The organism is Endozoicomonas sp. G2_1 (genome assembly GCF_017744155.1).
Taxonomy (GTDB): Bacteria; Pseudomonadota; Gammaproteobacteria; order Enterobacterales; family Alteromonadaceae; genus JAGHQT01.
Genome location: NZ_JAGHQT010000012.1, coordinates 1 through 57671, shown reverse-complemented (window position 1 = coordinate 57671; position 57671 = coordinate 1). Strand labels below are relative to the sequence as shown.

The following is a 57671-nucleotide window of genomic DNA, read 5'->3' as shown; positions in this document are numbered from 1 at the left end:
GACAATAACGTTAACGCCGTTGCCGATACCACTGCTATTTTGCAAACCAAAGCTTGGCTTGAGCAAATCGTGATTGGCTTGAACTTCTGTCCATTTGCCAAAAAAGAATTCGTTAATAATACAATTCACTATGTCGATAGCCAGCAAATCAAAATAACCAGTGCTATTGATGAACTTGCCAGCCAGTTTGAACACCTTGCCAACAATCCTCAATTGGAAACTAGCTTGGTCATTTACAGCCAGGGCTTTACTGATTTTGAACACTATTTGGAACTGCTTGATTACAGTCAGGACTTACTCGAAGATATGGGCTTTGAAGGTGAGTTTCAGCTCGCAAGTTTTCACCCTGATTACTGTTTTGCCGATCAAAGCGTTGATGATGTCACTAATTTTACCAATAAGTCACCTTGGCCGACTCTACACATTATTCGCGAACAGAGTATGAGTAAGGTGCTAGCAACCTACAAGCAACCGGAGCAAATTCCGCTCAATAATATGTCGTTAGCTCGCGACAAAGGTTATCAGTTCTTTGCTCATTGCTTGGCCTCGATTAAGCAGAAAACTGCGAACGGCAGCAGTGATGGGCAAAGTAGAGACCAAAAGTAGCGAGCAAAAGTAGTAAACGAACTTTATGACCACATGGATAATATCAAAGACTCATATAGCTCAAACAAGCAGACAGGAAGCGCCAAATGGCCTATTTAGATGAATTTTTATTGATTGCCGCTGTTCACTTTCTTGCCGTGGCAAGCCCTGGGCCAGATTTTGCCGTGATTGTCCGCAATAGTGTTTGTTACGGCCGTAAAACCGCCCTGTATACAAGCGTTGGCATTGGCACTGGTATTTTGTTACACGTGACTTATTCCTTAGTTGGCATTGGCTTGTTGATTGCCAGCAAACCAAGTTTACTGTTGGCGTTAAAATGGGTAGCTGCTGGTTATTTTGCTTATATCGCTTATTTTGGTTTGACCGCTAAAGCGCCAGCACCAGAACAAATAGATAACGAAAACTTTAATGCTGAACAAAAACCACCATCAGCGCGTAAAGCCTTTATTAATGGCTTTTTAGTCAATGGTTTAAACATTAAAGCAACGCTGTTCTTCGTCAGTTTATTTGCCATGGTGATTAGCCCAGACACACCTTTAATGGTAAAGTCCGCCTACGGTTTGTATATGGCAATTGCAACCACGATTTGGTTTGCTAGCTTGTCTTATATGCTTAGTCACCAGCGTATTAGGCAAAACTTGCAGCGCAAAGGCTACTGGTTAGATCGCGTGATGGGTGCTGTATTGCTTATTTTAGCCCTTGAAATTGTTTGGTCGACGTTGTCGAATGCCGGATAACGCACACTCTTAAACTCTCCAATGAAAAATAAAAGGTCATTTGTGGAAAAAGATTCATTAGTGAATATTGGCGGCAACGTTGAAAATGCGTTGGCAGGAAATTACAAAATTGATGTCCAAGCAGTTTTGCGTGAGGCATGGCTGCACACGCAACAAAGCCGCAAGCCGATAAATTTAGGTATTGCGTTTTGCTTTTTTCTCACTGGTTTTATTATGTATGCTGGTGCGAGTTATTTAGGAATTAATTTGGTTAGTAGTGCAGAGCAAGATTTAGCACCGCTTAGTTTAATTAATTTAGTGGCAACCGTTTTAGTGGCACCATTTATCGCCGGTGTTGAAATGATGGGCATTTTAAAAGTTATTGGTGTTCAAACTGAACCGAGGTTAGTTTTTGCCTTTTTGCGCCGCAGTAGTTGGGTTGCGCTAGTAACGCTGATTTCGTCCTTGTTAATTAGCTTGGGGCAAATATTGATTTTGCCGGCAATTTTCTTCTTTGTCTCGTTATCCTTAGTGGTACCACTAGTCATCGAAAAACGCGTATCACCTATGCAGGCAATCGTATTATCAATTAAGGCGCTTAGGTTTCAATGGTTTAAAATTTTTGCTTTGTACTTGGTATTATCTATTACCTTGTTACTGCTGTCATTGCCGACAATCGTATTAACCAATGCCGGCTTAGGTATTGTTGGTTTGGCGGTTTTTGCTTTGGGGTTAAGTTACCTAATTCCAATGTATTACTATGTTAAGGGGATTCTTTATCGCGAGATTTTCGGTATGAAAATTCAGCAAGTGAATGCCGATGCACTTAACTCTCATGGACGCGATGATATTTTTTCGGCATAGTAATAATTGGAATAACGTTGAGTTCAGCTGTTTTTGGGTGTAGTAAAAACTAATTAAAGGAAAGTAAATGCGCAATATCAGTGTGTTGGTTAAATTGATATTAGCTTTGATAGCAATCGTGGCTATTATTGCGCCTTTTACTTTTTTAAAACCAGTTTATACACCCGTTAAACCGCCTGAACCCAAAGTCGTCGAAGTTGTTAAACCGAAACCCGTTGAGCAGCCGTTACACAGTGTCCAACTTCCTGATTTTGGCTCAATCCCTGATGTAAAAGAGAAGAAACGCCAGTTTTTTGCATTTATTCGCCCATCGATTGAAGACGAAAATGCTCGGTTGCGAGGCTTGAGAGCAAAGCTGTTAGAGATTCAAGCTCAGATAATGCTAGAAGAGGAATTGTCTGATCAAGACTTATTGTGGCTTGGTGATTTGGCCAAGCAATATCGTTTAGCAAAGAATCTGACACCATTTCAGCAAATGGACCAATTAGTGGCGAGAGTTGATGAGATTCCAACCGCGTTAGTCTTGGTGCAAGCGGCTAATGAATCTGCTTGGGGAACATCGCGTTTTGCCCGAATTGGTCTCAATTTCTTTGGTATTTGGTGCTACCGAAAGGGCTGTGGCATGGTACCAAGAGCGCGTAATAGCGGCGCAAACCACGAGGTTGAAGCGTTCAAGTCAGTTGATGCCGCGGTTAAGCGCTACTTACACAATATCAATACCAATAATGCCTATATTTTATTTCGCTCAATTCGCCGTCAGCTGCGTGAGCAAGATCAAGCTTTATTGCCTGAAATATTAGCCACGGGTTTAGTGCCTTATTCAGAACGTGGCGCCGACTATGTCTTAGAACTCACCGATATGCTAAGACACAATCGCGCGTACTTTTGATTCAAAGTAAGTAATGCAAAGTGAGCCATTTAAAGTAATTAGCTCAAACCAACTCGTTTTGATTAAGTGGCTAAACTCAATTAGCTCAAATCAATGATTTGAACGGGGTTTGCGCCACGGTCAAACTTCGCTTTTTGAGTGTTAGCGCTATCTGAACTTGTTACGCTTTCTTGGTCGAAAGCAATGTCACCACCGTTAACAACGCCAGTGGTTAAATCAACATTTTTAAAGTCGAAAAGCTCGCTGTCGCACAAGTGCGAAGGCACCACGTTGCGAATGGCGGTAAACATAGACTCTATTCGGCCAGGAAACAGCTCTTGCCATTGATTTAGCATTTGTTTGATGTTTTGGCGCTGTAAATTAGGCTGTGAGCCACACAGGTTACAGGGAATAATCGGGAACTGTTTTAGTTTAGCGTAAAGCGCTAAATCAGACTCTTTACAAAACGCTAATGGGCGAATCACGACGTGTTCGCCATTATCAGAAACTAATTTAGCAGGCATGGCTTTCATCTTGCCGCCGTAAAACATGTTTAGCATTAGTGTTTCGATTATGTCATCACGGTGATGTCCCAAAGCGACTTTTGTTGCTCCTAGCTCTTTTGCCGCTTTGTAAAGTACAGCGCGTCGCAGACGCGAACACAGGCTACAAGTGGTTTTACCTTCAGGAATCTTGTCTTTAACAATGGAATAGGTGTCTTCTTCGACAATGTGGTAATCAACGCCCAAACTGTCGAGGTAGTTTGGCAATACGTGTTCAGGAAACCCCGGCTGTTTTTGGTCGAGATTAACCGCAACAATACTAAAATTAATTGGTGCTAGTTGCTTTAAAATCATCAAAATCGACAGCAGCGCATAGCTGTCTTTACCACCTGATAGACAGACCATGATTTTGTCGCCATCTTGAATCATATTGTATTCGGCGATAGCTTGTCCGACATTTCTACGCAGCTTTTTTTCAAGCTTGATCAACTGAGTTTTCTCAGTGGCACTTAACTCGTTAAGGTCAGTGGCGACAGGTGTTTCGGTTGATAAATTTGATGGTGAAAGTTCAGACATAATAAATTCCTAGCGATAATCGCGCGTATTATACTGAATCCATCAAGAGATGCGAGTATGTCTTGTTACTGGCGAGATTGATAGAATAAAAAACGCGAATAACGCTTAGTTGGGGAGCGTTATTCGCGTTAGAAGTGCAAGTGCTTTGTCGATTTATAAAATGTCGCTTTAGTACTAGCAAAAAACGAGTATAAGCACAGTGGGTAAAAATCTACGACAATGGACTGACAAATTCATCGGGTTTTAGTGCTAAAACATCGCAATTTAAGCGGTCAATCACATGTTCAGCGGTGTTACCAATTAACGCAGCCGACAAACCTGTGCGACCAACGGTCCCTAAAATGACGAGCTCGGCATCGAGTTTGTGGGATAGGGTATCGATAACATCTTCAGGTAAACCTTCTTCAATGTGCAAGGCTTCTGATGCTATACCAAATGTTGATGCGTGCTTAGTAATGGCATCAACGTGGTGTTGGCGCATATTATCATTGTATTCACTTGCGTTAAATTCGGGAATTTCAATCGCGATATTCACTGGCGTGCCCGGGTAAGAATTCACCAAGTGAACATTGGCGTCGATTAGATTAGCTAAGTTAAGCGCTTCTTCGGTGATCTTGTGGTTAAGTGACGCGTGCTCTTCGTCTTCACTACCGACATTGATTGCCGCTAAAATATTGCCGTCTTTAGGCCAACTGTGGTCTTTAACTAATAACACTGGCAAAGGGCATTTACGCAAAATATGCCAATCAGTTGGGGTAAAAATGACTGATTTGAGTTTGTCGTGCTCATGAGTGCCCTTGATCACTAAATCACAACCCTCGGCGAGCGCTTGTTCTATGATCGATTCAAAAGGACGATTGTGCCAAACGACTTTTACAGTAATATTGAGGTGTTCAACGCCAAGTTTAGCAATGATGTCGTTAATCCACTGTTCTTGGCTTTTTATTACCGATTGACGCATGGCCTCGCGCTCGTCACTCGATAACATCGTGGTCATTTCGTAGGAAAAGTCGAAAATAGTAAGGAAAGCGGTAATCTTGGCATTGGTTTTTGCTGCAAGATCAATGGCTCTTTTTAGCGCTTTTTGATCCTCAGTTTTTGGATCGATCACTACGAGTAAATTCTGATACTTTTCCATGTTTACCTCACGTTAGTACTTAGTTTTATAAACTTATCATGCCCGATAGATGAGACATTTTATTTGTTTTAAATCAAGTTCTTGTTATTAAGCATAGTGGAAGCAATTGAGCTTGCCAAGTGCGGGGTAAACGAAAAAGGACAATCGCGAGAAAGGTTGATTAGCGCTTGTTATGGGTTAAATTAATGCCCAGCTTTAAAGGCGATAAATAGTGAGATAGCGTGTAATGATTATTCGTGTGATGGTTATTCGTATCACCATCACACGATCGTTATGTGCAGATTATAACTCTGCGATTTGTTTCAGCTGGTTTAGGTCTAAGATTGAAATGGACTTGCCACTAACCTTTAGTAACGATTGTTTGTCGAAACGATTCAGTAAGCGGCTGATAGTTTCTACGGTTAGCCCTAGGTAATTGCCAATATCACTGCGAGTCATCGACAATCTAAAATCTGTACTTGATAAGCCACGCGCTTCATAGCGGTTACTTAACATCGTTAAGAAGGTTGCAAGCCGCTGTTCGGCATTTTTTCGATTGAGCAAGGTTAACATTTCTTGATCGGTGCGAATTTCGTCGCTCATTAAACGCAAAATTTGCTTTTTGAGCTTAGGCATTGAGTTAGAGAGAGAATCAAGCGTGTTATATGGGATTTCACAAACCATTGAGGTATCTAATGCCTGAGCAAAGCTCGGGTGTTTGCTGTCAGCAATAGCGTCAAAGCCCAACAAGTCGCCGGCTAGGTGGAAACCTGTGATTTGCTCTTCACCATTGGCATTAATGGTGTAAGTTTTAAAGGTACCTGTTCTTATAGCGTAAAGTGATTGCATGCTGTCGCCATCTTTAAACAAGCGATCACCTTTGTGTACTGGACGTTTCCTGTCAATAATATTGTCAAGTAGATCCAGTTCTTGATCGTTCAAAGAAAAGGGTAAGCATAGCTCACTAATACTACAGTTTTGGCAATGAATATATTGGCTGTTAGCACAGCTTGGCTTTGCTGACGACATAGGTAATACCAAAATTTAATAGTTAGGCGTATGGTATTAAAACAATAGTTGATATGCAATCACTAAGCTGTAAATACCGTAAATTATTAGTAACACAGCAGTTACTTGCCTAAACCAGAAATTTTTTAGGAGGCTCTTTAGCGATATTATACCTAACGACATTGTCAGTAGCGCTGGCAAAGTACCAAGACCGAAAAACAGCATAATTAGCGCGCCATTACGCGCGCTGCCGCTAGCGATTGACCAAGTTAGGGTTGAATATACTAAACCACATGGCAACCAGCCCCACAAAGCGCCTAAACCCAGGGCTTTACTGGTGCTGTTAACAGGAATGAGTTGTTTGTTTAACGGTGCGAGTTTTTGCCATAGGCCTTTGCCTAAACGTTCTACGTGGCTTAACCACATTAACCATTGGCCAATATACAGCCCCAAGAAAATTAAAAATATTGCGGCAACTAGGCGCAGGCCCGCGATTGGTAGGCCAATATTTTTAGCGGCAATTGACCCGGTAAAGCCAACAATTGCGCCCATTAGGGTATATGAACCGATGCGACCTAGGTTATATGCTAGTACTAAGCGCGCGCGCTGAGTCGATTTTTGCTGCTGGCCTAGTGCCGAGGTTAGCATACCCGTAACCCCACCACACATGCCAAGGCAGTGGCCGGCGCCGAGTAAACCTATCAGTAGGGCAGAGAAATAGTCTAAGCTCATGAAAAACGATATTCGCCGGTGTTAGTCTTGATATTACTGAGAGGATTTGTCGTCGCTGTCAGTCGCTATTTTGGTTTGCTCAACTGCCGAGTCATCTTGTTTATCCGTGCCATTCGGTTCTGACTCTGATTTTTTATCGTCAAATAAAATACTCATCCCTTCTTTTTCTAGGTCGTTAAACTGCTCGGTTTTAACCGCCCAGAAAAACGCATAGATACCGACGATGGTAAGGATGATAGCGACTGGAATTAAGACATAGATGATCGACATTACTTTAATAACCGCAGCGAGTTGGTAATAACTAAAATTGAACTGGCAGACATACCGATAACCGCCATGTAAGGCGTTATCATGCCAGCAACCGCCAGTGGTAATATAATAGCATTATAACCAAAGGCCCACAGGTAATTTTGCCAGATAATCTTTTGGGTCTTTTTCGCGACCTGTTGCAGCTTAGTTAAAGATGACAATTGATTGTTCAATAAAATCACGTCGGCACCAGTTTTAGCAACGTCAGTACCGCTGCCCATGGCTATAGCAATATGGGCGGCACTAAATACTGGCGTATCGTTAATGCCGTCGCCAATCATGGCGACTGTGTGTTGTCCTTGTTCGGCTTTGACAAACGTCATCTTATCTTCAGCAGTCAAACTCGCTTTGACATTGTTATCATCAATGCCAACAACATTGGCTACTTGCTGACAACCGTGACTGTTATCACCAGAGAGCATCAGTGGCTTAATTTGTTGCTGTTTTAAGTCGTCAATTACTTGCGTGGCATCGTCGCGAATGGTGTCTGCTAAATCAAAGCGGGCAACAAGTTGCTGGTCGACAATCAATACACATTGCGCCTGTTGATGCTCGGTTAAATCAGCACCTGTTAACAACCAGCTTGGTTTACCTATTTGCCAAGTTTTATCTGCTAATACACCGGTAACACCTGAACCAGCTGTGACTTCTGCCTGCTCAATACCAATGCTAAAGTCGCGATACTGGCTGAAAGCTTTTGCCAACGGATGTTCAGAATAAGCCTCAAGTGCCGCAGCAATGGCAAGCAACTGTTCTTCGCTGTAGTTATTGTCAAAAATTGATACCTTTTTAAGGGTAAATTGGCCCGCAGTTAGAGTCCCAGTTTTATCAAACGCAATGCAGTCGACTTTTGGCATGGTTTCAATCACGTGACCAGATTTGATCATAATGCCATTTTTATTGAGCTTAGTGGTACCACAGGTTAACGCTGTTGGCGTTGCCAACGATAAAGCACAAGGGCAGGTCGCAACTAATACCGATAAGGTTATCCAAAATGCTTCTGCAGGCAGGTGTTGGTGCCAATAAAGCGCGGTACCTATGGCAGTAAACAAAATGATTGCAACAAAGTACTGGGCAATTTTATCTGACAACTGAGCGATTTTAGGCTTGTACGCTTGAGATGATTCACTGAGGCGAATCAGTTGACTCAAAAAGCTCATTTGCGGACTTTTTTTCACTTCCACCGTGAGGTTGCCGTCGCCGTTAATAGTACCGGCAAAAACCGTATCACCTTGTGTTTTATTAACCGGCAACTGTTCACCTGAAAGCATAGCTTCATTGAGCTGACTTTTGCCCGATAAGATCACGCCATCTGCGGGCACAACTTCACCGGGTTTAATTAACACTGTGTCGGCAACGTTTAATTTGCGCGCGGCAATAAAGACTTCTTCGTTGTCCTCTAGCTTGGTTGCGGTCATCGGCATCATTTTAAGTAGGTTTGCCGACATTTGTGCCGCTCTCGAGCGAGCCCTAAATTCGAGAAATTTTCCTATTAAGAGCAAGAAAGTAAACATTGAAATCGATTCAAAGTAGACTTCACCTTGTTGACTAACGGTTGCCCAGGCACTGGCACTAAACGCCAGTAATATTGCAATGGAAACAGGGACATCCATCGACAGTCGCTTTGACTTTAAGGCGTTTATCGCACCGATGTAAAACGGGTAGGCGCCGTAAAAAATAATCGGAATAGACAAGAAAAAACTGGTCCAACGCAAATACACTTCAGTGTGCTCTGACATGCCAGAAAATGCGCCAAAATAAAGCCCAACCGCGATCATCATCACTTGCATCATCAAGATGCCAGAAATACCAAGTCGTTTAATAAAATTTTTACTTTGCGTTTGATTGAGCTGCTCTGCGGTACTTGCTTTAAACGGCAGGGCTTGGTAACCGATGTGTTCAATGGCAATGAGAATATCGCTGAGCTGAATGGTTTGCTCTTGCCAACGCACCGTTGCCCGCTGGCTAGTCGCATTGACGTTAATGTTAACGACGCCTTTGAGTTTGCTTATTTGCATCTCAATCAACCAAGCACAGGCGGCACAGCTAATGCCGTCAATGGTTAAGATGGTTTCTTTGTAATCATCACCACTGTAGGTGAATTCATCCTGCAAGTGATCGTCGTCGAGCAATTGATGACGTTTGAGCTGTTCAGGTACCAGTTCGGCACCTTTTTGCGCGGGTTCGGTGCGAAATTGATAATATTCGGTTAAGTTGTTATCAACAATGGTTTGGGCGACCGCTTGGCAACCAATGCAGCACATTGGTTGAACAACGTTGTTGATTGTGACCGTTAAATCAATTCCCTTTGGAACTACCTCGTCACAATGGAAGCAATTTTCAGACATCTAGTTATTACATCTATAGGGGCAGGCGAAACTTAAATAGCTTTGGTTGGATCTGGCAGAAAATCAACAAAGTCTGACTGTGGCAAGCTCAACGTGTTTTGCACTTTCCAGTGATTTTCAAACGGTGTAATAGTAATGCGCCACTTGCCGTTAACTGACTGTTCAACGTGATGTCTAAATAAACCGTTACCGTCGGCGGTTAAGGCTAAATAAAAGTCTTTATCAGCTTGAGTAGGGTGGTAGAAGTTGACATTTAATACCGGAAATTCTTTCTCTATGCCGGTTGGTTTAACCACTAGCTGGTTATTATCGAATTTGATGGCAAATTTAATCCCGAGCTTTTGCGCTTGTTTAACTTTTGACAGCTCTAAGTTAATCGCTTTACCTTTTTTGTAATAGTCGCCAACAACCAGTGCATCGGGTTCGTGGTTGGCGATAAATACGGTGGCAATGCCAGCGACAACGGCAGTGAATGGAAGAATAAATACTAACCAAGCCCAAGGCTCTTTATACCAAGCTGTTTTCATGGAAATGACAAAAATTGTAAAAGTAAATTTGGCAAGCATTATATCCTGTTTCTTAAATGCTCACCAATAAAAGCGCTAAATCTTTGTGCTAGCGCAAGTTTTATTTTTCGCACCGTTTTTATTATCGGCCAATAAAAAAGCCCCGTTATTACTAACAGGGCTTTTGCGATTAAACAGTGGTTATTTCTTATTTATCTTGCGATAAGCTGTAAACATACGCACTGACTAAGTGAATTTTCTCTTCACCTAAGATATCTAACCATGCTGGCATCACACCGGCGCGGCCGTTGCGGATTGATTCTTGAACAGCGCGCTCTGATGGACCATACAACCAGATATCATCAGTTAGGTTAGGTGCGCCAAGAGGAATACCCATTGCTAAACTGCCTTGACCTTGTGGGCCGTGACACGCCATACACATAGCAAATTGGGTTTGACCTTTAGCTGCATCACCTTCTTTAGCTTCGCGACCGCTTAAGCTTAGAACGTAAGCTGCTACGTCTTTCACGCCTTGCTCACCGCCTAGTGCTGTTGACCAAGCCATCATACCGTTGGCTTTGCGGCCGTATAGTAATGAATGTTTGATATCAGCAGGTGTGCCGCCGTATAACCAGTCTTTGTCAGTTAGGTTAGGGAAGCCTGTGGTACCACGAGCATCAGAACCGTGACACTGTGAACAGTTTTGTAAAAATAGGCGTTGACCTACTTTTAACGCTTCTTCATCAGTGGCTAGGTCTTCAATGCTGCGCTCTGCGTATGCTTGGAAAATAGGACCAAACTTCTCGTCAGCACGCGCTACTTCGCGGTCGTACTCAACAAGTAAGCCATTTTCTTTAGCGGCAGCAGTTGCTGCTTTTGACTCTTCTAAGCTAGTAATACCTTGGTTAGACGATTTCCAACCTAAAAGGCCTTGCCAGTTACCTAAACCTGGGTATAGCGCTAAGTATAAAAAGCCCCAGATAATGGTTAATAAGAAGAAGGTACTCCACCATTTTGGTAGTGGATTGTTTAACTCTTCGATACCGTCGAATTCGTGTCCCATTGACTCGCCTTCGCCAACACCTGCAAAGTTCTTTAAACACCAGCGCAGTAGCAAGAAGCAACCGACCAAGGTGCCTAGGGTAAGAACCGAAACCCATATACTCCAGAAACTAGACATTATTATTAGTCTCCTGTTTGTTAGTTACCTTGTGGTTTGGCGCGTTATCTTTGTTTTCATCTTCTTCAAAGATAGACGTTGCTGCTTCATCAAAAGACGACTTTTGTCTTTTGCTGTAGGCCCAAACCACAATGATGATAAAAAGTGCCAATATAAGTAGGGCAAAAAAGCCTCTAAGTGTACCGTAATCCATGGTCTTTACTTCAACGCGTGACCAAGCGATTGCAAGTAGGCAATAATGGCATCCATTTCGGTTTTACCTTTAACTGCGGTTTTAGCAGCTTTAATATCATCTTCAGAATATAAAGGAATAGGTTGACCATTCTCGTCTTTATGGCTGCGGTTACGGGTTAAGAAGTTGAACGTTTCCATCTTCTTTGCCGTAAGTTGACCATCAAGCTCAGCTTCTTGTAACCATTTGAACGATGGCATGTTTGACTCAGGCACTACAGAGCGTGGGTCAATTAAGTGAGCGCGATGCCAGTCATCACTGTAACGGCCGCCAACACGAGCTAGATCAGGACCTGTACGCTTAGAGCCCCATAGGAACGGATGTTCCCAAACGTGCTCACCAGCAACAGAGTAGTGACCGTAACGCTCAGTTTCTGCGCGGAATGGTCTGATCATTTGACTGTGACAAACGTTACAACCTTCGCGAATGTATACGTCGCGGCCTTCAAGCTCTAACGCTGTGTATGGACGCAAGTTATCTACCGGCTGAGTGGTTTCTTTTTGGAAGAATAGTGGGGTAATTTCCACTAAGCCACCAATACTGATTGCCATAATAGTAAAGATGAAGAACCAACCAACACTTTTTTCTAAAATTTCATGTTTATTTTGCATTGTGGCGCTCCTATGCTACTTCAACTTTCTTCAAGCTGTTGTTTTCAGCACTGATAGTTTTCAGCATGTTGTAAATCATTAAACCAAAGCCTGCTACTACTAATACACCACCTAAGAAACGCATGAAGTAGAATGGGTATGAAGCGGTTAAACTTTCAACGAAGCTGTAAGTTAAGGTACCGTCAGTGTTAACTGCACGCCACATTAAGCCTTGCATAACACCTGAAATCCACATAGCAACGATGTATAAAACAATACCGGCAGTGTGCATCCAGAAGTGAGTGTTGATTAAACGAATGCTGTACATGCGCTCTTGGTTAAACAATACAGGGATTAAGTGGTACATAGCACCAATTGATACCATAGCAACCCAACCTAAAGCACCTGAATGTACGTGACCAACAGTCCAGTCAGTGTAGTGAGACAATGCGTTAACCGATTTAATTGCCATCATCGGACCTTCAAAAGTAGACATACCGTAGAAAGACAATGAAACAATTAAAAAGCGTAAAATTGGGTCGTGGCGAAGTTTGTGCCAAGCGCCTGATAAGGTCATGATACCGTTGATCATACCACCCCAAGATGGCAAGAATAGAACAACTGACATTACCATACCAACTGATTGAGCCCAATCAGGTAAAGCGGTGTAGTGCAAGTGGTGAGGACCCGCCCAAATGTATAGAGAAACTAGTGCCCAGAAGTGAACGATTGATAAGCGGTAAGAATATACCGGGCGTTCAGCTTGTTTAGGAACAAAGTAATACATCATACCTAGGAAACCAGCAGTTAGTAGGAAACCTACCGCGTTATGGCCGTACCACCATTGCATCATCGCATCGATAGCACCTGAGTATAATGAGTAAGACTTCATCATAGAAACTGGGATCGCCATACTGTTACCAATGTGTAAAACGGCAACGGTAATAATGAAACCACCAAAGAACCAGTTTGCTACGTAAATATGCGATGTTGTTCTCTTAACGACCGTGCCAAAGAATACAATGGCGTATGAGACCCAAACAACGGCAATGGCAATATCAATTGGCCATTCCAATTCAGCATATTCTTTACTTGATGTAAAACCTAGCGGTAAGGTGATTACAGCGGCAACAATAATTGCTTGCCAGCCCCAGAAGGTAAAAGATGCTAACTTGCCGCCAAATAGCGCGGTTTTACACGTACGTTGAACAACGTAGTATGAAGTAGCAAATAAAGCACTAGTACCAAATGCGAAGATTACCGCATTGGTATGAAGTGGACGAAGACGGGAGTAGGTTAGCCAGGGGGTTTCAAAGTTTAAAGCTGGCCAAATTAATTGCGCAGCAATAAGAACACCGACTAGCGTACCGACGAATCCCCAGATGACAGTCATTACAGTGAACTGACGTACAACGGTCATATTGTAGTCAACTGCTGACGTATTACTTTGACTCATGTTTTGGTTTCCGCAGTTATAATTTTAATCGAAATTAATGGATTTTACAGTTTTTTACACTAAGCAAGATTGTAACATCTATTGCTAGATAAAACACAAACCTAATGCTAACTTTTAAACCCGAGCGCATGATAATGATTTAACTAGTCAAAGTCATTACAAGAACGAGTAAAACCTGTTCTAAATCAAAAAAAAAGTCAGAATCCACCAAGGCCTTGTAAAAATTGGGTAAAATTGATTTTTATCAATAAAAAGTTGTACGTTAAATGACCGTTAAAACACCTTTGTCAGTCGCTATACAGCTCGTGCTTTTGGCACTGTTATTTGCTTGTCAGCCAAAGCAAACTGAGCAAGTAAACTATCAAGCTCCGCAATGCATTGAAGGACAGAGTGAATGTCAGGTGGTATTGCCTATAGGCCATGCTGCGGTGAGCTTTAACCTCGCGCGAATCACCGCCGAAACCCCTTTTGATATTGTTGTTACAATTGAAAGTGCTGCTGACATCACAAAGGTTTCTGGTTACTTGGAAGGGGTCAATATGTATATGGGGAAAATTCCATTATTTAGCGATGAAATGATGAAAAGTGATGATGAAGATAGCCTAAATGTCGTCTTTAACACCCAATTAGGCAGCTGTTCAGCACCGCAAATGAGGTGGCAAGCATGGCTTATTGTCGAATATCTCGATGATTCAAATAAAGCCCAAGAAACCCGTTTTTCGATTGAGTTTCCCAGTTATCAATACTGATTATTTGGCGTTAGTTAAGTGCTAGTGAGTAGAACTTAGCAACAACCAACATGCAATTACCATCATCAGTAATGCGGAACCACGATATAACCAAATGACTTTATCGCCTCGCTTGAGTATTTTCGCCAAGGACTTACCACCTGTGGCATATAGCATCATGCAGATAAATTCAGAACTTAAAATAAGTGTAACTAAAATAATGAGTTGGGGCGTTAACGCCTGTTGATAATTAATAAAGGGCGGCAATAAAGAAACCATAAACGCCCAGCCTTTTGGATTGGCTAAAGCAGTGATTAACCCTTGGGTAAATAGCTGTTTTTTTGATTTGATATCAATGGTTTGCTCAGTTGAGTTGTGCTTGGCATTTCGCCACATATTGACGGCGATATAACCCAAGTACAGTGCACCGACGACTTTAAGAGCGGTAAATAGCGCCGGAAAGTTAAGCATAATTGCTGCGATACCTAAGACCGCAGCACTGGCAACAATACCAACGCCAAGCAACTCCCCCAGCATCATCCACAGCGTTTTGCGCACACCTATGGTCATACCCAGCGTCATTGCTAAGGTCATACACATACCAGGTGTAATGCTAATAAGTAGGATAGTGGGGATAAATAGGGCGATTAAGGTCAGGTCTAACATCTAGTTATTTAGTGCTGACTAGCAAGTTACTAGTCAGCTTGAGTGATTGAAATTGACAAGATTAAACAGGCGTTTTTGCCAATTTTCAACCACTAATTGATGAATGACCCACTTGTTCGTCTGTGGTTTTTTGGTTGCCGTGTTCAATCAATTTAAAGGTTGTATTGTTATCACCATAAACAAATAACTGACATTTTTGCCAAGACTTAGGAATTTTCCACGTACTTTGGTCATTAATTGTGTAGACATGGCGCTTGTTATTGCAGCGGATATCGAGTTTGTGAAGCTGGCCATTAATTTGATCAAATGAGAAATTGTTTCGCACAAGTCGATATTGCCAGAAATCTCTTGTCTCGATTGACGCGTCAGTAACTAAAACCTTGTTGCTTTCGATAAAATCAATAATTTTTTGACGTTGTTGTTGGTAGCGTATATGAATTTCGTCATCATGGTCTAACAATAATAGGTTGTCTGTTGATAGCAGCGCTTGATTGATTTTATTTTGTGTTAACTCAATTACAAGCTTTCTGCCCAGTATAGAACTGTATAATTTTTCACTCTTAGGATCTCTGATAACTGTTTTGTGTTCTGCGTCATTCAGTTTTCGTCGGTAATTATAAAAATCACTAAACTTCAATATGTTAGTTAAAGACTTGTATTCTAAATCTAGGTTGTTTGTCGCTCTAGCTAAGTCAAGTTTTATGTAGTTTAAGAAGCGGTGCTCAGCGTGAGTAACCAATGATCGTTCACCTAGTTCACTAAGAGCAGCTTTCACATCATCTAGTTTATTGTCTTCGAGATCTTTTTTGGCTTTTTGATAAAAGCGCATAAAACGTTTGCTGACATCATTATTTGTAGATAAACCCATTTTAAAGTCTATTTGTACAGAATTTTGGCATTGCTGAATCGCTTGGCCGTCTTCTGTTGCCGGAGTATAGCGCCACTTTCTAATTGCTTTTAGTGCTTCTCGTTCAAAGCCCTTGCCACCAGAAGATGCTTCTATGATGGCATTGCTGGTTTTGCCATCCGGTTCTATAACATAACTAACGACCACCCAGCCTTCATGACCATTTTTTGCTGAGCTCATCGGATATTTTGGTTCCACACGCTTAATAACATTTGCTTCAATGAATGTGGTTACGTGCTGAGCGGGTTTGATTTCACTTTTATCGGCTAATTGAGCTTGAGCCGCTAAAACTACTAGTACGCTAAGTGCGAATGAAGATAAAATCCTGAACATTAATCATTCCTTTGCTGCAGATGAATGTTAAATTTAACATTTATTTTACACAAAGAGTAGTTTGAGACGAGAAGAAAGAAGGTTAATTTTTTCTAAAACGAAAAAACCTGCAAATGCAGGCTTTTTAAAGTGGCTCCCCTGGTCTGATTTGAACAGACGACACATGGATTAACAGTCCACCGCTCTAACCAACTGAGCTACAGGGGAATAATTAGTTATTGTTTTACGCTGAAAGACAAGGATTAACAGTGCTTTCGACAACCCAATGCTCTAATAAACTGAGCTACAGGGTAATAATTTTTTGATAACCGCAATTGAGCCATTATCTGAAAGTGGCTCCCCTGGTCTGATTTGAACAGACGACACATGGATTAACAGTCCACCGCTCTAACCAACTGAGCTACAGGGGAATAATTTATTTTTAATCTAAAACTTAATAGTAATTTTAGATTTTTGATAACCGCAATTAAGCCATTATCTGAAAGTGGCTCCCCTGGTCTGATTTGAACAGACGACACATGGATTAACAGTCCACCGCTCTAACCAACTGAGCTACAGGGGAATAATTCATTTTGTTTTACGCTGAAAGACAAGGATTAACAGTGCTTTCGACAACCCAATGCTCTAATAAACTGAGCTACAGGGGAATGATTTTTTGATAACTGCGATTAAGCCATTATCTGAAAGTGGCTCCCCTGGTCTGATTTGAACAGACGACACATGGATTAACAGTCCACCGCTCTAACCAACTGAGCTACAGGGGAATAATTCTTTCTCGTTAATAACCGTGTTTAATATGCACTAGTTGTTAACGGAGGCGAATGTTAAAGGCCACTTGCTTAGCTGTCAACACAAAAAATTAAAAAAAACATCGTTTGCTTATTTTAGCGACATTTATTGCGCTTTAATCTGGCTATTCAACTTTAAGGTCAACAATTTAGCTACTATTCGTTCAATTGACTTAAGAACTTGCAACTATACACAAAAGCTGTGGATAACTATGTGAGTTAACAGGGTGTAAATGTTTCAACAATGGAAAACAGTGCGCCGCAAAGATTTTGTTAGTTTTTTGAACAAAATTGGTCGACCACTTTTGTTTATGCGTAATAACACTTAACGCAAAAACAACTCGGTTCATCGTTTGGAATAATATCGTGACAATTTTTAGCGTATGATTTGAGTTATATAAAGAAAGATAATATTTAGATAGCACCTCTTTTAGGTATCTTTTACAATAATTCACTTTGCCGCATGGCAGACATTATCCAAAGTTAATTGCAGTTTTCATGACAAAATCATCTTCAGGCCGTAACGTTGATTTATTAACCGATCCGGTAGCACCAACATTAAAGCGTATTACTATTCCAATGATCTACGGAATGGTGTTACTGATGACATTTAATTTAGTCGACACATTCTTTGTTGGTCTACTCGGCACTCAACCCTTGGCAGCGATTAGTTTTACCTTTCCAATTACTTTCACTGTTATTAGTCTGACCATAGGGCTTGGCATTGGCACCTCTGCAGTTGTCGCTCGAGCGGTTGGCACGGGTGATCACGAAAAAGCAAAAGCGTCGGGTACGGCTGCTTTTTATGTCACAGCGGTGGTCATTATTGTGTTGGCTAGCTTGGGCTACTTGTTTACTGAGCCGGTGTTTTATTTGCTTGGTGCCAGTCAAGAGCTGATGCCATTGATTAGACAATACATGGACATATGGTTTCTCGGCAGTATTGGCTTGATGGGGCCGATGATTGGTAACGCAATATTACGCGCGGCTGGCGATACCAAAACGCCAAGTATGGTCATGGGCAGCTCCGGCTTGGTTAACGCCGTTTTAGATCCCGTTTTTATTTTTGGTTTTGGGCCCATTCCAGCAATGGGCATTCAAGGCGCTGCCATTGCTACGTTAATTTCTTGGGTCTTTGGTTTTGGCTTAGTGTTATACATTTTGATCAAACGCGATTTAATCCACCGACAACTGTTATCTATCAAAGAAATTTTAAAATCGGGTTCGAGTATATTACACATCGGTTTACCTGCGGCTGGCGCGAATATGTTGACGCCAATTGCAGCTGCCGTTTTAACAGCAATTGTTGCTAAATATGGAGAGTCAGCAGTTGCTGCCTTTGGTGTTGGTTCAAGAATTGAATCGATAGCCTGTCTAATCGTGTTAACGTTATCAATGACGTTGCCTCCGTTTATCAGCCAAAATTTTGGTGCTGGCAAAATGGAGCGAGTCGAAGCAGGTTATAAAACATCTATTAAGTTTGTCATGATCTGGCAAGTCCTGGTCTACTTGTTACTTGTGGCGACAGCGCCTTGGATTGCTGATGCCTTTGCAAAAGAACAAGCCGTGGCAGATGTTATTCAACTCTTTATCTGGATTTTGCCGCTGGGCTACGGTTTACAAGGGATCATTATCCTGACTAATTCGTCGTTTAATGCCCTGCACAAACCTATGGTTGCCTTAGTGTTAAGTGTTATTCGTTTGTTTGTCTGTTATGTACCACTGGCTTACATTGGCAGTTTAATTTATGGCTTAGAAGGCTTCTTTGTCGGTGCCTTGCTGGGCAATTTAGTGATGGCGTGTTTGTCTTATTATTATTTTGATAAACAATTTAAAGCATCTTTGTCAGGAAATGAGGTAGTTTCGTAGTGAAAAACATGGAATTGGTGTCTGACTACACACCAAGCGGCGACCAACCGACAGCAATTGCGCAACTTCTCGAGGGTGTTGATGCTGGCTTAGCCCATCAAACTCTGCTTGGCGTAACTGGCTCAGGTAAAACCTTTACCATGGCGAATGTTATCGCAAAACTCAATCGACCAACGATGTTGTTGGCGCCCAATAAAACCCTTGCCGCTCAACTTTATGGCGAGATGAAAGAGTTTTTTCCAAATAATGCCGTTGAATACTTTGTTTCTTACTACGATTACTATCAACCAGAAGCTTACGTACCGACAACAGATACTTTTATCGAAAAAGACGCCTCGATAAACGATCACATTGAGCAAATGCGCTTGTCAGCAACAAAGGCGTTGCTTGAACGTCGCGATGTGGTGATTGTCGCCTCGGTATCGGCGATATACGGCTTAGGTGATCCCGATTCTTACTTAAAGATGATGTTGCACTTGCGCCAAGGCGACATTATTAATCAGCGCGATATTTTAAGGCGTTTAGCTGAGCTGCAATATACTCGCAACGACGCTGCGTTTCAGCGGGCAACTTATCGCGTTCGCGGCGATGTCATTGACATCTTCCCGGCTGAATCTGATCGTTTAGCACTGCGGGTTGAATTATTCGATGAAGAAATTGAACGAATCAATGAATTTGACCCATTAACCGGCCAGGTTGAGCGAACCTTGGCAAGAGTAACGGTTTACCCTAAAACTCACTATGCGACGCCACGCGATAGAGTATTATCGGCGGTAGAGAGCATTAAAATAGAGCTTAAAGATCGCGCTAAGCAGCTCAAAGATAACAATCAATTGATTGAAGAGCAGCGCATTGTCCAGCGCACTCAGTTCGATATTGAAATGATGACCGAGCTTGGCTATTGCTCTGGTATTGAAAATTACTCGCGCTATTTGTCTGGCCGAGCCGACGGCGAAGCGCCACCAACCTTGTTTGATTATTTACCCGACGACGGTTTATTGGTCATTGACGAGTCTCACGTTACGGTGCCGCAAATCGGTGCCATGTACAAAGGCGATCGCTCTCGTAAAGAAAACTTAGTGCAGTACGGTTTTCGTTTGCCATCGGCGCTAGATAATCGTCCGCTTAAATTTGACGAATTTGAAGCACTTGCACCACAAACTATTTACGTATCGGCTACGCCAAGTGACTATGAGCTTGAAAAGTCTTCAGGTGAAGTGGCGGAGCAGGTAGTTCGCCCAACCGGGTTGCTTGACCCTGTTATTGAAATTCGCCCGGTAGACACACAAGTCGATGATTTACTCTCTGAAATTAGACAACGTGTGGCGCAGGGGGATCGCGTATTGGCGACGACACTGACCAAGCGCATGGCGGAAGATTTAAGTGAATACTTAGACGAGCACGAAGTTAAAGCACGCTATTTACACTCTGATGTAGATACCGTTGAGCGCATGGAAATCATCCGCGATTTGCGCTTGGGTAAGTTTGATGTCTTGATTGGCATTAACTTATTGCGAGAAGGCTTAGATATGCCGGAAGTATCGCTAGTGGCGGTACTTGACGCCGATAAAGAAGGCTTTTTGCGCTCAGAGCGTTCGCTTATTCAAACCATGGGACGAGCGGCGCGTAACGTCAATGGTAAAGCGATTTTATACGCTGATCGCATCACCGGCTCAATGCGCAGAGCAATTGACGAAACTGAACGACGCCGAGCCAAACAAGAGCAACACAATTTAGCCAATGGTATTACGCCAAAAGGCGTTATTCGCAAGATTACCGATGTCATGGATGTCGGCGTTGATAGTGAGCAGTCTAATCAGCTGGCAAAAGTGGCAGAGCCAAAAGCTAATTATCAAAGCTTAACGGTTGAACAAATTGATGAGCAAGTGAAGCAGCTTGAAAACACTATGCTTGCGCACGCGCAGAATTTAGAGTTTGAACAAGCTGCTAAGTTAAGGGATGAAATCGCCGCACTGAGACAACAGCAGTTGTCGCGTTAAGCGAATTCGCGCAGTTTTCGTCGTTATTGTATTTCCATCATAGAATAATGAGTGATGATTCGGGCAATATCTTCGCCACTACACTGAACCAAGTGACTGATTTCTTCGATAATTTTGTCCTGAATATCAACAGGGAACAGCATCAATTGTTCAAGGTACATGTGTGCTTGAGTTTCGTTGTTATTATCGAGAAATTGCGCTAAGTCGTTGGCGTGATTTGTCCAAACTGAGCTCATAGTAAACCCCCTTTATGTCAGTAGACACGTTTTCAGTGTAGTTCAACAAGCTTGATTGCTTAGATAAAATTGCACTATAAATGTGCATTTTTAGTTGCCTTTTCCCAATAAACCAAGTATCTAATTGATCTTTAGTACAAAGTTCATTTTGTTATCTTTCTATATGTCATCGTTAAAACGGGAGTTTTTTCATGTCTGGAGCATTGTCGGATGTCGTTGTCGTCGATTTAACCCGAATTCTTGCCGGCCCTTGGGCAACCCAAGTGTTGGCGGATTACGGTGCGACTGTCTGGAAAATCGAGCGACCCGAACTTGGCGATGATACTCGTCGCTGGGGGCCACCTTTTGTGACCACTAAGGCAAAGCAGGGCGGTTTACGTGATGATACAGTCCAGCAACAATCGGCATATTTTTTAGCGGCAAATCGCGGTAAACGTTCAGTGACACTTGATATTCAAGACCATGAGCAGCGCGCACGATTGATTGAGTTAATCGCGCAGGCCGATATCTTGGTTGAAAATTACAAAGTAGGTAATTTAGCCAAATATGGACTTGATTATCAAAGTTTGGTTAAGGTCAATCCAAGACTTATTTACTGCTCAATTACTGGCTTTGGTCAAACCGGGCCAAATGCTGAAAAGCCGGGTTACGATGCTATGATTCAGGCCATGGGTGGTTTAATGAGTATTACTGGTGAAGCTGAACAAAGCGGCGGCCAGCCGCAAAAAGTCGGTATTGCTGTCACAGATATTATGACAGGCATGTATGCGGTAAGTGCAATATTGGCGGCATTGCATTATCGCCACCAGTCGGGCGTTGGCCAGCATATCGATTTGTCACTGTTTGATACTCAAGTTGCCATGTTGGCCAATCAAGCGAGCAGTTACTTAGTGTCAAAACAGGTGCCCGAGCGCTTGGGAACCGCGCACCCGAGTATTGTTCCTTATCAAGCATTTGCTACCGCTGATGATTATTTGTACCTTGCGGTGGGTAACGATCAACAGTTCGCCCGTTGTTGTCAGGTGCTGGAACTAAGTGAACTAACAGCTGATTCGCGCTATGCAACTAACGCCATGCGGGTTAAATTTCGAAACCAGTTAGTTGAACAGTTAGCCAAGCGCTTTATCCAGCAACCTCGTGATTATTGGCTTGCTCGTTTGGAAGAGGTCGGTGTACCAGTCGCGCCAATTAACAATCTTGAACATGTTTTTGAACTTGAGCAAGTGGCCGCGCGCGAGTTGCGACTGACCATGGCAGATCGAGATTTTGGCACCCTTGACTTAGTGGCAAACCCGGTCAAATTCTCATTAACACCGAATCAATATCAGCAAACGCCACCTAAATTAGGTGAACATAATCACCAGTTTGCACAGTGGTTGGAAATACGCGATGATAAATTGTCTACCTAAACACTAGGTGACTCAATGACCTTCAAATAATAACAATAACAGAAGTGCCTTATGTCTAGAGAATCCGTTGTCCTCATTACCTTAGTTAGCTACAAATTACTGTTGATACTCGTTGGTTTTTGGGCGAGTAGAAGAACCCATAGTAGCGAAGATTTTTTTATTGGCGGTAAAAAACTCGGCCCTTGGGTCGCGGCCATTAGCTCGTCGGCAAGTGCATCTTCTGCGTGGAGCTTGCTCGGCGTCAGTGGTGCCGCATATACCCTAGGTTACTCGGCGCTTTGGCTATTTCCTTCGGTAATCTCAGGTTATTTGTTTAACTGGTTGTGGTTAGCACCAAGAATTAGAACCTTAGCTAACAAAACAAACGCGATTACCGTCCCTGAACTCGTTGCAGGCAAAGACTCGTTTAGTAGGTACATTAGTTATCTCACTAGCTTTATTATTGTTTTTTCTTTTGCATTTTATATCGCGGCACAGTTTCAAGCCGCGAGTAGCACTTTTTCAGCAACATTTGATATTTCAAGCACCAAAGCAATCGTGCTAGGAACGGCGATTATTTTACTCTATACCCTAATGGGCGGTTTTTGGGCAGTTAGCGTTACCGACACTATTCAAGGACTATTGATGGCGCTTGCTGCGATTATCTTGCCTGTATTTGCTGTTATCGAACTTGGCGGCATTGGCGCCCTTGTAGAACAATTAGGTAACCATTACACGGGGCACCAGTTGAGTTTTACCGGCGAGTTTGGTGGTTGGTCAGCGATTGCCTTTATTTTGGGGATGATGGGCGTCGGCTTCGGTTATCCGGGACAACCTCATGTGGTCAACCGGTTTATGGCGATAAAAGATGAGAAATCACTAAATCAAGGTAAATATATTGGTATCGGCTGGCCGATTATCGTATTCGCCGGCATGCTAATTCTCGGTATGTCGGCACGCATTTTATTGCCGGTTGCAAATGACAATGAACAAGTGCTATTTGGTGTGACAGAATTACTGTTTCATCCAGTTGTTGCCGGTATTATTATTGCTGCGGTGCTATCGGCAATTATGTCAACGGCAGACAGCCAGCTGTTAGTGGCGGCGTCTTCAGTATCATACGATTTAAAATGGGGCGCATCTAACAAAGCACAGTTGCTTATTTCACGCTTGAGCGTTGCTGCTTTATCTATACTTGCGTTGCTACTTGCGCTCTATGCGCCCGAGGCAATATTCTCTCGCGTATTATTTGCTTGGGCAGCCCTTGGTGCTGCTTTTGGCCCCTTGTTAATCATACTGGTGATGGGCTTTCAAGTGGCGGGTAAATATCGTCTGCTAGCCATTTTATCGGGTTTTGTCTTAACGGTTTATTTTAACAGTTTAGCCAACAGCCCAGGTGATGTTTTGGAAAGGGTTGTACCGTTTGTTGTCGCATTTTTATTTGCTTGGTTCGGTCGCGAGCAACGCACCAGTTAGCTAGTAACTGCGCGGAGGACACAAAAAAGCTGTTGCCGCTTTGAAATAACGGCAACAGCTTATTTTTTCTAGAAAGAGGGGTTATTCGTAGGTCAATGGGTCGGTGGTATTATTGTCGCGAAATGCTTCTAAACGCTCAACGCAGGCACCGCATTTACCACAGGCGTGTTCTCGGCCGTTGTAACAAGTCCAAGTGTTACTGTAGTCCAAGCCCATTGCTAAACCGTCGGTTAAAATCGCTGTTTTGCTAACTTCTAAGTAAGGGCTAAAAATTTCAACGGCGTCGTAGTTAGCAATTTTACAAACATCATTCATTTTCAAGACAAATTCAGGACGGCAATCAGGGTAAATAGCGTGATCACCTGAGTGTGCACCGTAATAAACTTGGCTTGCTTCAACAGATACCGCGTAGCCAACCGCCAGTGACAATAAGATCATGTTGCGGTTAGGGACTACGGTAGATTTCATACTTTCTTCTTCGTAGTGACCTTCTGGTATCTCGATATCGTCAGTTAGCGAAGAACCAGCAAGTAATTGATTAATAGCAGAAATATCAACAACTTTGTGTGGTACATTTAATTCTTCACAAACCTTAGCGGCGCACGCTAATTCTTTTACGTGGCGCTGACCATAGTCGAAAGATAGCGCATAAACTTGTTTACCGTCTTTTAGTGCGCGATTAAGTACAGTAAAAGAGTCCATGCCGCCAGAATAAATGACGACAACTTTTTCATTCATATTTTTGCTTGCTCAAGGATTAGTTAGGGTATAATGGCGCGCATTTTACTTTATTAACGCCGTGGGCTAAAGCAGAAAAGTGACGATAAGCTTGTATAAAATTAACGAATTGTTTGAGACCATTCAGGGTGAAGGCTCATTTACTGGTCAACCTTCTATTTTTATTCGCCTTCAGGGCTGTCCTGTTGGCTGCTCTTGGTGTGACACTAAGCACACTTGGGAAGTGAAGCCCGAATTGTCGATTAGTGTTCAACAAGTACAAGCTAAAACTGAAGAGACCGAACATTGGGCCGGTCAAACCGCCGAGCAATTGTTAGATGTGGTAAATACCAACCAATGGCGCGCTAAACACATTGTTATTACAGGCGGCGAACCGTGTATGTACGATTTGGTGCCACTTTGTCAGGTTTTCGAACAAGCTGGCTACACCACTCAAGTTGAAACCTCTGGCACTTTTGAGGTGATTGTTAGCGATCAGTGTTGGGTAACCGTATCGCCGAAAGTGAATATGCGCGGTGGTTATAAAATTTTAACGTCTGCACTTGCGCGAGCTAATGAAATCAAACACCCCGTAGCTACCGAGCAACACGTTGATGATTTAAAATCATTGCTTAACGAACATCAGGTTGCTGACAAACCGGTTTATTTACAACCGATTAGTCAAAAGAAGCGAGCCACCGAGCTGGCGATAAAAGCCTGTATTGAAAACAACTGGCGATTATCGATTCAAGTACACAAATATATTGGGATTGAATAGCGTTTATTGTGTTCTGAATGATTTATGCACACTAAAGCTCGTTTCTTACTAAATAGTTAACGTGTTACTTTTTCGTCGATGCGTAAAGTGCTAATCCGAGTAATCCCCAGCCTAGAAAAATAAGCCATTCCCAAGGCCATATTAAAGCTGATGGGCTGCCAGGCAGATACAGGGCAATTAATGCCACTGCGGCAAGTAATGCCAAATAGCCTATAAGTTTACCTTGTTTTAAGCGATAAGGGCGTTCTAATGTCGGTTCTCGATACCTTAATACTAAAAATGACAGGGTAACAAAGGCATAGGCGATAACAATGCCTAAGCCGCCAGCATTAACAAACCACACTAATGCTTTACGACCTAACAGTGGCGCTAATGCCGATAACACGCCAATTAAGATAATCGCATTAACTGGCGTGTTGTATTTGGGGTGTAAATAGGCGAGAAAGCTTGGTAGCTGCTTTGCTCGCGCCATTGCGAAGATTGCTCTACTGCCACCAACCATAAAGGCGTTCCAACTGGTTAAGATGCCGCCAATACCAGCAATGATTAAAAAAGTACCAGCGAACTCTGATTGCCAACCGGCTTGGCTAGCAGCTGCGGTTACAAGCTCAGCGCTTGCTCGCTGCTCGGCGGGTAGCGCTAAACTAACGCTTAAGATAATTAAAATGTACCAAAGCACAGCCAGTAATAGCGATGCCATGAGTACTTTACCGATTTTGTTAAATGGTAAGTTAATTTCCTCGGCTGCCTGTGGGATAACATCAAAACCCACCAACATAAACGGCACCATAATGATAACCGCGCTGATGCCTGCAAAGCCGTTGACGAATAGTGGTTCGATATGCGAGATATTACCACCAATGCCAGCGCCGCTGATCAACAGCAAACCACCAATGATCAACAAACCTACTAGCACAGTTTGTAAAAACGCGGCTGGCTTAACGCCAAAAATGTTGACTAAAGTAACTAATATTGCGCCAACACTGCCGATTAATGCCCATGTTGCATAGACATCCCAGCCAGCTATTTGCCACAGCAAACCTTGATGTTCAATGGTAAATAATTGATCTAACACGGTCGGCAAAGCGACTGCTTCAAACGCCGATACTGAGACATAACCAAGAATAATCGTCCATGTGCAAATAAAAGAGCCAAAATTGCCAAGTGCGCGATGACTATAAACATGCTCACCACCAGCTTGCGGCATTGCCGTTGCAAGCTCAGCATAGGTACAGGCAATTAAGCTGACCAATGCGCCGCCAATGATAAACGCGACAATAGCACCTAACGAACCGGCAGTCGTCACCCAATCGCCGGCTAACACTACCCAGCCCCAGCCAATCATGGCGCCAAATGCTAAGGTAAGAGTATCTCGGCCGTTGAGAACGCGGGAAAATTTATCAGCCATAGTAAGCTCGTTAAAAATCAAAGTTGATTTATTTATAAGCGATTACTGTGACGATTTGAAGAATAATTGCCCAGTCTGCTGTTTTCGAAATAAACAAGCCAGCTAAATCGCTAGCTGGCCAGTGGGATTTTTACCGATATGCTAACACCATTAGGGTTTTGGTGGTTACTCGCCGTTATTTTGCCCAAATGGAATTGGCAAATGAGTTTGGCAATATAGAGTCCTAAGCCAAGGTGCGGTGCCTGTTCAATATTGGCGGTAATATCTGTATCGTGTTTTGGTCTTAGTGAAATCATTGAATCAAACACTTGGCCTTGCATATCTTGTGGCAACAGCTGTCCGTTATTGCTAATGGTTAAGCAAACTGAATCTTTTTGCTGCTTTAGTTCGATATTAATTTTTTTGTCAACGCTGAAATCAACTGCATTATTAATAATTTTATCAAACAGTTGTGCGATATGCTCTGGTGAGCCATTGATGTCAAAATCGTCATCAGGGCGGTTAAAACTAAAGCTGAACTCAGGGTAAATCTGCTGATACCCTTGGCTACATGAGCTAACAACCTTGGTCAGTGAAAAACGTTGTTTTTCGGTGTTTTGTAGCATCTGTTCAACTCGCGTTGCCTCACTCATTTGACTGATCATATGGCTCAAACGGGTAATGCCAGCCTGCGCTCGCTCGATGTAAGGCGACGCGTTATCTGGCATGGTCAAAAACTGTAAGTTTTCCAGCGACGTTTTTACCACTGCGATTGGCGTTCTAAGCTCATGTGACAATCGCGATGACATGTTTTCCAAATAATGGTTGTACTGACTCAACTTGTTAATAGCGCTCTCGAAGCTGCGGGACAAATCGCCAATTTCATCGTTGACGCGTGATGCCTTGATACTGCCGGTAATTCGGCCTTGTTCGTCTATGGCGCTGTCGGCTTGGTTGCGCAGGTGAACAATGCGACCTGAGATTCGAGAGGCAAACAAGACAAACGCACTGCTGCCAATCAATAAAATTGCCAACAGGGCGGTAAACAGCTTTTCTAGAGCTAAGTTACGCAGTGTTCGGATGCCATTGGTGGTTTCCTCAACGACAACAGCGCCATACACTTGTTTATCGATATAAATCGGGTACGCCGCTGACAGTATTACAGCCTGTTGATCTTGTGTTAGCCGCCATTGAGATTGGGCGTTGCCCAAGAGTGCGCTGGTAATGTGCTCACCGGTGAGGTTGCTGTTGTCGTATAAGGTATCAATAAAGTCGCTAGGGGGCTTAGTCAGTACTTTGTAGTAAAGTGGTTGCAAGTAGTCTTGGTAAAAACTCAGCCAAATACCGCCAATATTTTCACCAAAAACGTCACTTAACCAGCTTGAACCCACCCGCCTTTGACCGTTGCGCCAAACACCCGAGGCTGATTTGATGTCACCCGCTTTGGCCAATACCCTATGGTGTTGATCAACCACCCAGATCGCTGAGTTGGTGTAACTCATACCCAAAACTATGCGTTCAATCTCAGGTGAGGGCACCAAAATAGTACCAAGTGTTTCAGCGCTACTTGGGTCGGCAGAACCTAAACTAGTGACAACATCACCGAGCTCTTGATCAACGTCGTGAAGGGCAAAGGCTATCTTGTCGCCAACTAGGCTTAGCGGCAGCCTTAGCTCAATATTGTAACCTTGCTCAGTTTCCAACCATTGGCCTTGAATCAGTGGCGCTGGGCTTGGCTTGTTATCAGGCGTGTTGGTAATTTGGTAAGCGTCGAGCCAGCCATCAGCCTTGTTGCTAATAATATAGCGATTGAAATTACCGTCATTGTCGACCAGTGCAAGTTCAAGATGATCATTGCGATAGATACTCAGAGTATTAGCACCGCGGTAAATAAGGTGGTCGTCGACGGTGTTTATCTGTAGATAAAGATATTTGTCGTACTTGGCAACACCGGCGGTAAAGTGCAGGCTAAGGCTATCTAAACTCAGCGGCTGGGCAATAAGTTGGTGTTCAACACCGTAAAAGTGCGCTTTGTTTTTGAAATCTGGCCAATCTTGATGCAAACCATCCAGCTGAATCGCGTTGTTGATTTGAAAGCCGTATAAGTCTCGACCTTTTTTGACGCTGGGCAAGAAACTCGCTTGGTTATTGAATAGATTATCGCGCTCGTGCAGGGCCGTTGCCAAGGCGCGGGCGGTACCAACTAGCGTTTGCTCTTGACCAAAGCGCAAATACTTTTCCATTTCCCAGACGTACTGATAACCCAGCCACGGAATAGTCAGCAAAATACTGGCAAGTAGCAGTAGTTTTGATCTAAGACCGAGGCGAAGTGATAAACCAAACATTGGGTTTACCTTAATCTAGCGCACTTGATTGGGTAAGCTCTGGCTGATTCCAGCGATAGCCCATGCCGTAAACCGTTTCAATACAGTCGAATTCGTTATCAAATTTGGCGAATTTTTTTCTAATTCGTTTGATGTGTGAGGTAATGGTTGAATCATCAACGTAGATATTTGAGTCTTGCATCAACTGCTGGCGATTTTTAACGTGTCCAGGATGTTTGGCAAGGGCATAAACCATCCAAAACTCGGTAACAGTTAAATCAATGGCTTGTTGTTGCCAGCTAATGGTCATGCGCTGGCTGTCGATGATTAAGTCGCCTAGAGTCAGTAAATGCTGCTCTTGCTGCGGTTGATCAAGCGCTTCTTGGCGACGAAATAGCGCTGCAATACGGGCACTCAAGTGAGGCAAGCTAATATCTTTTGTTAGGTAATCATCGGCACCAATTCGCAAACCCGAAATTGTGTCAACATCGTTATCGCGTGCAGTTAGAAAAATAATTGGCAAGGTTTTGGATTGTGAACGAAGCCATTGACACAAGGTAAAGCCGGCGTCGTATTCCTGTTCTAAGCCAATGTCTAAAATCACTAAGTTAGGTAAACGCAGGGCAAATGCTTGGGTTGCCGTTTCCCGGTTGGCATAAGTTTGTACTTGGTAGCCCTGTTGACGCAAAACATCGGCATAGTTTTCTCTAATTGCCGCTTCATCTTCTACTATTGCAATACGCTTACTCATTTATCGATATTCTCGGGTATTTGAAATATGGGCTTAGGTTATCTGCGAGCTGGCAGTTTATGGCTTGACTATATCCGATAATTTGCGTTTGTGAAGTAAAAAACAGCAAATCGGCACAATTGCCATATTGTTGCCATATTTGCTCAGTAGCTTGCCTTCTTTACGACCATAAGTAACCGATTTTTAAGTGTTTAATATCTTTCGTCAACGACATCAAGGGTAACAAAGACCCGAGTGTAAAGTTATCTAATATACAGAAATGGGAATTAACACTATGAAAAAAAATCTTATTCACTTAATGGTTAGCTCAGCATTAATTTTAGCGCCAGTGACAATTAATATTGCCAAGGCAGAAACTGAGTTTTCCTCCGCGGGCCCCAAATTAACCTCTAAACAGGAAAAAGACCGCCGACAAGAAATTGCCTTTGGTTCAGGAGCGGTTGTTGGCGCGATTGTCGCAGGCCCAATTGGCGCTTTTGTTACTGGTGTCGCCAGTACCTTTTTTGCCAAGCATTACAACGCCAATGAAGATATTGAGATTATGTCAGCCCATATCGAACAGCAGCACCAGCACCAAAATACGATGGCTGCAAACTATCGCCGCCAATTGAAACAAGCAGAGCTCGATTATCAGCAAGAGTTATTAGCACTATCGCAAAAGCAGAAAAACACTAGTCAATTACAAGCGGAAAATTTGTTAATGAGCCTACAGTTTTCAACTGGTTCAAGCGATATCGCACCTCATTATCACGCGCAGGTGGTTGCACTTGCGCGTATTTTACAAGTTAATCCAGAGCTGAGTATTGATCTGTCTGGCTATACCGATTTACAAGGCGATGAAACGCGAAATCACAACCTATCACTGGCACGAGTGAACTCAGTGAAGAACGCTCTAATCAAGCAAGGTGTCGCCGCCGACAAAATCAATATTTTTGCCTTTGGCGAGTCAGCACCAATTGTTGCAAACGCTCAGCAAGAGGCCAGTTTTTACGACCGCCGTGTCGTAGTAAAAATTCATAGTGATTTAAACCAAATGGCTAAAAATTAAGGAGGTGAGTGTTAGTTGAGCTGAGATTATATTCTCAGCTCAAAACCTTTTGTTCAAAAAATGGCTTTTGCTAGGTAGACGATGGTTGATTGGCTGATATAGGCGGACAGTACATAAATCGATACTACAGGGAGCGCTCGATAACAATTGAGCAATTTAATTTTTGCTTTTCTGTTCATGATAATACCATGGCCTTTTGTTTGTTAAGTCATGGCATTATTGATCAGCTATTGGCAAAAAACTGTTGGCGAAATGTTGTTCTAATGTAGTGCTATTATTATTCTTAATAATAGAAGTTAGAACATTCGCCATACATTAGGTTAACAGCAAGACAAGCGCTTAGTATGTTTCTTGCTGTTGGTGAACAATGTCTTCTGGCGTTAAGTCACCTTGCTTTTGGTGTTTTTGATCGATTTCAAGCAAGTGAGTGATGTACTCGTTGTGACAGCTAAAACGACCGCTGGCAACTTGGTCGTCAATCCATTGCTTCATTTCTTCTGAAATGTTTAACATGATCATAATTACGCACCTTTGTTATTAGAATGTTGTCAGTTTGATATTAGCAAACTGACGATAGTATGCAATTTATTTGTTTAATCATTCGTTTTGGTTATGTTGGTACTTGACTGATTCTTATTGCAACGACAAATTATTAGTCTTGACGGCTAATATCACGGCTAAACGGTGGTAGCGAATTGAGTAGTTCACTGCCGTAGCGTTTAGTGACCAAGCGTTTATCGAGCAGTGTAATGGTGCCAACGTCTTTTTCATTCCTGAGTAATCGGCCGCATGACTGTACTAGCTTCTTTGAGGTTTCGGGAATGGTCAGTGACATAAATGGATTACCCCCCTTAGCGGTGACGTACTCAGCTTGCGCTTCCTCAACAGGTGAGGTTGGCACCGCAAAGGGGAGTTTAGTAATAATTAAATTAGTCAACAAATCGCCGGGTAAATCTAACCCTTCAGAAAAACTTTGGGTACCAAATAAAATACTACCTTTGCCCTTGGCAATACGGTTTTTGTGAAGATCAAGAATAAACTGCCTAGAGTGCTCGCCTTGAACGCTAATTGGCCATTTGTGTTTTTCACGTAGTGCCTTGGCAACCCGTTCCATTTGCCAATATGAGGCAAATAGCACCAAGCAGGCATCATCCAGACTCACTAACTTAGGTAAGGTGTCAATAAGCTCTTGGGTAAAGTTGTCATGGCTCGGCTCATAGCGCATTTTGGGAATAACGAGCTTGGCGTTGTTTTGATAATCAAACGGGGAGTCGACCGCTTGGTACTGGCTGCCATCGTTTTTACCTAAACCGGCTTGATGGCAAAAGTGATCAAACGAGTTTAGCGCGCGAATGGTCGCGGAGCACAGTACCACACCTTCAGCTTTCGACCACAACATATCTTCTAAAGTAAAGCCAACTTCAATTGGTGAGGCACTGAGCAGAAAATCTTGCCGTTTGCCGTCGAGCTTTTCGAGCCAGCGGGCGAGTGGCGCACCTTTTTCACTGTCGGTTTTGGCGTACATAAACCAAAGTGCATTGAAGTTTTCTAAACGCTGAATTAAAAATCCTGCCTCAGCCAATAGTGGTTCGGCTAAATATAGCTTTACTTCGCCTTCTTTGACTGCTTCCATCAATAAGTTGTAGAGTTTATTGAGGTGGCTGAGGCATTTTTTACTGGCATCAGTCAGGTCTTCCGCCCAGTTTTTTATGCTTTTTGGCAAAATGCCGTTTTCAAAACGGTACTGTTGGCTGTCGTTATTTGCGTTTTTACTGGCTTGTTCAGCAAAATAGACTGGCGCATTGGCCGTTAAAAATTGCTCGACTTTATTAAGCTCAGTAATAATGTCTTGGCAATCATCGCCAAGTTGCAAGGCAGGATTAATCGCACTGCGGGTTTTGATCTGAGACGAGATTCGATCGCCAATATCTTTCAACTTAGCGAGCCAGTCAGCTGCGCCTTTTACCGTGACACTGGCACTGGAAAAGTCTCTCGTTACTTTAGGTAGGTGGTGAGCTTCGTCGATCACGTAATAGCAATCGGCGGGTTCAGGCAAAATCCTACCACCACCCAGTTCGAGGTCGGCGAGCAATAAACTGTGATTTATCACCAATACATCTGCCGCTTCAATGGTTTCTCGGGCTTTGTGGAAGGGGCATTGAGTGTGCTCGTCAATGTGCTTGAGGCAACTGTGTTTATCTGATTGTATCTGCTGCCATAAATAGTGGGGTACAGGTTGATGCCAAGAATCAAGATCCCCTTGCCAGCTGCCATCGCTAAGTGCTTTGTGCATCTCGGCTAAAGTGCGAATGTCGCTGGCATTGGGCTTTTCAGCGAAAGTAAAACCAATTTGCTCGTCATCGCTGCTGACTGCGAGCGCCAACTTTTGTCGACAAACATAGCGCTGACGACCTTTTACCAAGGTAAAATTAAAATCTAAATCGGCATTTTTGTTCAAAAAGGGCAAATCTTTGCTGACCAATTGCTCTTGCAAGGCAACAGTCGCGGTTGATATGCAGACCTTTTTATTGCGCTTGAGTGCCAGTGGAATTGCGCCTAAGCTGTAGGCCAGTGATTTACCAGTACCTGTGCCAGCTTCAATGGTGATGATTTTGCGCGTTTTGTCGTATTCACCGGCGAGAGTTTTAGCAATTTCAGCGATCAGAAAGGTTTGCTGTTTGCGCGGGCTAAAGTTAGGTAAGTTGGTGCCTATCTTTTTATAAGCCTGTCTAATTTGTTGTTTGATTTTGTCACTGAGCATGCTGATAGAGTGGCAATTGCCATTTGATGAAAGTGGTAAAGGCCGGAAAAAACCTTTAAACTGCTGTATACATAATCAGTATCATACCAGTTATCCTCTGCTTAATGAACCTTATCCGTAACAAAGGCTTTATTTTATCTCGACAAACCATCGACCGAGGCACTGGTATGGTCGTTATTTTGTGGCTCAGAACTGCGCAAGGTCCGGTAAAGCTCGAAATAGAGCAAGAGCAGGCGGTATTTTTTATCAGCCAACACCAACAAGCCCAAGCGCAAGCATTGTTAATTGAGCAGAAGATTAAGCTTGATAAAGTCACGCCATTGACGTTAAAGAATTTTTCGCAGCAGCCAGTGTCTGGCATTTATTTTAATCAACTCAATCAATTTTACGCCGCCAGAGAACTACTAACTGGTGCGGGTATCAAGTGCTTTGAAGATGACTTTCGCCCTGATGAACGCTTTTTAATGGAGCGCTACATTACTGCTGGAATTGAATTTCAAGGGCTTGAAACAAACCCTAAACATCAATCGTCAGTGTCATACCCACCACCGCGCTTTCAGCGCATTACCCAAGCTAAGTGTCGCGCGGCTGACTTTCATCAATTCAACTTTGAATTATCAATGCTGTCCATTGATCTTGAATGTTCAATTAAAGGTCAGCTTTATTCCATCGGTTTATACAGTGATGATATTGAACAGGTGATTATGGTCGGCCATCCAGAGCCAGATAGCCCAGATTACATTTTATGGGTTGAGGATGAAAAGGCTTTGTTAACCGCGTTTATCGAGTCGGTACACCAATGTGATCCCGATATTTTTATCGGTTGGAACGTGGTTAATTTCGATTTCGACTTACTGCAGAAGCGCTGCGACTTGCATCAAATTGTTTTTGCGATTGGCCGAGATCAAAGTGCGCCGTATTGGCGCGGTAATCGCGCCAATTCAAGTGGCACTAATTCAAATGGTCAAAGATATATCAACATCGCTGGTCGAGTGGTACTCGATGGCATTGATATGATGAAAAACGCAACCTACAACTTTCCCAGTTTTGCCCTCGATAGTGTCGCCAACGAAATCTTAGGGATTGGTAAACACATTGACGATGTCGATAACCGCGTTCAAGAAATTACCGAGAAATTTCACCACAACAAGCAAGCCTTAGCGGATTATAACTTACAAGACTGTCGTTTGGTTTGGCAGATTTTCGAGCAAACCGACTTACTCGCCTTTGCTAAATTAAGAGCCCATTTGACTGGTCTCGCCATTGATCGCGCCGGTGGTTCAGTCGCTTCCTTTATCAATTTGTATGTCCCCAAACTCCATCGCGCGGGCTATGTCGCGCCGAACATGGGCGATGGCATTAGTGATTTGGTATCGCCCGGTGGCTATGTCATGGACTCGATTCCCGGCTTGTACAAAAACGTGCTAGTGCTCGATTTTAAAAGCCTGTACCCGAGCATTATTCGCACGTTTAAAATTGACCCTATGGGATTAATCGAAGGTTTAAAAGCGCCAGAACAAGCGATTGAAGGTTTTGACGGTGCTTATTTCTCCCGCGACCAACACTTTCTTCCAGATATTATCACCGAGCTATGGCGCGAGCGCGATAAAGCTAAAGCACAGAATAATGCGGTTTTATCACAAGCGATAAAAATTATTATGAACTCGTTTTACGGTATTTTGGGTTCCACCGGTTGTCGCTTTTTCGACCCACGCTTGTCAGGCTCCATTACCAAACGTAGCCACGCCTTGCTAAAAACTACACAAAGCTGGCTTGAAGCCAAGGGGTATCAGGTTATCTATGGCGATACCGACTCTATTTTTGTCGCCATTGGCGATGACTATGACCAAGGGCAAAGCAGGGCCATTGGTAAAGAGCTAGAAACTTATATCAATGATAAGTGGCGTCGAACCATTGAAGATGAATTCTCGTTAACCAGTTATCTCGAAATAGAGTTTGAGACGCATTTTCAGCGCTTTTTGATGCCAACGGTCAGGGGGTTAGATATTGGCACCAAAAAGCGTTACGCCGGATTAATAGTCGAGCAGCAAGGTGAGAGTGAAGCCACAGAACAACCAGCGACCGCAAAACAACGTATGGTGTTTAAAGGCTTAGAAAGTGTGCGCAGTGATTGGACCGAGCTGGCAAAAGTGTTTCAACATCAGCTTTATCACTTAGTGTTTAACGACAAACCACTCAGTGAGATTAGCGAGTATGTTGAAACTATGGTTAATAAAACCCTAGCGGGTGAGCACGATCACTTGCTCATTTATCGCAAGCGCATTCGGCGCAAACTCGCTGATTATGTTAAAAATGTGCCTCCACACGTTAAAGCAGCGCGCTTAGCCGATGAACTCAACAAAAAACAAGGCAAGCCGCTAAAGTATCAGTACCGCGGCAACATAGCTTATTGTTTAACAACACAAGGTCCGCAAACGGTTGAATACTTGTCGGCGCCACTCGATTATCAGTTGTACATTGAACGTCAGCTTAAAGCGGTAGCAGATGCTATTTTACCCTTTGTCGGTACCAGCTTTGACCAAATCACCGATCAACAATTGGCTTTGTTCTAGTTTGGTGTGTAAGTGCTAGCCTTGTAAGACTTTAAATTGCTTGAGCTTTTTACCCTTGAGCTGCTAACGTTATCTTTCTAATCAATATACAGGGTGAGTTCATGACAGCAAAAATGACACAAGGTCAATGCCAATGTGGTCAAAATCAAATCAGTATTATCGGTAAACCACTGTTCCGCTGTTTTTGTCATTGCACCATTTGTCAGCAGTATAACCAAGCAGCTTATGGCGACGTTAGCGTTTTTCGAGCCAATGCTGTCCAGCTGAGCGATAACAGCCAAGTTAACTTTCGCGCGTATCGCTCCCCAAAAATATTGCAAAGAGGGCTCTGTCAAACCTGCAATACGCCGGTTATCGAAAAGCTAAACGTGCCCTTAATGCCAAAGTTGATCATTGTACCCAGTGCTAATATTCGTCAGTTCGAGCAATTGCCTGCGGCGTCTTGCCATATCTTCTATCATCGCCGCGTTGCCGATATTGACGACCAACTCCCTAAGCACTCGGGTTATTTGCCAAGCGAAGTCGCATTCACTTACCACTTGTTTAAAGGGCTTTAGGCTTGGTGTAAATTGACGACAGCTCGTTCTAAATTACTTTTTAACAGCGAGCTGGTTAACAAAGACATTAAAAGTAAAATTGTAGTCATTTACTTGTTGGCCTTTGTGGCAAGCAAAACAAGGTGTGTAATCTAAGTCTTGTTTTTTAACGCCGTTACCGTCAAAAAATGCGTAGTCCCAATCGCCATTGCGCAGCACCTCTGGCTGCTTATCACCCCAATTTTTTTGTTTTTCTTGAATAATGATCGCGAGCTTTTCATCGCTAGGGATGTAGCGGCCGTGTTTATCGGTTAGTGGCTGGTTATTGTCGTCGAGCGCCGCTTTGCGGTCTTCCATTAACAAAACTGTACCGTAGGGCGCGGCTTGATTAGCGCGCGCTGCCACTAGTGCTTCGGGGTTAACATAAAGAAAGCGAATTTTTGCCGGTTTGTCGCCGTCTGCGGGTTTATCAACACTGTGATATTGAATAAAACGGCTTTGGTAATTCTCTGGAATGGCAATCTTTTGCTCAGTTGTTTTTTGATTGGCAAACACGCTTGTGTTTATTAGCAAGGCCAATGAAGTGATCAGTGTTACTGGTGCTACTTTATTATTCGCCATTTTTATCCCCCAATTATTTTGTCTGCACAAAAAAAAGCAGACCCCGGCCACTAGGTTCTGCTTTCATTGTATTGGCATATTTAGCGGTACCCTTGTTAAAGCTAATTACCTGCTTCAACAATCACATCAACTTGGCGTAAACGATTTTGCTGCGAAATCACCACTCGAATGGCTTGCTGTTGAGCGCTGAAATTCAGTGTTAAACGACCGCGCTTGCGCTCTTGGCTAATTATTTCACCGTAATTGTTTTGATAAAAGGCAATTACTTCTTGTTCAGATGCTTTGGTGAAATAGTTGAGTACTGCCGGTAATTTTTCAGTAAAATCGGCGAAAACACGCGCATCACTGAGTTTAGCGATACTGATAGGTGTTTGAGTTTGGTCTTGCGCCAAGGCTGAAAATGATAGCGCGAGACTTACTCCACTGAGCACGAGCGATTTTTTAAATATCGCTGCTACTTTGTTAGTATTTAACATCGAGCTTTTATTAGCCATAGTCTGCCATCCGTCTTGATCACAATGAGAATATCACTTATACCCAAGCTATCTCAAGATGCTTGGGGATATCTAAACTTCATCTTAACCTTAACGTTATGATGGTCAAGAAAATTATTGTTTAGCTACCGAGGTTTTGTGCTCGGTAATGGTCAACCCACAGTGCTGTTGCACCACAAATTGCGACTGGCATGACAATTAAATTGACGATTGGCACCATGGCGAAAATCGCAACCGTTATACCAAAGCTAAAACTCAACGACTTTTTATCGCGCAGCTGATCTTTCATCAAATCAAAATTAATCTTGTGATTATCAAACGGATAATCTTTGTATTGTACCGCCATCATCCACGCAACAAATAAAAACCAGATGATTTGGCCGATGACTGGAATCAGCCAAGACAACAATAAAAAGCCTATGGCTCGCGGCAAGTAATAGCGAAACTTGCACCACTCGCGCGATAGTGTTCTAGGTGTGTCTTTCACTATGTCGGCAAATGAACCGTCACTAGACACTTGTCCAGTGAGTTTTTCTTCAACTTTTTCCGACAATAAACCATTAAAAGGGGCGGCGAGCCAATTGGCGACTGAACTGAAAATAAAGGAGAAAAACACCAACATAAACGCGACCGCAAGTGGCCATAACAAATAGCTTAACCAACTGAGAAAGTCGGGGATAAAAGCGTCCAGTTTCGCCATGTAAACATCAAGTTGGCCAAATAAGTAGTAAAAAGCAATGCTAAATAAAACGAGATTGACAGTTAGGGGAATAAAGACAAAGCGCTTTAATCCTTTTTGCCTGATCAGTTCAAAGCCTTTAAAGAAATAGCTGACACCGCTTTGTTGAGAAGTTACCTGTGGTTGTTGCATATTGCTGTCGTTTTAATAACCTGTTGAATTACCCTAGCTAATGAGTATACCCATTTGTAAATTTGCGGAACAGCACCGAGTTGTTACAAAAGGCAACATTTTCTGATACAGTGTTGATAACTCGATAATATTCTGACGTTTATCTCATTTTTGCACTATGCGCCTCAAGCAAATTAAATTGGCTGGTTTTAAGTCGTTTGTCGATAGCACTAAGGTGCCATTTACCGAACAAATGACCGCAATTGTCGGCCCAAATGGTTGCGGCAAATCAAATATTATTGATGCGGTGCGTTGGGTACTAGGGGAAAGTTCGGCGAAAAACTTGCGTGGCGATGCCATGACCGACGTTATTTTCAACGGTGCTACTAGCCGTAAACCGGTTGGACAAGCCAGTGTTGAGTTGGTTTTTGAGAACGTCGCGGGTCATTTGCAAGGGACGATGGCCGGTGAAATCGCTGAGCGTAACGAAGTCGCAGTGAGGCGTTTGGTCACTCGCGATGGCAACAATAGTTACTTCCTCAATGGCAGCAAATGCCGACGCAAAGACATTACCGATATTTTCCTCGGTACTGGCCTTGGCCCGCGCAGTTACGCAATTATCGAGCAGGGCACCGTCTCTCGTTTAATTGAGTCTAAGCCCCAAGAACTTCGAGTGTTTATCGAAGAAGCTGCGGGCATTTCTAAATACAAAGAACGTCGCCGTGACACCGAAAATCGCATTCGCCATACCCGAGAAAACCTTGAGCGCTTAACCGATATTAGGCTCGAACTAGGCGCGCAAATAGAAAAACTGCACAAACAATCAGAGGCAGCAAAACGCTTTAAAACTCTTAAACAAAGTGAACGCAAGTACAAGGCAGAACTATCGGTGCTGAGGTGGCAGCAATTTAACCAAAAGAGCCAAGCCCAGCAGGACAAAATGTCTGCACTGCAGCAGCAAGTGCAAGACTTAGTACTGGCGCAAAATACGCTTGACGCTAAATTGTTTGAAGCAAAACAAACGTTAGAAGTGGGCGGCGAAAGTATTGGTGATTTGCAACAGCAAAAAATAGTCCTAACTAACGATATCGCTCGCCTTGAACAGAGCATTAAGCACAACAAACAACAGCAAATTATTACCAGTCAAACCCTTGCTAAAGCTGAGCAAACACTGAAGCGAAGTGCTGATCAGCAGCAGCTCGATCAGCAGGCATTGGTCGAGGTTGAACTGCTGGCAGCTGAACAAGCTGAAGCGTTATTGATTGTTGAGCAACAATTGGTTGAACAACAAGCGTTATTAGTTGATGCGCAAAATCGTCAGCAAAGCGCCCAGCAGCAACTAAATCAGGCCAATAAAAGCGCAGCAACAGATGCGGAGCACAAGGCCAATTTAAGCCAAAAAATTAACTACAACCAAAAAACTGTCACCGAGTTAGCTGGTCAGCTTGAGCAGCTAAAAGTGCAATTAGACCACGACAGCAATAGCCAACAAGCTCAGCAAGAGCAGCAACAAGACTTGGCGATTGCGCTAGAAGATAATCTTAAACAGCAGGCACAATTAGCTGAACAAGTGGAATTGGTTAGCGCTGAGCATCAACAAATACAAGAGTTAGTTGAGCAAGTAAAGCAACAACGGCAGCAAGTGTTGGCGCAGCAGCAGGCAGAACAAGCGTTGCTAGCACAGCTACAAAGTCTATTAGCACCGAAGCAAGATTGGCTTTGCCAGCAGCAAGATGCTTTATCTGGCAATGATCAAAATAGTGATTGTCGTCAGCTCTACCAAATTCTCACCGTTGAACCCGGGTGGGAAGCATGTGTCGAATTGGTCTTGGCGCAGTGGTTACAAGCTCAGTTGGTTGATGATTTATCACCGCTTGAATTTGAGCAACAGTTGATGTTAATTGCTCCAGAGCAAAGTGAATCTGTCTCTGGGCTAATAGCTGAGCCAATACCTGGCAGTTTGGCTGAGAAAGTCTCAGGTCACTCAGCCCTTAATCAGTGGTTAAATCAAATTATTGTTGCTGATGATCTCAGTCACGCGCAGCAACTTGTCGCTGAGCTTGACTTGGAGCAGTCGGTGATTTGCCGAGAAGGTTATTGGCTGAGTCAACGCTTTATCCGCCGTGGCCGAATAGGCAGCAGTGATAGCAGTGACAATGTATTGCAGCACCAACAACAGCAACAAGCGTTACAACAGAGTTTAGAACGCTTGGCCGAAAACGTCTTGAAAGGCAATCAGCAGTTGACGGAGTTAACCGCTCAAGAAGAGCGAGTCAGTCAACAATTGGCGCAAATAACGGGGCAACAGCGTGATATTGCTCAACAAGGCCAGCAGCTCAAACAACAACTTGCACTTGTTACTCAATCGGCCGACATTGCCCAACGTCGCCAACAAGAGCTGCAACAAAATTATCGAGATCTTGAGCAAAGCTATCAAGAGCAACAAGAGTTACAGGCTGTTTATCAACTTGAGTTGGAAGAATTTGAACAAGGCTATCAAGCCGTTGACTTGTCTGAGTTAGAACGTACGTCTGCTAGTGCCAATGAGCAGAGTCGACAGCTACAACAGCAAATAGAGCAACTTCATCAAAGTCGTCACCAGCAATCTTTGGCACTTGAATACAGTAAAAGTAAGCAGCAAAGCTTGCAGCAATCTTTGGCACGTATTGCGTTAGATTGCCAGACCAGCGCTGAAAATATCGCTGAGTTAACCGAACGACTAGAAGCCTTGGTAATGCCGATTGACGATGATGAGCAACAATTACAAGTGTGGCTCAAGCAGATGGCTGAAGTTGATGACAAACTGAGCTTTATTCAACAAAACCTCGCTGGTGATCAACAACGAATAAAACAATTAGAGCAGGAAAAGCAAGCAGCAGAACAGTCGGTCAATCAGCTTAAAGAGCAGATAAATCAGCACCACCTCGATGCAGAGAGTTTTCGTGTTCGCGCTAATGCTGCACTCGAATCGCTTGCTGAAATGCAACAAAATGTAAATCAAGTATTGGCTCAAATGCCTGAAAACGCGCAAGAAAATATCTGGCAAGGGCACCTGGTTAAACTTGCTAAAGAGATTAGCCGCCTTGGGCCTATTAACTTGGCAGCGATAGATGAATACGATACTCAGCTTGAACGAAAAAACTTTTTAGACCAACAAGATCAAGACCTTAGCGAAGCGATTTCAACATTGGAAGCCGCCATTGCCAAGATAGATCGGGAAACTAAACACAAGTTTAAGCTGACCTTTGACCAAATTAACCAAGATTTACAGCAGTTATTTCCCAAGGTTTTTGGTGGCGGTCAAGCCTACTTAGCCTTAACTGGGGATGATATGCTCGATACCGGTGTTACGATTATGGCTCGCCCTCCGGGCAAAAAAAATAGTACAATTCACTTATTATCGGGTGGAGAAAAAGCACTGACCGCATTATCATTGGTTTTTGCTATTTTTCGCCTTAACCCAGCGCCGTTTTGTATGCTGGACGAAGTTGACGCGCCGCTCGACGATGCTAACGTTGGTCGCTTTTGCAATTTAGTACGCGAAATGTCGCAAACTGTGCAATTTATTTACATCAGTCACAATAAAATTGCGATGGAAATGGCCAGTCACTTAACTGGCGTAACCATGTTTGAACCGGGGGTATCCCGTATGGTTGCCGTAGACATTGACGAAGCGATGGCAATGGCTGAACTGGGCTAACAACAAGCTGTTAAAGCAATTTCAAAAAATAGCTCGTTAACAATAAATAAAGAACAATTAGAGAAAAATTAGGCTAGATGATGGAAGATACGTTTAGAAATGCATTAATTATTATCAGTGCTATCGTCATTGGAGCAATTTTTGTTCACGGCTTGTGGACTATTCGCAAAAATAAAAATCCATACAAATTAAAAGCAAAACACGATGGTGATTTTGAACCTGCTGAGCGCACCACAGATGGTGCTGGTTTTGATCAAGATGGTATCGGCCAAGTAAAAGTCGTTGGTAAAAACCAAGGTGCTGAACAAGAGCAGTCATTGAATCATGGTCAAGAACCCTTGATGGCCGCAAGTGGTCACGATAATGCCCAGGCAAATGAGCAAACCGCGACAGAGCAACAAGCTGCGCCTGAACTACACGTTGAAACAATGCCAGAGACACCAACGACAGAATCAGTGTCACTAGAACAAGTTTCGGTAGATGAAGCCAGTCATATTGACCGCAATGAACCAGAAATTGGTGATTTAACTCAACTTGGCGCAGCGCCTGAGCAGGACACTGTCTATCAAACGCCTGTTACTCAGCCAAAACCTGAACGCAAAATTGCCAAAACCAGCGCCACTACAAAAAAAGCGGCCTTAAAGCGCAATCAAATGGAAATCGATTTTGACGATGACTTGAGCTTTGATGAGCCAACCACTAACGAAGCGAAACAAAGCGCCGCGGTGAACACTGAAACGAAAGAACAGGTTGAGCTAGAACAAGAAGTCTTGGTGTTATCGGTTGTGATGCCAGAGAATCAAGTGATTAGCGGTGCGGCCTTGTTGCCGAGCTTATTGACCTTAGGTATGCGCTTTGGCGAAATGAATATTTTTCATCGCCATGAAGATAATGCAGGCAATGGTAAAGTCACCTTTAGCTTGGCCAATATGATGAACCCGGGAACGTTTGACCTCGACGAAATGGAAAGCTTTGCAACCCAAGGCGTGAGCTTGTTTATGACCTTGCCAAACGCTGGCGACCCGTTTGAAGTTTTTCAGCATATGCTAGGTGCAGCGAAACAGTTAGCACAAGAATATCACGGCCAAGTGTTAGACGATAAGCGCAGTGTTATGACCAAGCAAACAGAGCAACACTACATTAGTAAAATTCGCGAGTTTGAACGTAAAAAGCGTATAGCAGGCGCTTAAGTCGTTATTAACACAAACAAGGTATAACGTAAGCGGACTGGTCAATGCCAGTCCGTTTATTTTTCAAGAGAATAAATTAAGCCAATATGACCCAATTAACTAGCCAAGAGCGCGTTGCTCAGTTACATCAGCAGATTAATCAATACAATCACGAATACTACGTACTTGATCAGCCAACGGTACCCGATGTTGAGTACGATCGATTAATGCGTGAGCTAATCGAACTTGAGCAACAACATCCGGCGTTAAAAACACTTGATTCACCTAGCCAAAAAGTGGGTGGTGAGGCGTTAAAAGCCTTTACCCAAGTCACCCATCAGTTGCCCATGTTATCTCTTGATAACGTCTTTTCAGAAGACGAATGGCAAGCCTTTATCAAGCGCATTCAAGAACGCTTGGGATCGAGTAAAGCACTGGCGTTTTGCGCTGAGCCAAAACTCGATGGCTTAGCGGTGAGTTTGCGTTATGAACATGGCGTATTGGTGCAAGCAGCAACCCGCGGCGACGGAAGTGTCGGCGAAAATATTACTGAAAACATTCGCACGATTAAATCTATTCCACTTAAGTTGCGTGATAGCCAAGTACCAGAAGTGCTGGAAGTACGCGGCGAAGTCTTTATGCCAAAAGCGAGTTTTGAAACGTTAAACCAACAAGCCAAACAAAAGGGCGATAAGCCGTTTGCTAATCCTCGTAATGCCGCTGCCGGCAGTCTGCGCCAGTTAGACTCAAAAATTACCGCTAAACGCAATTTGGCGTTTTACGCATACAGTGTTGGTTTTGTTGGTGATTTAGCTGGAAATCAACAAGATCAATGGTTAGCTAATTCCCATTACCAGCGCCTAGAACAATTAAAAACACTGGGCTTGCCAATGTGTCCTGAAGTTAAGTTACTGGCCGATCAAAATCAATGTCAGCGCTTTTATCAAGACATTCTCAATAGACGTGATGATCTCAGTTACGAAATAGACGGCACGGTGCTAAAAGTCGATGATATTGCCGCACAGCAGCAGCTCGGATTTGTTGCCCGAGCACCGCGCTGGGCAATGGCATATAAATTTCCGGCGCAGGAAGAACTAACGGTGTTAGAAGATGTTGAGTTTCAGGTTGGTCGTACTGGTGCTATCACACCAGTGGCCCGTTTGAAGCCCGTGTTTGTTGGTGGCGTTACCGTGAGTAATGCGACTTTACACAACCAAGATGAAATAGCCCGTTTGGCGATCAAAATTGGCGACACTGTCATTATTCGACGTGCAGGTGACGTAATACCACAAGTTGTTAGCGTCGTTGCTGATCGCCGACCAGTCTCTGCTCAAGAGGTGGTTTTTCCAACTGAATGTCCGGTTTGTCAATCGCCAGTTAAAAAACGTGAAGACGAAGCCGTTGTTCGTTGTACCGGAGGTTTAGTTTGTCAGGCGCAGCGCAAAGAAGCGATTAAACACTTTGCCTCAAGGAAAGCGTTAGATGTTGACGGACTTGGTGACAAGTTAGTTGAACAGCTCGTTGATGAAAACATGATTGGCACCCCAGCTGATTTATTTAAGTTAACGGCGACCGAACTTAGTACATTAGAGCGAATGGGACAAAAATCAGCAGATAAACTGGTCAATGCACTGGTCGCTGCCAAGCAAACCACGCTAGCCAAGTTTATTTACGCGCTTGGCATTAGGGAAGTTGGCGAGGCAACAGCCAGTAATTTAGCACAACACTTTTTAGCGTTAGATAAGATCCAAGCCGCTACTATTGAACAATTGCAAAAAGTGGACGATGTCGGTGAAGTGGTTGCAAAAAATATCGTTGATTTTTTCAATGCGCAGAACAATGTTGAAGTTGTCACCGATTTACTGGCTCAAGGCATTCACTGGCCAGAGATTGAAGTTAAATCAGCGGATCAGCAGCCACTGACCGATTTAACTTATGTTTTAACGGGAACCTTAAGCCAATTATCGCGCAACGATGCGAAAGCGCGTTTGCAAGCATTAGGAGCAAAAGTGTCGGGCAGCGTTTCAGCTAAAACTCATTATTTAGTCGCAGGTGAAAAAGCTGGCTCTAAACTGGCTAAAGCGCAAGACCTCGGCGTTGCCGTGCTGACAGAAGATGACTTGATTGCTCTGTTGGCGGAGCATGAATAAGCTGTTGAACTGATTAGTATTTAGTACTTGCTATTTGTTGATTAAAACGACAAGATAACCGAGTAACTAAACTTATTCAGTGATATTTATGAAATCGCAAACATTAACCACAGAACTCAAGCTGCAAACCAAAAGTGTTTGTTGGCAGGGTATTGTGGTCAAACAAGATAATCCAGTGGTCTGGTGTCATCGGTTTGCGGCTTGTAAAGATATTCGTTAGTTTAGTCTTATCAGCCGCTTCAGTCAGATAGCGGCGTTATTACCTTCTACTAAGATTGATTCCGACACCGCTCTCTTTAGCGATATTGTTAACTGACAACCTGCATTGAGGATAAAGCCGTGAGCGTACCAGCGTCATATTTAGCTGTTGTATTGATTTGGTCAACCACTCCGTTGGCGATCGTTTGGAGTACACAAAGCATGCATCCGAGTTTGGCGGTGCTGCTACGTATGTTAGTTGCGGTCGTGATCTGTCTGCTGATTATCGGTTTGTCGAATATTCGCTTACCTTGGCGTGCACAAGCTCAACGTCTTTACTGCTATTCAAGTTTAGGCGTTTTTGGCGGTATGAGCTTTGGCTACTTTTCTGCACAATACCTAGACTCAGGCTTTATGTCACTGGTCTTTGGCTTGTCGCCAATAGTCTCTGGGTTGTTTGAACAAAAATTACTGAAAGGGCCGGCGTTTTCTGCTTCTAAAAAATTCGCATTTGCCCTGGCAATTGCAGGCTTAGCTATGGTTTGCTCAAATAACTTAGCATCAGGGCAACTGGCGTGGCAGGGCGTGGTCTTAATTATCGCGGGTATGCTGTGTTTTAGTTTGAGTGGCGTATTGGTGAAAAGCGTCAATATCAGCATTCATCCCGTCGCAACAACAACCGGGACACTGATTTATTCAACGCCACTGTTTGCCCTCGTTTGGTGGCTAACCGACGGCAGTTTACCGGTGGATACCTGGAGTACTAAGACCGTGGCGGCGGTTGTCTATTTGGCGGTTTTTGGCTCCTTGATTGGCTTTATTGCGTATTTTTATATTTTACAAAAGCTGCCAGCAACCACAGTAGCGCTAGTCACTTTGTTAACGCCAGTATTGGCAATAAGTTTGGGCGCGATACTCAACGGTGAGCAAGTGTCAATGATCATGGTCATTGGCGCTATCATGATTATTGCCGGGCTTGCAGTTTATCAGTTTGCCGACAAGTACTGGTTTAAGCTCGCTAAACATACTTAACGCTGGTAGAGGTAAAATTTTAAAGAGGAGACAGGTCTATGTCTCCTCAACTATCATTCTTGAGCATTGCGCAACTTGTGATTAGTTGCCACTACGTTGTGCAAATTTCGATTATCAACCACCATTCGTGGTACCCGGCATGCTTTTGCTAAACTCAGCATTGCCTCGGCTAAATCAGCGGCGAGAATCGGTCGGTATTTTCTTAAAGCACCACGCCAAATCCAAGCGCAATATTTGTTAAAAGTAATGCCCAAACCTTCAGCAAACCTGTGCTCTGAGCGCTCACCCAACAACAAACTCGGTTGGCAAATGATTAATTGGCATTCGCTATTGTCAAACAACACACTGAGCTTATATTCAATCTCGGCTTTACAGCGACTGTAGAAAAATTTTGACTGGGGGCTAGCTCCTTGGCTGCTGATCACGACAAACTGTTTGGCCCCTGCCTGTTTAGCTACTCGCGCAACGCGTTCAACAAGGTCGATATCTATCGCGCGAAACGCTGCTTTGCTGCCCGCCTTTTTTAGCGTGGTGCCCAGGCAACAAAACACTGTATCTACCGCAAGTGCGGATTGAAATTGTTCTAATTGTGAAAAATCCACTTGGTGCTGATTGAGCTTAGCATCTGTTTCGGCGATTGCTCGACGAGTGAAAGTCGTGACTTTTTCAATGTTCGGATCATTTAAGGCATACTTTAATAAGTAACTACCAGTAAGGCCTGTGGCACCAAAAATTGCGATATGAGACATAAGTTATTAGGGCTTAACGTTTAGAAAAATTATAACCAGGCTTGATATAAAGCGTAAACAAAAGTTAAAGCTGGCAGCGGTAACAAAAAGGTAAAGAGCAGGGTTTCGCACCATTCAACACTGCGATAAAAAGTAAACCAGAAACGACTGTTAGCTTGTGTTGATGGCAATTTTCGAAAGAAAAAGACAAATGAGCCAAGTACCAAGGCCTGCAATGCACTGAATAAGATAAATAAGGTTAACCATACTAACGCATCGGGTGTTTTTGTACTGACTTGGCTACTGAGCAACAAATACAAGGTAAAGCAAAGTGCACTCCACATCAGTAGGCGCCATCGCCACTCGCTGAATTGTTCGGCGCGCTGGTGGAAAGACTCTGGGGTAAACCAATAACTCGAAAAATCACTTTTCATCGGTCTTAATACTCATGGTATTATGTTAGCTAATACTATCAGTCTAACAGCTTTTGGGTTTGTAGTGACTAGCATTAATATCAGTTCGAGTGTGTAATGGTGAAAAATTTTAACTTACTGCTTATTTTATCAACTTTGTTTGTTTCTGGCGCTCAAGCGAACCAATCAGATGCTGATAGTGAGCAACAACGTTTGATTGAAAAACGAAAGCGAGTATTGGCTGCGGTAATTAAAGAGCGAGAAGGACAGCCTCATTTTCGAGAAATAACCGCTCAGCCATTAGAACTAACAGACAAGACTGGACTTGTCTATCTTGGCTTGTCGATTAGTCGCGCGGATCTTGCTCCGTTTTTACACCAATTAAGAGCACAACTTAGTGATCGCTTTGACCGCTTTCGCAATAATCAAATAAAACGCGACGGCAACAACTTTCATTTAACCTTAGTTAATCCGTTTGAATATCAAACCATTGATAAACAAAAACTCAATTTAAACCAGAAAATAAAGGTGAGCTTACACGGTCTCGGCAATGCCAGTAATGATAAAAGTACTGCGTACTACGTCGTGGCAAGTACAGCTCAGGGACAGTTTATCCGTCAACAACTGCTGTTAAAGTCGAAAGACTTTCACGTCACTCTTGGCTTTGAACCAAGCGATGTTTACGACAAGCCAAAAGGATTAGAAACGTTAATTAAGTAAAATCTTTCAAAAATTTATCTCATTTTTCTGCCAATTTATTGTGATACTTTTGTGATAAATTCGTGACTAATCTGCGATGTTTTCTTTGCATACTGAAATAGATTTCATTTTTGCTATCAAGAATATACAAGGAAAACATATGACTATTAAAAAATTAGCTGCTGTCGCCACATTGGTGGGAAGCAGCTCATTAGTTTCCGCCCAAGAGTTAGAAATTACTATTACCAACCTAACTCACGGTATTTACTACACACCATTTATTGTTGCAGCGCACGATGGCACTACCTCATTTTTTAGAAGTGGTACACCTGCGTCACCTGAACTTCAACAAATGGCCGAAGGCGGCAATATCGCCGGTTTAGAAACTATTTTTACAGCGGCAAATGCCAATATCACAAGTAACCCTGCTGGTGGTTTATTAGCACCAGCGCGTTCAACAACATTTACCATGAGTACCGATGATGGCAATAACTATTTGTCAGTAGGTGCAATGTTACTCCCTACAAATGATGGTTTTGCTGGCTTGAACAACTGGCGTATTCCTTCAGAGCCGGGCACATATCGTGTCAACGTTAATGCCTATGATGCAGGCACTGAAGCCAACGACGAAATCGTTGGTAGTGGTGCACCGGGTGAGCCGGGCTTTCCTAATCCACCACCAGTAGGCGTAGTGGCAACAGGTGGTACCGGTGTTACGACCATTGAAACTAACACCAATGTCCATATTCACCGTGGTAACTTAGGTGATGACGATCCAACAGGTGGTAAAAGTGATATTACCAACTATGTTCACCGTTGGTTAAATCCGGTTGTTAGAGTCACAGTAAAAGTGATGTAGGAGAGTATTATGCTTAATACTAAATCTATATTAACCACTGCGATTGCCTCGTCATTGTTATTGTTATCTGCCTGTTCTGACAACGACGACGGTTTTCCAGAAACACCTGCGCCAACACCACCTGCGCCAGCGCCAGTAACGTTTCAATTTGAAGTGACTGTGACCAATTTGACCAATGCACAGCCGATGTCGCCAGTGGCGGTATTGTTGCACAATGAAGGTCGTATCTGGACAACTGGTGAACCCGCAAGTGTTGCACTCGAAACTATTGCTGAAGGTGGTGATAACAGCCAAATTCTTGCACTTGATGTCGCCTTAGCGGCTAAAGGTGGCGAAAGTCCTCTTGCGCCAGGTGCTAGTCAAACCATGACGATTAGCAACTTAGAAACCGCTCCAGAGCGCTTGTCAATTGTTACTATGTTGGTTAATACCAACGACGCATTCACGGGCTTAAATGCTTATGACGTGTCAAATATGGCGGTTGATGAAAGCATTTCGCTGCGAGTTGGTTCTTATGATTCTGGAACCGAGCGAAATAGTGAACGAGCCAACACTATTCCGGGGCCAGTATCAGGTGGAGCAGGTGAAGGCTTTAATGCCGAGCGTGATGACATTGATATTGTGACTCGTCACCCGGGTATTGTCAGTCAAGACGATGGTTTTAGAACCTCTGAATTGACGCAAGCCCACCGTTGGGACGATCCAACAATGAACATTACCATCAGGCGTCTTCAGTAATTGAAAGCCTCACAACCAGCTAGTCATTTACTAGCTGGTTGCAGTTGTTTTAGCGTTTTTTCGTGATAAACAACTGATTGTTCCCCTCAACGCTGCAGTACTAACGAGGGTGACATGGTAGACAAGGTTTTAGTTGTAGAAGATGAACAAGACATTTCAGAGCTAATAGCGATTAATCTTATTGAGTTAGGTCTTAAGGTTGAGAAAGTTGCCACTGGCGAATTGGCTGTCGACTTAGTGAAAAAAAATAGCTACGGGCTCGTTATTTTAGATGTTATGTTGCCTGGTATCTCAGGATTAGACGTTTGCCGTAAAGTACGAGAGCTCAAACCAGAGCAAGCGATTATGATGCTAACCTCAAGAGATTCAGAAACCGATCGCGTGGTTGGCTTGGAACTTGGTGCTGACGACTACATGACCAAACCTTTTAGCGTGCGAGAGCTACAAGCTCGGGTCAGAAGTTTGTTGCGCCGCGTCAATATGTTCAGCGAGTTACAACAGCAGTGTAAAAATGACAACGTTGAGCATTATATTAATATTGGCAACCTCAGTATTGATAATATCAGCCACCGTATAACTATGGCTGGTCAAGCCCTCGACTTAACGTCCACCGAGTATGATTTATTGCACTATTTAGCATCTCACCCCGACCAAGTATTTTCTCGCGCTCAGTTATTGAGCTCAGTGTGGGGCTACCATCACAGCGGCTATGAGCACACGGTGAACTCTCATATCAATCGACTGCGCAACAAGTTAGAACGCGACGCCACTAAGCCCGAAATAGTTCAAACAGTTTGGGGTGTTGGTTATAAGTTTAACCCTCAAGGGGTTGCTGCATGAAGCTGTCTCTCTACCAGAGATTATCTTTTGCCTTACTGACTGTTTTTATTGCTATTGCCGCTATGTTTTATGTGTGGTGGCACCATCTAGAACAAAAAACTCGATTCGAGTCCGAACAAAAATTACACCTATCATTAGCTGCCAACTTAGCTCGCGACAACCCGTTATTGCAACAAGGGGTTTACGACTACGAGGCGCTGAAAAACTTATTTCATACCTTGATGGTCATGGGGCCTGCCTTTGAGTTTTATTACCTCGATCCTGAAGGCAATATTCTGACGTATTCCGCTGACAAAGATCTGGTTAAACGAGATCGGGTCGAGCTTAAACCGGTTATCGACCTCATTAAAAATCGTGCCTCTTTGCCGATTTATGGTGATGATCCTCGTCATCATCAAAGACAAAAAATATTTTCGGCTGCGCCTGTCTTTAACGGAACTGAGCTCCAAGGTTACTTGTACGTTATCGTCACTGGTGAGCGTTATGATCACATTCTTGATGGCGTCAGAGGCGATAATCGATTTGAAATGTCGATTGTTATCGTTTGTGCCGCAATTTTATTTTTGTTTTTTGTCATGCTTTGGCTTTTTCGCTATATCACCCAGCCTCTGCGTCGATTAAGCCGAGATATTCACGTGTTTAAGCAATCTGGGTTTAATCCTGAGACCATTGCGCTTAGCGAATGGCAATGCAATAGCGACAATGAAGTTAATCAGCTCGGCTGTGTGTTTAAAGAGATGGCGGCGCAAATTAATTTACAACTCGAACAGCTGACGCAAGTTGATAACAAGCGCCGAGAATTATTGGCTGATATTTCACATGACTTGCGCACGCCATTAGCTTCATTGCAAGGCTATATTGAAATGATGGCATTGAAGGATGAAAAATTATCGAGTGAGCAACGCCATGATTATTTAGTGACGGTATTGAAAAATACAGAACAGTTGAAATCATTAATTGATCAACTCTTTGAATTGGCTCACCTTGAAGGTGGGCAGGTCTCGTTGAATATGGAAGCATTTAACTTAGCTGAGCTAGTTTACGATGTCATGGCAAAGTTCAGCCTACAAGCACAAAAGAAGCAAATTGACCTGACCATCACCCCGGAATTTAGCGAGATTCAGGTGTATAGTGATATCAGTAAAATAGAACGGGTATTAAGCAATTTAATTGAAAATGCGATTCGGCATACCGCCGAAGGTGGCGCTATTAATATTTCGTTGACCGAAACCAATGACAGCCAATGTCAGGTCGTGGTATCTGATAACGGCACAGGTATTCACGCCGATGAAATTGGCTATATTTTTGATGCTCGTTATCGTGCCAGTAATGCGACCGAAGGCAAACACACTGGGCTGGGGTTGGCGATTACTAAAAAGCTGTTGGAGTTACTCAGCACAGAAATTCATGTCAGCAGTGCACTGGGTAAAGGCTCTGACTTTTCTTTTGTGCTCAGAACAGTCACACACTAGTCAACATTTTAATGAGTTTTATTACGTGAGTTTGTGTACCGTTAGGTAAAAAACGTTTTAATGTCTTCGTTATTTTCTTAAACTATGCGTCATACAAAAAGTTAAGGAAATACCACAATATGTCTAAGAAATGGCTTTTAGCAGCGCTTGCGTTAACAACAGTGAGCGCATGCAGTACCTCGTCGACTGGGCGCAGTAAAATCACCTTGTTTTCCGCGGATCGAATGAATCAAATGGGCGCGACCTCGTTTGCCGAACTTAAGAAAACCGAAAAAATCAGCCGTAACCCTAAACTCAATAGTTATGTACAGTGTGTTTCAAGTGCAATAACTAAAAACGTGCCGAAAAGTGCGCATCAAGGCGATTGGGAAGTAGTGGTGTTTGATTCTGAACAAGTCAACGCTTTTGCTTTACCGGGCGGTAAAATTGGCGTTTATACTGAAATCTTAAAAGTTGCACAAACCCCTGATCAACTGGCGGCAATTATTGGACACGAAGTTGCCCATGTGATTGAGCAGCATTCAAATGAACGTTTGTCGTCAAGCCAAATTACTCAGTCGGGTTTAGCAATTGTTGGCAGTGTTTTAGAGAGTCAGAACATTACTCAACGCAATGCGATTATGGCCGGACTTGGCTTAGGTGTTCAGTACGGCGTAGTGTTGCCGTATGGCCGCGCCCATGAAAGTGAAGCAGATATTATTGGTCAAGATTTGATGGCGCGCTCGGGCTTTAACCCTAATGCAAGCATTGAGCTATGGCACAATATGGCTAAACGCAGTGGTCAGCAGCCGCCTGAATTTATGTCCACTCATCCGTCGCATCAAACACGTATTAACCAATTGACTGATCATTTGTCGGTTTCTGCGCCACTGTATCAAGCTGCTTCTACTAAGCCGCAATGTTCAAAAAGTTAGTTGAGTTGTTGCTAGATGCTTAAAACAATCGCAGGGATTTGGTATAGCGCAATAGTGATTGCTGTGATCATTAGCGTTGCTTTATATGGTCCAAACCTTTACTTAGACTACATCAGCTGGGCACAAGCAACGACCTATCAGCGGATTGCTATACCACTAATATTTATCACCTTTGTCAGCTTTTGGTTGATGATATTGGAAGACTTTTTTGAGCATTACCAAGGCGGCAAAAAATGGCTTGTTGGTATTAGCTTATTTTTACTGCATTGGCTCGCCATTCTAGCGTACTTTTGGCTGGTGGTGTGGCCCAGAAAAACGCCAAACCCTGAGCTTAGTTAAAATAATCTGACAGAAATAAAAAAATCGGTAGCAATATCAACGCTTAATTTGCTACCGATTAATGTTATTTAGCCTGTCGGGCAAACTTTTGGGTTATGCTTGACTAGACAACACGTCCAATACGACTTCGTGATGATTTTTGGTTTTGAACTTGTTGAATACATGGCTCACTTTACCGTCTAGGCCAATCAGAAAGCTAAGGCGGTGAATACCGTCGTACTCTCTACCCATGAACTTCTTTAAACCCCATACACCAAAGTCATCAGCGACTTTGTGATCTTCATCGGAAAGCAGCGTAAAGTTCAGTTCATCTCGTTCTGTGAATTTAGCCAAGCGCTTTGGCGCGTCGGGACTAATACCAAATACTACTGTGTTGTGATCTGCTAGTTCATTTTTTATGTCGCGCAGCCCCTGAGCTTGTACTGTACAGCCTGGTGTCATCGCCTTTGGGTAAAAATATACAAGTACTTGTTGTTTACCAATGTAGTCGGCAAGCGAGACTGATTGTTCATTGCCATCAAGTAACGTAAATAACGGCGCGTTGTCGCCAACTTGTAGAGTGTTCATAGCTTTCCTTTTATAAGCAAGTGGTACTATTAACTTTTTGGATACGGCCTTGGATATCGATTTGATCACAGAGTTGAATAAATTCTGTTTCTAACACGTCGATACAATTTTCATCACTAGGGGCGAACAAGATTCTCGCACTAATTAAGTTAGTGTCAGGGTCGACATTTGACGTTAGTGATGAAATATCAATATCGCGACTGGCGAAAAAAGCGGTTACAGACTTTAATACGCCTGGTTGGGCAATACCCGTGTATTCAGCTTGGTAGTGCTCAGTTAAATCGAGTTTTTGATAGCCAGACGTGCGTTTCATCATAGTAATGAGTTCTAATTCAAGTGCTACTGCTGGCAATTTACTTTCAATGGTTGTTATCGCTGGCGCATCGCCTTTAATCAACATGATAAAGGTGAATTCCTGTCCAAAAATAGCCATCCTGCTGTCCATAATGCTACAACCGCACTTGCTGACAAGTTTAGTTAATTCACTGACACAGCCGCGGCGATCTGAACCCATCGCGGTTAAAACAAGGTATTGTGACATTTATAGCGCCTAAAAAATTCAAAGTAGCTATTTTAACCTATCTTGAGGTTAAAAATTAAGTGATCTTGCGGTTATTTATTGTTTAAATCGCCAAATTGTCGATAAAACGCAGGCAGGGCTTGAGTTTGCTTAGTCAGGTCAGTACCATGACGGCAATTGTCACATTACTGATTTGATTGTTTTTTACTCTGTTTTGGTCGGTTTGTTCAATAGATAGGCAATGTTTTTGTCGCTTTATCTATATTGCCAAGGTAAGCGTAGCGTTTTTTCGCTTTTTGTCATTTAAAGTGAACTTACTGTCAACCGAGGGTTCCAATAATATTGCTTTGTTTAGCAAACTTGTTAACAATAGCGCCAGTAATTGTTTTAGCACTTAATCACGCTCATAGAATAGCGTGGTGAATATAAAAATCAGGGGTATCCCTGCGGAGTATAAATGAGTCGTCACGTAATTTACTTATCGTTGATAAGTATCGCTATTGCAGGGTGTAGTAGTAATAATAAGAAACAAGCGATTGGTGATTTTGATTATGCTGATCAGCAAGAAAGTAAAGCTATTGTTATCCCAAGCGATTTAGATAAGCCACAAAACGATAGTGAATATAGTATTCCGAGCAATATCAACAAAAATGGCCCCATTGGTGCAAATGTCGATGTTAGGGCGCCATCGCTAGTGTTACCGGTTGCTGCTTCTTCACGAGTAGAGCCGACCTCAGATAAAGCGGAAATTTGGTTTGACCAAGTATTAGATGATACCGAATTACAGCTATTTATTTATCAAGCGATTCAAGATCAACTGGCCGAAGATGGTGTTGCTTTATTAAAACAAGATGCTAAAAACAAGATTTTTGAATCTGATTGGTATCACAAAGAAACAGAAGCCGGTTGGATTTTCACTCATATCGAATCGACAGAAAGCATGCGCTTTCAATATCAAATTACCGCTAAGCCTCACGGTAGAAGCGTCTCACTAGCAGTAGACTTAGCCGAATATATGTTTACCGACCAAAACGGCAGTACTAAGACGCTAGGGCCTATCGATAAACATCGCGCGGAAATTGCGATGTTAAACAAAATTGTTTCGCAAGTAGATTATAAATATCGCCTTAAAAGTCGCGAAAATCGCATTTTGAGAGCAAACCAAAAGCTAGTGTCGATTAGTGATGACAAAGCTTCATTAATTGTCGAAATGAATAAAGATGACCTTTGGTCAAACTTACCACTGTTTTTTGAAGACAATGGTTTTACCATCAGTGATTTAAATGAAACTAAACAAATCTACTTTGTTGACTATGTTAAACCTGAAGTTAGTTGGTGGGACAGCTTATGGGGTGACGACAAACCATTGTTGAACCTTGCTAACGGCAAATACCAATTCAAACTAGCTGAAAGCGGCGAGGGCAGTGAGCTAACCATTCTCGATGAGCAAGGTAACGCGCTTGACCGAAGTCTATTAGTTGATAACTTTGCACTGTTAGAAGCGGCATTATCTTTTAGAAATACCTTCTAATTGATAATCGAGGTTGTTAACTAATACCCAAACCACCTCAAGATGCATGATTCAGCGCTATCACAGGGACTTAATATCAAGGCGCAGCTAGCAGGAATGGTCACTCCCTTTCAATTAGCTGCAACGCAGAGGGTAAGTTCCTGTGAAGCGCCCTCTCTATAAACAAAAAGTGGGTTGGTTTAAAAGACGATTTATGCTGCGTTATTGATTTTAACAAGGGAACAACCATTCTTTACAATCAATGCCTTGCCTAAATCGTTTTTAATTCCAACTGAACAAGTACCTTGAAGTGGCTTGGGTATTTATATGCCTAAGCCCCCGCATTATTTCTGATAGTACAGGGGCTTTTTCATTATTCGTTTTAAGCCTCTGTATCACTATGAGCCGTTTTAATACACAAGGCATTTTAGACATTAAATCACGGTATTGTGCAGTTTTTTCTGTACGACAGGTTGGCTTTTAGTCAAAGCGTTGAAAAATCAGTCAAACGCGCAAAATAACTGAAAAAATTGCAAAAAAATCACTTTTGAATAGTTGACAGCGTATTCGTTCCCCCTATAATACGCCCCCACAGAGACGGACGATTAGCTCAGTTGGGAGAGCACCGCCCTTACAAGGCGGGGGTCACTGGTTCAAGCCCAGTATCGTCCACCATCTTATTTATATAAGATTATTAATAATTCTGTTTCTGGACGATTAGCTCAGTTGGGAGAGCACCGCCCTTACAAGGCGGGGGTCACTGGTTCAAGCCCAGTATCGTCCACCATCTTATTTATGTAAGATTATTAATAATTTTGTTTCTGGACGATTAGCTCAGTTGGGAGAGCACCGCCCTTACAAGGCGGGGGTCACTGGTTCAAGCCCAGTATCGTCCACCATTATTTTATTGTTAATAATCAATATCTTAGATGGCAAAGTGTTTAAAAACCTTGCTTATTTCTCTGTGCTTTTATTACTCAA

Annotated in this window: 53 protein-coding genes and 7 tRNA genes (1 of these 60 running past the window's edge); 29 read left to right on the top strand and 31 right to left on the bottom strand. The window is 43.1% G+C overall.

Annotation, left to right across the window (positions count from 1 at the left end; genetic code table 11):
* The 4 genes from J7384_RS13545 to J7384_RS13530 all read left to right on the top strand — a co-directional run.
* Positions 1-606, top strand: the 3' portion of a protein-coding gene (locus J7384_RS13545; RefSeq protein ID WP_209114918.1) for a DUF1415 domain-containing protein. The gene continues 51 nt to the left of window position 1, outside the view; the window shows 606 of its 657 coding nt (coding positions 52-657); its start codon lies beyond the left edge, outside the window; it ends in the stop codon at positions 604-606.
* Between the two features lie 86 nt (positions 607-692).
* Positions 693-1343, top strand: coding sequence for a LysE family translocator (locus J7384_RS13540; RefSeq protein ID WP_209114916.1), 651 nt, complete (start codon positions 693-695; stop codon positions 1341-1343).
* 42 nt (positions 1344-1385) lie between these two features.
* Positions 1386-2186 carry a hypothetical protein gene (locus tag J7384_RS13535; protein WP_209114914.1) on the top strand — a complete coding sequence of 267 codons (801 nt, stop codon included), beginning with the start codon at positions 1386-1388 and terminating at the stop codon, positions 2184-2186.
* A gap of 67 nt (positions 2187-2253) precedes the next feature.
* A complete protein-coding gene (locus J7384_RS13530; protein WP_209114912.1) occupies positions 2254-3075 on the top strand; it encodes a glucosaminidase domain-containing protein in 822 nt (273 codons plus the stop codon).
* Positions 3076-3155: 80 nt separating this feature from the next.
* On the opposite strand, the gene ttcA is transcribed toward J7384_RS13530, so the two are convergent.
* The 11 genes from ttcA to ccoN all read right to left on the bottom strand — a co-directional run bounded on the left by ttcA (position 3156) and on the right by ccoN (position 13611).
* Positions 3156-4133, bottom strand: coding sequence for a tRNA 2-thiocytidine(32) synthetase TtcA (ttcA, locus tag J7384_RS13525; RefSeq protein ID WP_209114910.1), 978 nt, complete (start codon positions 4131-4133; stop codon positions 3156-3158).
* A 211-nt stretch (positions 4134-4344) separates the two neighbouring features.
* The gene (uspE, locus tag J7384_RS13520; protein ID WP_209114908.1) at positions 4345-5271 is read right to left on the bottom strand and encodes a universal stress protein UspE; all 927 of its coding nucleotides are present in this window, start codon (positions 5269-5271) and stop codon (positions 4345-4347) included.
* 282 nt (positions 5272-5553) lie between these two features.
* Entirely contained in the window at positions 5554-6279 is a 726-nt protein-coding gene (gene fnr / locus J7384_RS13515) for a fumarate/nitrate reduction transcriptional regulator Fnr (protein WP_209114906.1), read from the bottom strand.
* Positions 6280-6315: 36 nt separating this feature from the next.
* On the bottom strand, positions 6316-6990 hold the full coding sequence (locus J7384_RS13510; protein ID WP_209114904.1) for a sulfite exporter TauE/SafE family protein: 675 nt from the start codon (positions 6988-6990) through the stop codon (positions 6316-6318).
* 33 nt (positions 6991-7023) lie between these two features.
* Positions 7024-7260 (bottom strand): cbb3-type cytochrome oxidase assembly protein CcoS, encoded by a 237-nt coding sequence (gene ccoS / locus J7384_RS13505; RefSeq protein ID WP_209114902.1) that lies wholly within the window; start codon positions 7258-7260, stop codon positions 7024-7026.
* Positions 7260-9647, bottom strand: a complete 2388-nt coding sequence (locus tag J7384_RS13500) for a heavy metal translocating P-type ATPase (protein ID WP_209114900.1) — start codon at positions 9645-9647, stop codon at positions 7260-7262. Before J7384_RS13500 ends, ccoS begins: the two co-directional genes overlap by 1 nt.
* A gap of 32 nt (positions 9648-9679) precedes the next feature.
* Positions 9680-10174, bottom strand: coding sequence for a FixH family protein (locus J7384_RS13495; protein ID WP_209114899.1), 495 nt, complete (start codon positions 10172-10174; stop codon positions 9680-9682).
* A gap of 187 nt (positions 10175-10361) precedes the next feature.
* Positions 10362-11333, bottom strand: coding sequence for a cytochrome-c oxidase, cbb3-type subunit III (ccoP, locus tag J7384_RS13490; protein WP_209114897.1), 972 nt, complete (start codon positions 11331-11333; stop codon positions 10362-10364).
* Entirely contained in the window at positions 11326-11526 is a 201-nt protein-coding gene (locus tag J7384_RS13485; protein ID WP_209114895.1) for a CcoQ/FixQ family Cbb3-type cytochrome c oxidase assembly chaperone, read from the bottom strand. Before J7384_RS13485 ends, ccoP begins: the two co-directional genes overlap by 8 nt.
* 5 nt (positions 11527-11531) lie before the next feature.
* Positions 11532-12176, bottom strand: a complete 645-nt coding sequence (gene ccoO / locus J7384_RS13480; protein WP_209114893.1) for a cytochrome-c oxidase, cbb3-type subunit II — start codon at positions 12174-12176, stop codon at positions 11532-11534.
* 10 nt (positions 12177-12186) lie between these two features.
* Positions 12187-13611 carry a cytochrome-c oxidase, cbb3-type subunit I gene (gene ccoN, locus J7384_RS13475; RefSeq protein WP_209114891.1) on the bottom strand — a complete coding sequence of 475 codons (1425 nt, stop codon included), beginning with the start codon at positions 13609-13611 and terminating at the stop codon, positions 12187-12189.
* 266 nt (positions 13612-13877) lie between these two features.
* Here ccoN and J7384_RS13470 point away from each other — a divergent pair, with 266 nt between their 5' ends.
* The gene (locus J7384_RS13470) at positions 13878-14360 is read left to right on the top strand and encodes a hypothetical protein (RefSeq protein WP_209114889.1); all 483 of its coding nucleotides are present in this window, start codon (positions 13878-13880) and stop codon (positions 14358-14360) included.
* 21 nt (positions 14361-14381) lie between these two features.
* Here the strand turns inward: J7384_RS13470 and J7384_RS13465 are convergent, their stop codons facing one another.
* The 6 genes from J7384_RS13465 to J7384_RS13440 all read right to left on the bottom strand — a co-directional run bounded on the left by J7384_RS13465 (position 14382) and on the right by J7384_RS13440 (position 17009).
* The gene (locus tag J7384_RS13465) at positions 14382-15005 is read right to left on the bottom strand and encodes a LysE family translocator (RefSeq protein WP_209114887.1); all 624 of its coding nucleotides are present in this window, start codon (positions 15003-15005) and stop codon (positions 14382-14384) included.
* A gap of 85 nt (positions 15006-15090) precedes the next feature.
* Positions 15091-16245 (bottom strand): energy transducer TonB, encoded by a 1155-nt coding sequence (locus J7384_RS13460; RefSeq protein WP_209114885.1) that lies wholly within the window; start codon positions 16243-16245, stop codon positions 15091-15093.
* A 130-nt stretch (positions 16246-16375) separates the two neighbouring features.
* Positions 16376-16452: transfer RNA gene (locus tag J7384_RS13455), tRNA-Asn, on the bottom strand.
* 126 nt (positions 16453-16578) lie between these two features.
* Positions 16579-16655: transfer RNA gene (locus J7384_RS13450), tRNA-Asn, on the bottom strand.
* 75 nt (positions 16656-16730) lie between these two features.
* Positions 16731-16807: transfer RNA gene (locus tag J7384_RS13445), tRNA-Asn, on the bottom strand.
* A gap of 125 nt (positions 16808-16932) precedes the next feature.
* Positions 16933-17009: transfer RNA gene (locus J7384_RS13440), tRNA-Asn, on the bottom strand.
* Positions 17010-17531: 522 nt separating this feature from the next.
* On the opposite strand from J7384_RS13440, the gene J7384_RS13435 reads away from it, so the two are divergent.
* Positions 17532-18902, top strand: a complete 1371-nt coding sequence (locus J7384_RS13435; RefSeq protein WP_209114884.1) for an MATE family efflux transporter — start codon at positions 17532-17534, stop codon at positions 18900-18902.
* Between the two features lie 8 nt (positions 18903-18910).
* Positions 18911-20902, top strand: coding sequence for an excinuclease ABC subunit UvrB (gene uvrB / locus J7384_RS13430; RefSeq protein WP_209114978.1), 1992 nt, complete (start codon positions 18911-18913; stop codon positions 20900-20902).
* Between the two features lie 23 nt (positions 20903-20925).
* Here uvrB and J7384_RS13425 read toward each other — a convergent pair whose 3' ends face one another.
* A complete protein-coding gene (locus J7384_RS13425) occupies positions 20926-21138 on the bottom strand; it encodes a hypothetical protein (protein WP_209114882.1) in 213 nt (70 codons plus the stop codon).
* Positions 21139-21329: 191 nt separating this feature from the next.
* Between J7384_RS13425 and J7384_RS13420 the strand changes: the two genes are divergently transcribed.
* Entirely contained in the window at positions 21330-22547 is a 1218-nt protein-coding gene (locus J7384_RS13420; protein WP_209114880.1) for a CaiB/BaiF CoA-transferase family protein, read from the top strand.
* 51 nt (positions 22548-22598) lie between these two features.
* Complete coding sequence (locus J7384_RS13415; RefSeq protein WP_209114878.1) at positions 22599-24002, top strand: sodium/proline symporter; 1404 nt, start codon at positions 22599-22601, stop codon at positions 24000-24002.
* 81 nt (positions 24003-24083) lie between these two features.
* Here the strand turns inward: J7384_RS13415 and queC are convergent, their stop codons facing one another.
* Positions 24084-24740 carry a 7-cyano-7-deazaguanine synthase QueC gene (queC, locus tag J7384_RS13410; protein ID WP_209114876.1) on the bottom strand — a complete coding sequence of 219 codons (657 nt, stop codon included), beginning with the start codon at positions 24738-24740 and terminating at the stop codon, positions 24084-24086.
* A gap of 91 nt (positions 24741-24831) precedes the next feature.
* Between queC and queE the strand changes: the two genes are divergently transcribed.
* The gene (queE, locus tag J7384_RS13405; protein ID WP_209114874.1) at positions 24832-25497 is read left to right on the top strand and encodes a 7-carboxy-7-deazaguanine synthase QueE; all 666 of its coding nucleotides are present in this window, start codon (positions 24832-24834) and stop codon (positions 25495-25497) included.
* A gap of 64 nt (positions 25498-25561) precedes the next feature.
* Here the strand turns inward: queE and J7384_RS13400 are convergent, their stop codons facing one another.
* From J7384_RS13400 to pdsR, 3 genes are all read right to left on the bottom strand, one after another.
* The gene (locus J7384_RS13400; RefSeq protein ID WP_209114872.1) at positions 25562-26905 is read right to left on the bottom strand and encodes an amino acid permease; all 1344 of its coding nucleotides are present in this window, start codon (positions 26903-26905) and stop codon (positions 25562-25564) included.
* A 110-nt stretch (positions 26906-27015) separates the two neighbouring features.
* Positions 27016-29229 carry a proteobacterial dedicated sortase system histidine kinase gene (pdsS, locus tag J7384_RS13395; RefSeq protein WP_209114870.1) on the bottom strand — a complete coding sequence of 738 codons (2214 nt, stop codon included), beginning with the start codon at positions 29227-29229 and terminating at the stop codon, positions 27016-27018.
* A gap of 10 nt (positions 29230-29239) precedes the next feature.
* A complete protein-coding gene (pdsR, locus tag J7384_RS13390) occupies positions 29240-29959 on the bottom strand; it encodes a proteobacterial dedicated sortase system response regulator (protein WP_209114868.1) in 720 nt (239 codons plus the stop codon).
* Positions 29960-30233: 274 nt separating this feature from the next.
* On the opposite strand from pdsR, the gene pdsO reads away from it, so the two are divergent.
* Positions 30234-31007 carry a sortase-associated OmpA-like protein PdsO gene (gene pdsO / locus J7384_RS13385; RefSeq protein WP_209114866.1) on the top strand — a complete coding sequence of 258 codons (774 nt, stop codon included), beginning with the start codon at positions 30234-30236 and terminating at the stop codon, positions 31005-31007.
* A 339-nt stretch (positions 31008-31346) separates the two neighbouring features.
* Here pdsO and J7384_RS13380 read toward each other — a convergent pair whose 3' ends face one another.
* Together J7384_RS13380 and dinG are read right to left on the bottom strand one after the other, a co-directional pair.
* The gene (locus J7384_RS13380; protein WP_209114864.1) at positions 31347-31526 is read right to left on the bottom strand and encodes a hypothetical protein; all 180 of its coding nucleotides are present in this window, start codon (positions 31524-31526) and stop codon (positions 31347-31349) included.
* A gap of 133 nt (positions 31527-31659) precedes the next feature.
* On the bottom strand, positions 31660-33768 hold the full coding sequence (gene dinG / locus J7384_RS13375) for an ATP-dependent DNA helicase DinG (RefSeq protein ID WP_209114862.1): 2109 nt from the start codon (positions 33766-33768) through the stop codon (positions 31660-31662).
* 104 nt (positions 33769-33872) lie between these two features.
* Here dinG and J7384_RS13370 point away from each other — a divergent pair, with 104 nt between their 5' ends.
* Both J7384_RS13370 and J7384_RS13365 read left to right on the top strand, forming a co-directional pair.
* Positions 33873-36341, top strand: coding sequence for a DNA polymerase II (locus J7384_RS13370; protein WP_209114860.1), 2469 nt, complete (start codon positions 33873-33875; stop codon positions 36339-36341).
* A 101-nt stretch (positions 36342-36442) separates the two neighbouring features.
* Entirely contained in the window at positions 36443-36898 is a 456-nt protein-coding gene (locus tag J7384_RS13365) for a GFA family protein (RefSeq protein ID WP_209114859.1), read from the top strand.
* Positions 36899-36931: 33 nt separating this feature from the next.
* Here the strand turns inward: J7384_RS13365 and J7384_RS13360 are convergent, their stop codons facing one another.
* From J7384_RS13360 to cysZ, 3 genes are all read right to left on the bottom strand, one after another.
* The gene (locus tag J7384_RS13360; RefSeq protein ID WP_209114857.1) at positions 36932-37498 is read right to left on the bottom strand and encodes a cytochrome P460 family protein; all 567 of its coding nucleotides are present in this window, start codon (positions 37496-37498) and stop codon (positions 36932-36934) included.
* A gap of 101 nt (positions 37499-37599) precedes the next feature.
* The gene (locus J7384_RS13355) at positions 37600-37992 is read right to left on the bottom strand and encodes a hypothetical protein (RefSeq protein WP_209114855.1); all 393 of its coding nucleotides are present in this window, start codon (positions 37990-37992) and stop codon (positions 37600-37602) included.
* Between the two features lie 121 nt (positions 37993-38113).
* On the bottom strand, positions 38114-38863 hold the full coding sequence (cysZ, locus tag J7384_RS13350) for a sulfate transporter CysZ (RefSeq protein WP_209114854.1): 750 nt from the start codon (positions 38861-38863) through the stop codon (positions 38114-38116).
* Between the two features lie 157 nt (positions 38864-39020).
* Between cysZ and smc the strand changes: the two genes are divergently transcribed.
* The 5 genes from smc to J7384_RS13330 all read left to right on the top strand — a co-directional run bounded on the left by smc (position 39021) and on the right by J7384_RS13330 (position 47091).
* Positions 39021-42542 carry a chromosome segregation protein SMC gene (gene smc, locus J7384_RS13345; protein WP_280636382.1) on the top strand — a complete coding sequence of 1174 codons (3522 nt, stop codon included), beginning with the start codon at positions 39021-39023 and terminating at the stop codon, positions 42540-42542.
* Between the two features lie 77 nt (positions 42543-42619).
* Positions 42620-43732, top strand: coding sequence for a cell division protein ZipA (gene zipA, locus J7384_RS13340; protein ID WP_209114850.1), 1113 nt, complete (start codon positions 42620-42622; stop codon positions 43730-43732).
* Positions 43733-43818: 86 nt separating this feature from the next.
* Entirely contained in the window at positions 43819-45861 is a 2043-nt protein-coding gene (gene ligA, locus J7384_RS13335) for an NAD-dependent DNA ligase LigA (RefSeq protein ID WP_209114848.1), read from the top strand.
* Positions 45862-45949: 88 nt separating this feature from the next.
* Positions 45950-46081 (top strand): hypothetical protein, encoded by a 132-nt coding sequence (locus J7384_RS19610; RefSeq protein ID WP_280636380.1) that lies wholly within the window; start codon positions 45950-45952, stop codon positions 46079-46081.
* Positions 46082-46200: 119 nt separating this feature from the next.
* Positions 46201-47091, top strand: a complete 891-nt coding sequence (locus J7384_RS13330; RefSeq protein WP_209114846.1) for a DMT family transporter — start codon at positions 46201-46203, stop codon at positions 47089-47091.
* A 53-nt stretch (positions 47092-47144) separates the two neighbouring features.
* Here J7384_RS13330 and J7384_RS13325 read toward each other — a convergent pair whose 3' ends face one another.
* On the bottom strand, positions 47145-47840 hold the full coding sequence (locus tag J7384_RS13325; RefSeq protein WP_209114844.1) for an NAD-dependent epimerase/dehydratase family protein: 696 nt from the start codon (positions 47838-47840) through the stop codon (positions 47145-47147).
* Between the two features lie 29 nt (positions 47841-47869).
* Positions 47870-48253, bottom strand: a complete 384-nt coding sequence (locus tag J7384_RS13320; protein ID WP_209114842.1) for a hypothetical protein — start codon at positions 48251-48253, stop codon at positions 47870-47872.
* 96 nt (positions 48254-48349) lie between these two features.
* Between J7384_RS13320 and J7384_RS13315 the strand changes: the two genes are divergently transcribed.
* The 7 genes from J7384_RS13315 to J7384_RS13285 all read left to right on the top strand — a co-directional run bounded on the left by J7384_RS13315 (position 48350) and on the right by J7384_RS13285 (position 54093).
* Entirely contained in the window at positions 48350-48952 is a 603-nt protein-coding gene (locus tag J7384_RS13315; protein ID WP_209114840.1) for a hypothetical protein, read from the top strand.
* Positions 48953-49091: 139 nt separating this feature from the next.
* Positions 49092-49790 (top strand): spondin domain-containing protein, encoded by a 699-nt coding sequence (locus J7384_RS13310; RefSeq protein WP_209114838.1) that lies wholly within the window; start codon positions 49092-49094, stop codon positions 49788-49790.
* Between the two features lie 9 nt (positions 49791-49799).
* Positions 49800-50528, top strand: a complete 729-nt coding sequence (locus J7384_RS13305) for a spondin domain-containing protein (protein WP_209114836.1) — start codon at positions 49800-49802, stop codon at positions 50526-50528.
* A 114-nt stretch (positions 50529-50642) separates the two neighbouring features.
* On the top strand, positions 50643-51368 hold the full coding sequence (locus tag J7384_RS13300) for a response regulator transcription factor (protein WP_209114834.1): 726 nt from the start codon (positions 50643-50645) through the stop codon (positions 51366-51368).
* A complete protein-coding gene (locus J7384_RS13295) occupies positions 51365-52840 on the top strand; it encodes a HAMP domain-containing sensor histidine kinase (protein WP_209114832.1) in 1476 nt (491 codons plus the stop codon). Before J7384_RS13300 ends, J7384_RS13295 begins: the two co-directional genes overlap by 4 nt.
* Before the next feature lie 119 nt (positions 52841-52959).
* Entirely contained in the window at positions 52960-53754 is a 795-nt protein-coding gene (locus J7384_RS13290; RefSeq protein ID WP_209114831.1) for a M48 family metallopeptidase, read from the top strand.
* A gap of 15 nt (positions 53755-53769) precedes the next feature.
* A complete protein-coding gene (locus tag J7384_RS13285) occupies positions 53770-54093 on the top strand; it encodes a hypothetical protein (RefSeq protein ID WP_209114829.1) in 324 nt (107 codons plus the stop codon).
* A gap of 93 nt (positions 54094-54186) precedes the next feature.
* On the opposite strand, the gene bcp is transcribed toward J7384_RS13285, so the two are convergent.
* Positions 54187-54660 carry a thioredoxin-dependent thiol peroxidase gene (gene bcp / locus J7384_RS13280; protein ID WP_209114827.1) on the bottom strand — a complete coding sequence of 158 codons (474 nt, stop codon included), beginning with the start codon at positions 54658-54660 and terminating at the stop codon, positions 54187-54189.
* A 10-nt stretch (positions 54661-54670) separates the two neighbouring features.
* Complete coding sequence (locus J7384_RS13275; protein ID WP_209114825.1) at positions 54671-55201, bottom strand: ACT domain-containing protein; 531 nt, start codon at positions 55199-55201, stop codon at positions 54671-54673.
* Positions 55202-55637: 436 nt separating this feature from the next.
* Between J7384_RS13275 and bamC the strand changes: the two genes are divergently transcribed.
* From bamC to J7384_RS13255, 4 genes are all read left to right on the top strand, one after another.
* Positions 55638-56711, top strand: a complete 1074-nt coding sequence (gene bamC / locus J7384_RS13270; protein ID WP_209114823.1) for an outer membrane protein assembly factor BamC — start codon at positions 55638-55640, stop codon at positions 56709-56711.
* A gap of 578 nt (positions 56712-57289) precedes the next feature.
* A tRNA-Val gene (locus J7384_RS13265) sits at positions 57290-57365 on the top strand.
* A gap of 36 nt (positions 57366-57401) precedes the next feature.
* Positions 57402-57477, top strand: a tRNA-Val gene (locus J7384_RS13260).
* A gap of 36 nt (positions 57478-57513) precedes the next feature.
* Positions 57514-57589: transfer RNA gene (locus J7384_RS13255), tRNA-Val, on the top strand.
* The last annotated feature ends 82 nt before the right edge of the window (positions 57590-57671 follow it).

What these genes read in the sequence shown, in the direction of transcription:
- J7384_RS13540 (WP_209114916.1), top strand. Translation starts at nt 693, where the DNA reads ATGGCCTATTTAGATGAATTTTTATTGATTGCCGCTGTTCACTTTCTT.
- J7384_RS13530 (WP_209114912.1), top strand. Translation starts at nt 2,254, where the DNA reads ATGCGCAATATCAGTGTGTTGGTTAAATTGATATTAGCTTTGATAGCA.
- ttcA (WP_209114910.1), bottom strand. Translation starts at nt 4,133, where the DNA reads ATGTCTGAACTTTCACCATCAAATTTATCAACCGAAACACCTGTCGCC.
- uspE (WP_209114908.1), bottom strand. Translation starts at nt 5,271, where the DNA reads ATGGAAAAGTATCAGAATTTACTCGTAGTGATCGATCCAAAAACTGAG.
- fnr (WP_209114906.1), bottom strand. Translation starts at nt 6,279, where the DNA reads ATGTCGTCAGCAAAGCCAAGCTGTGCTAACAGCCAATATATTCATTGC.
- J7384_RS13510 (WP_209114904.1), bottom strand. Translation starts at nt 6,990, where the DNA reads ATGAGCTTAGACTATTTCTCTGCCCTACTGATAGGTTTACTCGGCGCC.
- ccoS (WP_209114902.1), bottom strand. Translation starts at nt 7,260, where the DNA reads ATGTCGATCATCTATGTCTTAATTCCAGTCGCTATCATCCTTACCATC.
- J7384_RS13500 (WP_209114900.1), bottom strand. Translation starts at nt 9,647, where the DNA reads ATGTCTGAAAATTGCTTCCATTGTGACGAGGTAGTTCCAAAGGGAATT.
- J7384_RS13495 (WP_209114899.1), bottom strand. Translation starts at nt 10,174, where the DNA reads ATGAAAACAGCTTGGTATAAAGAGCCTTGGGCTTGGTTAGTATTTATT.
- ccoP (WP_209114897.1), bottom strand. Translation starts at nt 11,333, where the DNA reads ATGTCTAGTTTCTGGAGTATATGGGTTTCGGTTCTTACCCTAGGCACC.
- J7384_RS13485 (WP_209114895.1), bottom strand. Translation starts at nt 11,526, where the DNA reads ATGGATTACGGTACACTTAGAGGCTTTTTTGCCCTACTTATATTGGCA.
- ccoO (WP_209114893.1), bottom strand. Translation starts at nt 12,176, where the DNA reads ATGCAAAATAAACATGAAATTTTAGAAAAAAGTGTTGGTTGGTTCTTC.
- ccoN (WP_209114891.1), bottom strand. Translation starts at nt 13,611, where the DNA reads ATGAGTCAAAGTAATACGTCAGCAGTTGACTACAATATGACCGTTGTA.
- J7384_RS13470 (WP_209114889.1), top strand. Translation starts at nt 13,878, where the DNA reads ATGACCGTTAAAACACCTTTGTCAGTCGCTATACAGCTCGTGCTTTTG.
- J7384_RS13465 (WP_209114887.1), bottom strand. Translation starts at nt 15,005, where the DNA reads ATGTTAGACCTGACCTTAATCGCCCTATTTATCCCCACTATCCTACTT.
- J7384_RS13460 (WP_209114885.1), bottom strand. Translation starts at nt 16,245, where the DNA reads ATGTTCAGGATTTTATCTTCATTCGCACTTAGCGTACTAGTAGTTTTA.
- J7384_RS13435 (WP_209114884.1), top strand. Translation starts at nt 17,532, where the DNA reads ATGACAAAATCATCTTCAGGCCGTAACGTTGATTTATTAACCGATCCG.
- uvrB (WP_209114978.1), top strand. Translation starts at nt 18,911, where the DNA reads ATGGAATTGGTGTCTGACTACACACCAAGCGGCGACCAACCGACAGCA.
- J7384_RS13425 (WP_209114882.1), bottom strand. Translation starts at nt 21,138, where the DNA reads ATGAGCTCAGTTTGGACAAATCACGCCAACGACTTAGCGCAATTTCTC.
- J7384_RS13420 (WP_209114880.1), top strand. Translation starts at nt 21,330, where the DNA reads ATGTCTGGAGCATTGTCGGATGTCGTTGTCGTCGATTTAACCCGAATT.
- J7384_RS13415 (WP_209114878.1), top strand. Translation starts at nt 22,599, where the DNA reads ATGTCTAGAGAATCCGTTGTCCTCATTACCTTAGTTAGCTACAAATTA.
- queC (WP_209114876.1), bottom strand. Translation starts at nt 24,740, where the DNA reads ATGAATGAAAAAGTTGTCGTCATTTATTCTGGCGGCATGGACTCTTTT.
- J7384_RS13400 (WP_209114872.1), bottom strand. Translation starts at nt 26,905, where the DNA reads ATGGCTGATAAATTTTCCCGCGTTCTCAACGGCCGAGATACTCTTACC.
- pdsS (WP_209114870.1), bottom strand. Translation starts at nt 29,229, where the DNA reads ATGTTTGGTTTATCACTTCGCCTCGGTCTTAGATCAAAACTACTGCTA.
- pdsR (WP_209114868.1), bottom strand. Translation starts at nt 29,959, where the DNA reads ATGAGTAAGCGTATTGCAATAGTAGAAGATGAAGCGGCAATTAGAGAA.
- pdsO (WP_209114866.1), top strand. Translation starts at nt 30,234, where the DNA reads ATGAAAAAAAATCTTATTCACTTAATGGTTAGCTCAGCATTAATTTTA.
- J7384_RS13380 (WP_209114864.1), bottom strand. Translation starts at nt 31,526, where the DNA reads ATGATCATGTTAAACATTTCAGAAGAAATGAAGCAATGGATTGACGAC.
- dinG (WP_209114862.1), bottom strand. Translation starts at nt 33,768, where the DNA reads ATGCTCAGTGACAAAATCAAACAACAAATTAGACAGGCTTATAAAAAG.
- J7384_RS13370 (WP_209114860.1), top strand. Translation starts at nt 33,873, where the DNA reads ATGAACCTTATCCGTAACAAAGGCTTTATTTTATCTCGACAAACCATC.
- J7384_RS13365 (WP_209114859.1), top strand. Translation starts at nt 36,443, where the DNA reads ATGACAGCAAAAATGACACAAGGTCAATGCCAATGTGGTCAAAATCAA.
- J7384_RS13360 (WP_209114857.1), bottom strand. Translation starts at nt 37,498, where the DNA reads ATGGCGAATAATAAAGTAGCACCAGTAACACTGATCACTTCATTGGCC.
- J7384_RS13355 (WP_209114855.1), bottom strand. Translation starts at nt 37,992, where the DNA reads ATGGCTAATAAAAGCTCGATGTTAAATACTAACAAAGTAGCAGCGATA.
- cysZ (WP_209114854.1), bottom strand. Translation starts at nt 38,863, where the DNA reads ATGCAACAACCACAGGTAACTTCTCAACAAAGCGGTGTCAGCTATTTC.
- smc (WP_280636382.1), top strand. Translation starts at nt 39,021, where the DNA reads ATGCGCCTCAAGCAAATTAAATTGGCTGGTTTTAAGTCGTTTGTCGAT.
- zipA (WP_209114850.1), top strand. Translation starts at nt 42,620, where the DNA reads ATGATGGAAGATACGTTTAGAAATGCATTAATTATTATCAGTGCTATC.
- ligA (WP_209114848.1), top strand. Translation starts at nt 43,819, where the DNA reads ATGACCCAATTAACTAGCCAAGAGCGCGTTGCTCAGTTACATCAGCAG.
- J7384_RS19610 (WP_280636380.1), top strand. Translation starts at nt 45,950, where the DNA reads ATGAAATCGCAAACATTAACCACAGAACTCAAGCTGCAAACCAAAAGT.
- J7384_RS13325 (WP_209114844.1), bottom strand. Translation starts at nt 47,840, where the DNA reads ATGTCTCATATCGCAATTTTTGGTGCCACAGGCCTTACTGGTAGTTAC.
- J7384_RS13320 (WP_209114842.1), bottom strand. Translation starts at nt 48,253, where the DNA reads ATGAAAAGTGATTTTTCGAGTTATTGGTTTACCCCAGAGTCTTTCCAC.
- J7384_RS13315 (WP_209114840.1), top strand. Translation starts at nt 48,350, where the DNA reads ATGGTGAAAAATTTTAACTTACTGCTTATTTTATCAACTTTGTTTGTT.
- J7384_RS13310 (WP_209114838.1), top strand. Translation starts at nt 49,092, where the DNA reads ATGACTATTAAAAAATTAGCTGCTGTCGCCACATTGGTGGGAAGCAGC.
- J7384_RS13305 (WP_209114836.1), top strand. Translation starts at nt 49,800, where the DNA reads ATGCTTAATACTAAATCTATATTAACCACTGCGATTGCCTCGTCATTG.
- J7384_RS13300 (WP_209114834.1), top strand. Translation starts at nt 50,643, where the DNA reads ATGGTAGACAAGGTTTTAGTTGTAGAAGATGAACAAGACATTTCAGAG.
- J7384_RS13295 (WP_209114832.1), top strand. Translation starts at nt 51,365, where the DNA reads ATGAAGCTGTCTCTCTACCAGAGATTATCTTTTGCCTTACTGACTGTT.
- J7384_RS13290 (WP_209114831.1), top strand. Translation starts at nt 52,960, where the DNA reads ATGTCTAAGAAATGGCTTTTAGCAGCGCTTGCGTTAACAACAGTGAGC.
- J7384_RS13285 (WP_209114829.1), top strand. Translation starts at nt 53,770, where the DNA reads ATGCTTAAAACAATCGCAGGGATTTGGTATAGCGCAATAGTGATTGCT.
- bcp (WP_209114827.1), bottom strand. Translation starts at nt 54,660, where the DNA reads ATGAACACTCTACAAGTTGGCGACAACGCGCCGTTATTTACGTTACTT.
- J7384_RS13275 (WP_209114825.1), bottom strand. Translation starts at nt 55,201, where the DNA reads ATGTCACAATACCTTGTTTTAACCGCGATGGGTTCAGATCGCCGCGGC.
- bamC (WP_209114823.1), top strand. Translation starts at nt 55,638, where the DNA reads ATGAGTCGTCACGTAATTTACTTATCGTTGATAAGTATCGCTATTGCA.